At 72.6% G+C, this 43,649-nt stretch carries 37 protein-coding genes and 1 pseudogene; 18 read left to right on the top strand and 20 right to left on the bottom strand.

Annotated elements, in window-relative coordinates; genetic code table 11:
• Positions 1-141 precede the first annotated feature (141 nt).
• Positions 142-870, top strand: a complete 729-nt coding sequence (locus ETD96_RS04510; RefSeq protein WP_171068856.1) for a DNA alkylation repair protein — start codon at positions 142-144, stop codon at positions 868-870.
• Positions 871-894: 24 nt separating this feature from the next.
• Here the strand turns inward: ETD96_RS04510 and ETD96_RS04515 are convergent, their stop codons facing one another.
• Positions 895-1,926, bottom strand: coding sequence for a zinc metalloprotease (locus tag ETD96_RS04515; protein WP_138634503.1), 1,032 nt, complete (start codon positions 1,924-1,926; stop codon positions 895-897).
• 236 nt (positions 1,927-2,162) lie between these two features.
• On the opposite strand from ETD96_RS04515, the gene guaA reads away from it, so the two are divergent.
• Entirely contained in the window at positions 2,163-3,734 is a 1,572-nt protein-coding gene (gene guaA, locus ETD96_RS04520) for a glutamine-hydrolyzing GMP synthase (RefSeq protein ID WP_138634506.1), read from the top strand.
• Positions 3,735-3,804: 70 nt separating this feature from the next.
• Here the strand turns inward: guaA and ahpD are convergent, their stop codons facing one another.
• From ahpD to ETD96_RS04535, 3 genes are all read right to left on the bottom strand, one after another.
• Positions 3,805-4,347, bottom strand: a complete 543-nt coding sequence (ahpD, locus tag ETD96_RS04525) for an alkylhydroperoxidase, AhpD family (protein WP_138634509.1) — start codon at positions 4,345-4,347, stop codon at positions 3,805-3,807.
• Positions 4,348-4,416: 69 nt separating this feature from the next.
• Positions 4,417-4,977 (bottom strand): peroxiredoxin, encoded by a 561-nt coding sequence (locus ETD96_RS04530; protein ID WP_138634512.1) that lies wholly within the window; start codon positions 4,975-4,977, stop codon positions 4,417-4,419.
• Positions 4,978-5,344: 367 nt separating this feature from the next.
• Complete coding sequence (locus tag ETD96_RS04535) at positions 5,345-5,980, bottom strand: TetR/AcrR family transcriptional regulator (protein WP_138634515.1); 636 nt, start codon at positions 5,978-5,980, stop codon at positions 5,345-5,347.
• Positions 5,981-6,051: 71 nt separating this feature from the next.
• Between ETD96_RS04535 and ETD96_RS04540 the strand changes: the two genes are divergently transcribed.
• The 4 genes from ETD96_RS04540 (at position 6,052) to ETD96_RS04555 (ending at position 15,681) form a co-directional block, all read left to right on the top strand.
• Positions 6,052-7,506 carry a carotenoid oxygenase family protein gene (locus ETD96_RS04540; protein ID WP_138634518.1) on the top strand — a complete coding sequence of 485 codons (1,455 nt, stop codon included), beginning with the start codon at positions 6,052-6,054 and terminating at the stop codon, positions 7,504-7,506.
• Positions 7,507-7,579: 73 nt separating this feature from the next.
• Positions 7,580-8,524, top strand: a complete 945-nt coding sequence (locus tag ETD96_RS04545) for a LysR substrate-binding domain-containing protein (RefSeq protein WP_240807219.1) — start codon at positions 7,580-7,582, stop codon at positions 8,522-8,524.
• A gap of 122 nt (positions 8,525-8,646) precedes the next feature.
• A complete protein-coding gene (locus tag ETD96_RS04550; RefSeq protein WP_138634522.1) occupies positions 8,647-12,081 on the top strand; it encodes a bifunctional glycosyltransferase/CDP-glycerol:glycerophosphate glycerophosphotransferase in 3,435 nt (1,144 codons plus the stop codon).
• A 60-nt stretch (positions 12,082-12,141) separates the two neighbouring features.
• Entirely contained in the window at positions 12,142-15,681 is a 3,540-nt protein-coding gene (locus tag ETD96_RS04555; protein WP_138634524.1) for a bifunctional glycosyltransferase/CDP-glycerol:glycerophosphate glycerophosphotransferase, read from the top strand.
• A 46-nt stretch (positions 15,682-15,727) separates the two neighbouring features.
• On the opposite strand, the gene ETD96_RS04560 is transcribed toward ETD96_RS04555, so the two are convergent.
• The 6 genes and pseudogenes from ETD96_RS04560 to ETD96_RS47885 all read right to left on the bottom strand — a co-directional run bounded on the left by ETD96_RS04560 (position 15,728) and on the right by ETD96_RS47885 (position 23,194).
• The gene (locus ETD96_RS04560; protein WP_138634526.1) at positions 15,728-16,429 is read right to left on the bottom strand and encodes a class I SAM-dependent methyltransferase; all 702 of its coding nucleotides are present in this window, start codon (positions 16,427-16,429) and stop codon (positions 15,728-15,730) included.
• 145 nt (positions 16,430-16,574) lie between these two features.
• Positions 16,575-17,387 carry an SRPBCC family protein gene (locus ETD96_RS04565; RefSeq protein WP_240807221.1) on the bottom strand — a complete coding sequence of 271 codons (813 nt, stop codon included), beginning with the start codon at positions 17,385-17,387 and terminating at the stop codon, positions 16,575-16,577.
• 164 nt (positions 17,388-17,551) lie between these two features.
• On the bottom strand, positions 17,552-18,406 hold the full coding sequence (locus ETD96_RS04570; protein WP_138634532.1) for an FAD binding domain-containing protein: 855 nt from the start codon (positions 18,404-18,406) through the stop codon (positions 17,552-17,554).
• A complete protein-coding gene (locus tag ETD96_RS04575) occupies positions 18,403-20,802 on the bottom strand; it encodes a xanthine dehydrogenase family protein molybdopterin-binding subunit (protein WP_138634535.1) in 2,400 nt (799 codons plus the stop codon). Before ETD96_RS04575 ends, ETD96_RS04570 begins: the two co-directional genes overlap by 4 nt.
• On the bottom strand, positions 20,799-21,290 hold the full coding sequence (locus ETD96_RS04580; protein ID WP_138634538.1) for a (2Fe-2S)-binding protein: 492 nt from the start codon (positions 21,288-21,290) through the stop codon (positions 20,799-20,801). Before ETD96_RS04580 ends, ETD96_RS04575 begins: the two co-directional genes overlap by 4 nt.
• A 347-nt stretch (positions 21,291-21,637) precedes the next feature.
• Positions 21,638-23,194 (bottom strand): annotated as a pseudogene (locus ETD96_RS47885) (alkaline phosphatase D family protein).
• 224 nt (positions 23,195-23,418) lie between these two features.
• On the opposite strand from ETD96_RS47885, the gene ETD96_RS04590 reads away from it, so the two are divergent.
• Positions 23,419-23,871 carry a cysteine dioxygenase gene (locus tag ETD96_RS04590; RefSeq protein ID WP_138634540.1) on the top strand — a complete coding sequence of 151 codons (453 nt, stop codon included), beginning with the start codon at positions 23,419-23,421 and terminating at the stop codon, positions 23,869-23,871.
• On the opposite strand, the gene ETD96_RS04595 is transcribed toward ETD96_RS04590, so the two are convergent.
• The 3 genes from ETD96_RS04595 to ETD96_RS04605 form a co-directional block, all read right to left on the bottom strand.
• Complete coding sequence (locus ETD96_RS04595) at positions 23,868-24,572, bottom strand: TetR/AcrR family transcriptional regulator (RefSeq protein WP_138634543.1); 705 nt, start codon at positions 24,570-24,572, stop codon at positions 23,868-23,870. The two genes, ETD96_RS04590 and ETD96_RS04595, sit on opposite strands and share 4 nt — an antisense overlap.
• A gap of 121 nt (positions 24,573-24,693) precedes the next feature.
• Positions 24,694-24,927, bottom strand: a complete 234-nt coding sequence (locus tag ETD96_RS04600) for a hypothetical protein (protein WP_138634546.1) — start codon at positions 24,925-24,927, stop codon at positions 24,694-24,696.
• A complete protein-coding gene (locus ETD96_RS04605) occupies positions 24,920-26,200 on the bottom strand; it encodes a PspC domain-containing protein (RefSeq protein ID WP_171068857.1) in 1,281 nt (426 codons plus the stop codon). The genes ETD96_RS04600 and ETD96_RS04605 overlap by 8 nt, the downstream gene beginning before the upstream one ends.
• Positions 26,201-26,433: 233 nt before the next feature.
• Between ETD96_RS04605 and ETD96_RS04610 the strand changes: the two genes are divergently transcribed.
• From ETD96_RS04610 to ETD96_RS04620, 3 genes are all read left to right on the top strand, one after another.
• Positions 26,434-27,606, top strand: coding sequence for an ATP-binding protein (locus ETD96_RS04610; RefSeq protein WP_138634591.1), 1,173 nt, complete (start codon positions 26,434-26,436; stop codon positions 27,604-27,606).
• A 52-nt stretch (positions 27,607-27,658) separates the two neighbouring features.
• The gene (locus tag ETD96_RS04615) at positions 27,659-28,300 is read left to right on the top strand and encodes a LuxR C-terminal-related transcriptional regulator (RefSeq protein ID WP_138634552.1); all 642 of its coding nucleotides are present in this window, start codon (positions 27,659-27,661) and stop codon (positions 28,298-28,300) included.
• A 93-nt stretch (positions 28,301-28,393) separates the two neighbouring features.
• Complete coding sequence (locus ETD96_RS04620; protein WP_138634555.1) at positions 28,394-29,152, top strand: DUF4190 domain-containing protein; 759 nt, start codon at positions 28,394-28,396, stop codon at positions 29,150-29,152.
• A gap of 87 nt (positions 29,153-29,239) precedes the next feature.
• Here ETD96_RS04620 and ETD96_RS04625 read toward each other — a convergent pair whose 3' ends face one another.
• From ETD96_RS04625 to ETD96_RS04640, 4 genes are all read right to left on the bottom strand, one after another.
• Positions 29,240-30,145 (bottom strand): serine hydrolase, encoded by a 906-nt coding sequence (locus ETD96_RS04625; RefSeq protein WP_138634558.1) that lies wholly within the window; start codon positions 30,143-30,145, stop codon positions 29,240-29,242.
• A 43-nt stretch (positions 30,146-30,188) separates the two neighbouring features.
• A complete protein-coding gene (locus tag ETD96_RS04630; protein ID WP_138634561.1) occupies positions 30,189-30,644 on the bottom strand; it encodes an SRPBCC family protein in 456 nt (151 codons plus the stop codon).
• Between the two features lie 104 nt (positions 30,645-30,748).
• A complete protein-coding gene (locus ETD96_RS04635; protein WP_138634594.1) occupies positions 30,749-31,432 on the bottom strand; it encodes a PIG-L deacetylase family protein in 684 nt (227 codons plus the stop codon).
• Between the two features lie 210 nt (positions 31,433-31,642).
• Positions 31,643-32,599, bottom strand: a complete 957-nt coding sequence (locus ETD96_RS04640; protein WP_240807226.1) for a nucleoside hydrolase — start codon at positions 32,597-32,599, stop codon at positions 31,643-31,645.
• A 94-nt stretch (positions 32,600-32,693) separates the two neighbouring features.
• On the opposite strand from ETD96_RS04640, the gene dhaK reads away from it, so the two are divergent.
• The 4 genes from dhaK (at position 32,694) to pcrA (ending at position 37,111) form a co-directional block, all read left to right on the top strand.
• Positions 32,694-33,689, top strand: coding sequence for a dihydroxyacetone kinase subunit DhaK (dhaK, locus tag ETD96_RS04645; protein WP_138634567.1), 996 nt, complete (start codon positions 32,694-32,696; stop codon positions 33,687-33,689).
• Positions 33,686-34,339, top strand: coding sequence for a dihydroxyacetone kinase subunit DhaL (gene dhaL, locus ETD96_RS04650; protein WP_240807228.1), 654 nt, complete (start codon positions 33,686-33,688; stop codon positions 34,337-34,339). The genes dhaK and dhaL overlap by 4 nt, the downstream gene beginning before the upstream one ends.
• Positions 34,339-34,725: a dihydroxyacetone kinase phosphoryl donor subunit DhaM gene (dhaM, locus tag ETD96_RS04655; RefSeq protein ID WP_138634570.1), complete on the top strand. Its 387-nt coding sequence runs from the start codon at positions 34,339-34,341 to the stop codon at positions 34,723-34,725. Before dhaL ends, dhaM begins: the two co-directional genes overlap by 1 nt.
• A gap of 130 nt (positions 34,726-34,855) precedes the next feature.
• The gene (gene pcrA / locus ETD96_RS04660) at positions 34,856-37,111 is read left to right on the top strand and encodes a DNA helicase PcrA (protein WP_171068858.1); all 2,256 of its coding nucleotides are present in this window, start codon (positions 34,856-34,858) and stop codon (positions 37,109-37,111) included.
• Between the two features lie 15 nt (positions 37,112-37,126).
• Here pcrA and ETD96_RS04665 read toward each other — a convergent pair whose 3' ends face one another.
• A complete protein-coding gene (locus tag ETD96_RS04665; protein ID WP_138634573.1) occupies positions 37,127-37,621 on the bottom strand; it encodes a MaoC family dehydratase in 495 nt (164 codons plus the stop codon).
• Positions 37,622-37,641: 20 nt separating this feature from the next.
• A complete protein-coding gene (locus tag ETD96_RS04670) occupies positions 37,642-38,241 on the bottom strand; it encodes a TetR/AcrR family transcriptional regulator (protein ID WP_138634576.1) in 600 nt (199 codons plus the stop codon).
• Between the two features lie 49 nt (positions 38,242-38,290).
• Here ETD96_RS04670 and ETD96_RS04675 point away from each other — a divergent pair, with 49 nt between their 5' ends.
• Together ETD96_RS04675 and ETD96_RS04680 are read left to right on the top strand one after the other, a co-directional pair.
• Positions 38,291-38,833, top strand: a complete 543-nt coding sequence (locus ETD96_RS04675; protein ID WP_138634579.1) for a GNAT family N-acetyltransferase — start codon at positions 38,291-38,293, stop codon at positions 38,831-38,833.
• Positions 38,834-38,920: 87 nt separating this feature from the next.
• A complete protein-coding gene (locus tag ETD96_RS04680) occupies positions 38,921-39,667 on the top strand; it encodes a TSUP family transporter (RefSeq protein ID WP_205719107.1) in 747 nt (248 codons plus the stop codon).
• A gap of 30 nt (positions 39,668-39,697) precedes the next feature.
• Here the strand turns inward: ETD96_RS04680 and ETD96_RS04685 are convergent, their stop codons facing one another.
• A complete protein-coding gene (locus tag ETD96_RS04685) occupies positions 39,698-41,257 on the bottom strand; it encodes a glycoside hydrolase family 15 protein (RefSeq protein WP_240807230.1) in 1,560 nt (519 codons plus the stop codon).
• A gap of 299 nt (positions 41,258-41,556) precedes the next feature.
• Between ETD96_RS04685 and sucC the strand changes: the two genes are divergently transcribed.
• Both sucC and sucD read left to right on the top strand, forming a co-directional pair.
• Positions 41,557-42,735 (top strand): ADP-forming succinate--CoA ligase subunit beta, encoded by a 1,179-nt coding sequence (gene sucC / locus ETD96_RS04690; protein ID WP_138634585.1) that lies wholly within the window; start codon positions 41,557-41,559, stop codon positions 42,733-42,735.
• Between the two features lie 2 nt (positions 42,736-42,737).
• Positions 42,738-43,625, top strand: coding sequence for a succinate--CoA ligase subunit alpha (gene sucD / locus ETD96_RS04695; RefSeq protein ID WP_138634588.1), 888 nt, complete (start codon positions 42,738-42,740; stop codon positions 43,623-43,625).
• Positions 43,626-43,649 lie beyond the last annotated feature (24 nt).

Consider the following 43,649-nt stretch of genomic DNA (forward strand, 5'->3'; position numbering starts at 1 on the left):
AGATGTCTATAAGAGACAGGCGGAGTCATCGCTGCAACAAGGGTGAATGCGAACAAACATCACGTCTTTGGCAAACCTGGACGAATCGGAATGGATAACGCTGAATACGGCGCCGTAGCGCGGCGGCGTAGCGTGTCCCGCATGGACGTGGAGGCCGAGGCGGCGCGGGTCCTGGCGGAGTTGCGCGCCCAGGGCGATCCGGCGCGCGCGCAGAGCGAGAAGAGCTATCTGAAGAGCGAGTTCGTCCACATCGGCGTGACCGTGCCCGCGCTTCGCAAAGTGGCCGTTTCTGCGGTCAAGGGCAAGCCCACGCGGGAAGAGGTGCTGTCCCTGGCCCGACTCCTCTGGGACGTCACCGACGAAGGACGTCCCGTCCATGAGGCCCGTATGGCGGCGATCGACGTGCTCGTCAAGCGGGCGGCCCTACTGGAGCCTCCCGACATGGGGGTGGCCGAAGCGCTCATCCGCGACTCGGCGAGCTGGGTGTACGTCGACCATCTCGCGGAGAAGGTCGTCGGCGGCCTGGTCATGCGCTACCCGGACCTGGCGGCGGCACTGGACGCGTGGGTCGCCGACCCCTACATGTGGATACGGCGTACGGCCGTCCTGGCGCTGCTGCCGGGCGTCCGTGCGGGAGACCCGGCTCTGGAGCGAATCAGCCGGTACGGGGACGCGCTGCTGGGCGAGCGCGAGTTCTTCATCAGGAAGGCCCTGGGATGGGTCCTCCGGGAGCTTTCCAAGAAGGACCCGTCCTGGGTGGTGAAGTGGGTGGAGCCCCGCCTGGGCGCCATCTCGGGCGTGACGCTGCGCGAGGCCGTCCGGCGGTTGCCCGCGGAGGAGGCCGCCCGGCTGCGCGGGCGGCCGTCCTGAACGCGGCGGGACGCGCTGGGCGTGTCAGGCGCGCTGGGCGCGCTCGGCGCGGTAGGCCGTCCACACCTTGTGCATGCGGGCGCCCTGGCCCGCGGTGAAGGACGTCATGCACGTGTCGTAGCTGTAGTCCATGTAGTTGTGCACCGGGTCGGCGCCGGCGGACGGGCAGGTGTCCTTGCCGGTCGGGCAGCCGTTCGACGGTTCGCGCTCGGCCGGGGTGTCGGCGACCCGGTCGCCCTGGCCGCCGCAGCCGTCCTGGAACGTGTGGTACAGCCCCAGCCAGTGACCCACCTCGTGGGTGGCGCTGAAGCCCTTGTTGAAGTGCTCGATGGCCCCGCCCGGCATGCTGCCGTAGTGGATGGTCACGCCGTCCATCTGGGGGTCGGTCTTGTACTTCCACGGGAACGTCGACCAGCCGAGCAGGTCGCCGCCGATGTAGGTGCTGTAGAGGTTCAGCGTGCCCTTGCCGCCCTGGTGCAGCATCGGCTTGTACGTGCCCTCGTAGCGCTCCGGGTCCTGGAACCAGGCGGCGCTGTCGGAGCGGCTGATCCCGCGGAGCGCGAAGGAGATGCGCGTGTCCGCGCCGCCGTTCCGTCCTCCGTAGGAGGCGTTCATGGTGGCGATCTGGCGGTTGATCGCGGCGGTGGAGACGTTGCCGCGCTGCCCGTCGTGGATCACGTGGAAGAACACCGGGATCGTGATCCGCGGCGCCGAGCGGAGGTCGCCGGCGTCCGACTGGCCGCCGGTCTCGTCCACCGGGCCGAGGCCGAGCCGGTCCAGGAGGCGGTTGAGGCGCTGCTCCACGGTGGCGGCCTGTGCGGGCGTCAGGTCGTTGCGCTCGCGGCCGTGGGAGCCCGACCGCAGGCGTGCCTGCGGGTGCGCGCAGTCGTCCGCGCCCGCGCGCACCGTGTCACCCAAGCGCAGGGCGTCGCCTGCGCGCACGGGCGCGGCGGAGGGCGGCCCGGACGGCGTGGCCGGCCCCGCCGGCGCGGCCGGCAAGGACGGCGCCGCCGGGACGAGCGCGGCGAGCAGGGCGGTGGCGGCGAGCAGCTTCACGGCACTCCTAGGGAGGTCGCTTGCGGACGGGAGCCATGCAGGCGTGCGCGATCGACTACAGGGCGTCATTAACTCGTATCAGAACGCAGCGCCCCGATGAGTGTGATCAAGGTAAATGGATGCCGACCGTTATCGGTGAATCGCACCATGTGACGACCGGGCGGGGGGTGCGGGGCATAGGCGCAGGCAGCGGGCCCGTAGACTGGAAGCCCCTTCCGGCCGTGCGAAAGGCTTAGTTGGTGGCCGCAGACCAGTCCTTTGACACCGTTCTCGTCGTCGACTTCGGCGCGCAGTACGCGCAGCTGATCGCGCGGCGCGTCCGCGAGTGCCATGTGTTCAGCGAGATCGTCCCGTCCACCATGCCGGCGGCGGAGATGCTGGCCAAGCGGCCGAAGGCGATCATCCTGTCCGGCGGCCCCGCGTCGGTGTACGCGGAGGGCGCGCCGGTGGCGCCCGAGGGGCTGTTCGAGATCGGCGTCCCGACGCTCGGCATCTGCTACGGCCACCAGGTGATGGCGCAGGCCCTCGGCGGGACGGTGGAGAACTCCAACATCGCCGAGTACGGCGGCGCGACCGTGGCCGTCACGTCCCCCGGCATGCTGTTCGCGGGGCTGCCGCACGAGCAGGCGGTGTGGATGTCCCACCGCGACTTCGTCAGCAGCGCCCCGGCGGGCTTCACGGTGACGGCGAGCACCGACGTCACGCCGGTCGCCGGCATGGAGGACCGGGACCGCGGCTTCTTCGGCGTCCAGTTCCATCCGGAGGTTCTGCACACCGAGCACGGAATGGAGATCCTGCGCCGCTTCCTGTACGAAGGCGCCGGATGCCGTCCGAACTGGACGATGGTCAACATCGCCGAGGAGTCGATCGAGGCCGTCCGGCAGCAGGTCGGCGACCGCCGGGCGATCTGCGCGCTGTCGGGCGGGGTGGACTCCGCCGTCGCCGCGGCCCTCGTCCAGCGGGCCATCGGCGACCAGCTGACGTGCGTGTTCGTCGACCACGGGCTGCTGCGCAAGGGCGAGCCCGAGCAGGTCGAGAAGGACTTTGTCGCCGTCACCGGGGTGAACCTGCACGTCGTCGACGCCCAGGAGCGCTTCCTCGCCGCGCTCGACGGCGTCACCGACCCCGAGCAGAAGCGCAAGATCATCGGACGCGAGTTCATCCGCGTCTTCGAGGAGGCCGCGCGCGAGATCGTCGGTGAGGACGCCGACGAGCCGGTCGAGTTCCTCGTCCAGGGAACCCTTTACCCGGACGTGGTCGAGTCGGGCGGCGGCACCGGCGCCGCGAACATCAAGTCGCACCACAACGTCGGCGGGCTCCCCGAAGACCTGCAGTTCGCGCTGATCGAGCCGCTGCGCTCGCTGTTCAAGGACGAGGTGCGCGCGCTGGGCGAGCAGCTCGGCCTGCCGACCGAGATCGTCTGGCGCCAGCCGTTCCCCGGCCCCGGCCTCGGCATCCGCATCATCGGCGCCGTCACCCGCGAGCGCCTCGACATCCTCCGCGACGCCGACGCCATCGCCCGCGAGGAGCTGACCCGCGCCGGCCTCGACCGCGACATCTGGCAGTTCCCCGTGGTGCTGCTGGCCGACGTCCGCTCGGTCGGCGTGCAGGGCGACAGCCGCACCTACGGCCACCCGATCGTGCTGCGCCCGGTGACCAGCGAGGACGCCATGACGGCCGACTGGGCGAAGCTGCCCTACGACCTGCTGCAGCGGATCTCCACCCGCATCACCAACGAGGTCCGCGAGATCAACCGCGTCACGGTCGACATCACGTCCAAGCCCCCGGGCACCATCGAGTGGGAGTGAGCGGCCGGGCGTGACCCGAACGGCCGAAGGCCCGGACGGCGCACCGTCCGGGCCTTCCGCATGTGCCGGGTCAGACGGTCGCGGGGGCCAGCGCGGCCTCGGCGTCCAGGGTCGCGGCCGTCGCGTTGACGACGGCGGCGATCCGCAGCGCCTCCTGGACGAGCTCGCGGGACAGGCCGGCCTCGCGGACGACCTTCTCGTGCGACTCCAGGCAGCGCCCGCACCCGTTGATCGCGGACACGGCGAGGCACCACAGCTCGAAGTCGACCTTGTCGACGCCCGGCCGGCCGATGATCGACATCCGCAGCTTGGCGGGCAGCGTCGCGTACGTCTCGTCCCCGATGAGGTGGGTGGCGCGGTAGTACACGTTGTTCATCGCCATGATCGACGCGGCGCCCTTGGCCGCCTCGAACGCCTCGGCGGTCAGGTAGTCGCCCGCCTCCTCGGCCAGTTCGCGGATGACGACGGCGCTCCGGGTGGCGAGGGCGCAGGCCAGGACCGTCCCCCACAGCTGCTGCTCGGTGAGCTGGGAGGTGGAGGTCAGCGAGCCCAGGTTGAGCTTGGTGTCCTTGGCGTAGCCCGGGAGGGCGCCCTTCAGCGCGTCAACGCTCATGATCAAGTGTCCTTTCCATGCGAACGGCCGGCCGCGCGACGCGGCCGGCCGTCGACGAACGAGGGGGGATCAGGCGCCGGCGCCGGCCAGCAGCTTGGTCGCGTCGAGGGTGTCCTCGCCCTTGTTCCAGTTGCAGGGGCACAGCTCGTCGCTCTGCAGCGCGTCGAGGACCCGCAGGACCTCCTTGACGTTGCGGCCGACGGACCCGGCGGTCACCATCGCGAACTGGATCTCGTTGTTCGGGTCGACGATGAACGTCGCGCGCTGCGCCACGCCGTCCGCGGTGAGGATGCCGAGGGCCTCGCTCAGCTCGCGCTTGAGGTCGGACATCATCGGGAACGGGATCTCGCGCAGGTCCGGGTGGTCCTTGCGCCACGCGAAGTGGACGAACTCGTTGTCGACGGACGCGCCGAGCACCTGGGCGTCGCGGTCGGCGAAGTCCTCGTTGAGGCGGCCGAACTCGGCGATCTCGGTCGGACACACGAAGGTGAAGTCCTTCGGCCAGAAGAAGACGACGCGCCACTTGCCCTCGTAGGACTTGTGGTTGATCGTCTCGAACGCGTTCTCGGCGTCCAGCGAGACGCAGGCGGTGAGCTCGTACTCGGGGAACTGGTCACCGACAGTAAGCACGCATGCTCCTTCGTCATGAGAAAGGGTCGCCTCCGCATGAGGAGGCGCAGGAGGGCCGCGGGGTTTCCGCCTCGGCGGCCGATGTCACTCAGAGTGCCGCCGCTCGATCAAAAAGAGAAATCGATAAATCCCACGAATGCGATAGGCATCGCCTATCAATCCCGAGCGCACCGCGGTGACCAGCGGAGATGTCGCACCCGGAAAACGCCGCCCGGACGAGCGGTAGACGTAAATCACACAGACTCGCCACAAATCGGGCTTAACACTGCGTAGCGCGCAAGTTTAGGGCGTTCGGCTTTCCGTGCACAACAGGTGACTAACGACTCACCTCGGGAGAGGTGTCGCGATCGCCCCGGTGACCCCGTGGTCAGCGGGCGCGGGCGGCGGCGTGGGTCGCGAGGGCCTCGGCCGCGTCGGCGAACATGTCGGCCAGGTCGGACGGGGTGGCGTCGAGCTCGCCGTCCAGCCAGGCGATGAGGTTCTCGCTCCAGCCCGCAACGAGCATCGTGGCGGTGAAGCGCATCTGCGCGTCGGCGGCGGAGGGGACGTCGTAGAACGTCCGCGCGTAGTCGATGACCTGGCGGGTGTTGCTGCGGAGCGCGGCGCGCTGGCGCGCGCGCAGGACGGGGCTGGCGGGCGCCTCGATCAGCGCCACGCGGACCTTGCGGGGGTCGGCGGCGCCGACCGCGAGGGCCTCCACGGCGGCGGAGCGGACGGTCGCGCGGAGCCCGGCGCCGGACCCGGCGGCGGTGACGCCGCGGGCGGCGGCCTCGGTGATCTCGGTGACGATGCGGTCGTAGACCTCGGTCAGCAGGGCGTCCAGGTCGGTGAAGTTCTCGTAGAAGTAGCGCGGGTTGAGCCCGGCGCGCGCGCAGACGGCGCGTACGGAGGTCGCGGGCAGGCCCTCGGTGCCGAGCAGGTCGAGCGCGGCCTCCAGGAGCGCCGCGCGGCGGTCGGCGCGGCGGCGCTCGGCGGTGACGCCGCCGTAGGTGCGGGAACTCACCCCGCAATCTTGACACAGCCGTTGCCAGATCCTACGTTTCTGGAAACGGATGTAGCCAGATGGAGGCCGCCATGGCCCTGACCACCGCTCCGGACATGGGGAAGATCTTCACCCCGCTGATGCACGAGCTCGACTACGCCGTCGACGAGATCGACGGGGAGCTCCCGTCCGGGCTCACCGGGACGCTGTACCGGATCGGCCCCGGGAAGTGGGAGGTCGGGCGCACCCTGATGCACCACCTGTTCGACGGCGACGGGATGGTGGCGCAGTTCGCCTTCGACGGGCGCTCGGTGCGGTTCCGCAACCGCTACGTGCGGACGCCGCAGTTCCGGGACGGCATGGTCGCCGGGCGGGCCCGCAAGCCCGGCGTCGGGACGGCCCTCCCCGGCGGTTTCTGGACGAACTTCGCGAAGTCGAAGGGGCCCGCCAACGCCGCCAACACCGGGATCGCGGTGCACGCCGAGCGGCTGCTGGCCCTCTGGGAGGGCGGGCCGCCGTACCGGCTCGACCCCGACACCCTGGAGACCCTCGGCGTCGACGACTTCCGCGGCCGCCTCCGGGGCATGCTCAAGGCGTTCTCCGCCCACCCCAAGTGGGACCCGGCGACCGGGGAGATGTTCAACTTCGGCCAGGAGTTCGTGCCGTTCCCCTCGCTGAACTGCTGGAAGGTCGACCGGCGGGGCCGGATGCGCCGGCTCGCCACGGTGCGGATGCTGGACCTGCCCTGGAACCACGACGTGGCGCTGACCGCGCGGCACATGGTCTTCGTCCTGGACCCGTACATGTTCGACGTGCGCACGATGCTGCGCGGCGGGCCCATCTTCGACGCGATCCGGCACCGTCCGGAGAAGGGCACCCGGTTCGTGCTCGTGCCGCGCGACGGCGGCCCGGCGCGGATCGTGGAGCACGAGACGCTCGTCCACCTCCATGTCGCCAACGCCTTCGAGGACGGCGCGGACACCGTCGTCGACCTGGTGCAGTTCGATGACTACGAGGCGATCAGGCGCGACCTCACCGGCTTCCGCGCGCGCTTCCCCGGGCTGCCGTCCAGCCGGCTGATGCGGTACCGGATCACGCCATCGGGACGCGTGATCGAGACGCCGCTGGCCGACGTGAACGGCGAGTTCCCGCAGTACGACTGGCGCCGCTCCACGCGCAGGCACCGGTACACCTACATGGCTGGACGGACGGGTTCCGAAGGTCAGTACGACCAGGTCCTGAAAGTCGACAACGACACCGGCCGCACAGAGACCCATGAGGTCGGGCCGCACGCGTACGTGGGCGAGCCCATCTTCGTGCCCCGTTCTCCCGACGCGGCCGAGGACGACGGTTGGCTGCTGGCCGTGGTGTACCTCGCCGCAGAACACCGGTCGCAGCTCACCATCCTGGACGCTCGCGGCCTGGAGAGCGTCGCGGCGCTGAAGCTGAAGCACCACCTTCCGTTCGGTTTCCACGGCACGTTCACGAGCCGTGTCGCCGACCCCGGCGCCCCCATCCCGCACCCCGACCGACTCGCGCTGTGGTGAACGCCACGGCCGTTTGACCAGGGCCGCATCACTCTTCGTAATGGCGGTTCGATACCGTTCGGTCGAGATGGCGATGAGCAGACCGACGGTGGCGCAGTTGCGGGCGTTCCTTGCGCTCGCCGAGCATCTGCACTTCAGGGACGCCGCCGCCGCGCTGCGCATGAGCCAGCCCGCGCTGTCCGGAGCCGTGGCCGCGCTGGAGGACACCCTCGGCACCCGGCTGGTCGAACGGACGACCCGCAAGGTCCTGCTGACCCCGGCGGGGGAGCGGGTCGCACGGCGGGCGGAGGTCGTCCTAGCCGAACTGGACCGCCTGGTAGACGAGGTCAAGGCCGTCCAAGGGACGCTTGTGGGGCCGCTCAGGGTCGGTGTGATCCCGACCGTCGCGCCGTACCTGCTCCCGCTGGTCCTGCCGAGGCTCGCCAAGGAGTTCCCCGACCTGGAGCTGTCGGTCCACGAGGAGCAGACCGAGCACATCGTCGCCGAACTGCTCGCCGGACGCCTCGACGTGGTGCTGCTGGCGCTGCCCGTCGCCGCGGACGGCGTCGCGGAGATCGTCCTGTACGACGAGGACTTCGTGCTCGTCGCGCCGCCCGGGTTCGAACTGGGCGACGAGGAGGTCCCGCGCGAGGCGCTGAACGACCTCGACGTCCTGCTGCTCAACAAGGGCCACTGCATGCGCGACCAGGCCCTGGACATCTGCCGGGACGTCGGCGCGCGCGCCGCCGCCGCGACCTACGCGACGAGCCTGGCGACGCTGGTCCAGCTCGTGTCGGGCGGGTTCGGCGTGACGCTCGTCCCGGAGACGGCGCTGCCGGTGGAGACGCGCCGGGCGCCGAACCTCGGCCTGCACCGGTTCGCGGCGCCGGCGCCGTTCCGCCGGATCGGGCTCGGGTTCCGGTCGACGTCGCCGCGCGCGGAGGAGTTCGAGGCGCTCGCGGAGAGCGTCCGCGGCGCCGTCGCCGACTCCGGGGTGGCCGACGGGGTCCGTCCCGGCGGGTCAAGCGCCGAAGCGTAAGGCTGCGGTAAATCGCGGCCAGGTGAGGTCAAGTCTGCGTCAGGGGACGGGACGGCAATGGCGATGCGTGTTCATGTGGTGGCGTAACGTCACCATGCTCTGTGGGGCGAGGAGGAGGCCCCATGTCCCCGAAGCTCAGCGTCGTCGTGCCGTTCCACAACATCGAGGAGTACTTCCAGGAGTGCCTGGAGTCGCTGGCCGGTCAGACGCTGCGCGACCTTGAGGTGATCCTGGTGGACGACGGGTCCACCGACGGCAGCGCCGTCATCGCCAAGGAGATGTGCGCCCGCGACCCCCGGTTCCGCCTGTTCATGCGTGAGCAGGAAGGTCCCGGGCCGGCCCGCAACGCGGGGGTGCGGCAGGCGCGGGGCGAGTACCTGGCCTTCGCCGACGCCGACGACGTCGTGGACCGGGACGCCTATACGAGGCTCGTCGCGTCCCTGGACCGGACGGGTTCCGACATGGCGAGCGGCAACGTCCAGCGCATGGACGAGGAGCGCACGTGGCAGTCGCCCCTGCACGACGGTGTGTTCACGGAGACGTGCCTGCGGACGCATGTGTCGTCCAAGCCGGTCCTCATGCGCGACCGCACGCCGTGGAACAAGGTGTACCGGCGTGCCTTCTGGGACAAAGCCGCTTTGGAGTTCCCCACCGGCTTCTACGAGGACCCTCCCGTCATGGCGCGCGCGCACGCCCTGGCCCGTTCCGTGGACGTCCTCAGTGAGACGGTCTACTACTGGCGCAGGCGGCCGGGGTCCATCACCGGCGACCGCCATGACCGGGACAACATCCAGCAGCGGTTCGCGTCCGCGTCCGCGCTGCGGGAGGCGATGGCCGAGTACGCGCCCCAGTTCCTGAACGCCTACGACGAGCACTCGCTCATCGAGATCGACCTCCGCATCCTCCTGGAGGCCCTCCCCAGAACGCAGGACGAGCACCGCGAGGAGCTCGTCGCGACGGGCGCCGCGCTGGCGCGCCGGATCGGCCCGCGCGTGCTGAAGCGGCAGCCCGCGATCATGCGCCTGCAACTGCACCTGCTCTGCCGCCGGATGCTGCCGGAACTGCTGGAGGTGCTGCGGTTCGTCCGGCTGCGGAGGGTGGCGGACGCGCCGCGCGTCCGGCGCGGCCTGCGGCACCGCTGGTACGCCGAGTTCCCGTTCTTCGAGGACGAGGAGCGGGGCGTCCCCGCGCACGTCTACGACGTGACCGACGAGCTGACGCCGGTCGCGGCGGTCGACCGCGCCGACTGGGTGGACGGGCGACTCCGCATCGAGGGGCACGCCTACATCCGGCACCTGGACTCCTCCACCGAGGACGGGTCCCGCATCCGGCTGTGGCTGGTGGCGGCGAACAAGCGCGGCCTCATGCGCGTCCCGGTCACCCGGGTCCGCCGGCCGGACGTGACCGCCCGGTCGCGGCAGTCGGCGGTGTCCTACGACTGGTCCGGCTTCGCCGCCGAGATCGACCCGGCGGCGCTGAAGATGTTCGGGCGCTGGCGGGACGTCGACTGGGTGCCGTGCGTGGAGATCGTCAACCGGGGCCTGCGGCGCCGCGCCACGCTCGGCAACCCGCGCCTCACCCCCCGGCAGTGGCCGGACGACCTTGAGTGCGCGCCGGGCGTCCGCGTGCAGGGCGTCGCCGGGCGGCACCGGTTCACCGTGCAGGTGCGGCGGACGCCCGCCGCGGTCGTCGGCTGCCATCTGGAGGGCGGCGAGCTGTGCCTGGACGGCTGGACCCGCGCCCCGCTCGGCGACGAGCCGCGCGTCACCGCGACGCCGAAGGCGGGGCGGGCCACCGTGACGGGCCCGGTGGAGAGCGTCGGCGGCGAGGGGTTCCGGGCCCGGCTGCCGGTCGCCGGGCTGGTCCGGCGGGAGGGGAACTGGGAGATCGCCCTGCCGGGCGGCGTCAAGCCGTACCTGGACGCCGACGCGGCCGGGACCGGGCTGCCCTTCCCCGGCGGGGAGCTGGAGATCGCCAGGACGCGGCGGAGCACGCTGCGGATCGTCGTGCGCGGGCGGGCCCTCATCGTCGACGAGGTGTCCTGGTCGCCCGAGGGCGCCCTGCACTTGGCGGGGACGTGCACCGACCGCGTCGGACGACCCGACTCGCTGACGCTGCGGCGGCGGCGCTCGTCCGAGGAGCACGCCGTCGGGCTGCTGTGGGACGGCGACCGCTTCACCGCGAAGTTCGCACCCGCGCGCATGCCGGTGTTCGGGCTGTCGCGTCCTCTGATGGCCGGCCGCTGGGACGTCCTCGCGACCGTCGGCGGGCAGGAGCAGCCGGTCGTCATCAGGCGCCACAGCCTGCGCGCCCTGCCGGAGCCCTTCGAGGCGGGCCTTCACCGCATCACCGTCCGCGTCCAGAAGACCGACCAACTGCTGCTGCGGGTCGAGACCGCGCTGGACGACGACGAGCGCGGCGCCTACGCGCAGAGCCGGATCCGGTCCGGGCACTACAGACGCCACCTCAATCTGCCCGTGCGCGACCTCGCCGTGTTCGACGCGTACCGGGGACGCCAGTACTCGTGCAATCCGCGCGGCATCTACGACGAGCTGCGGCGGCGCGGCACCGACCTGGAATGCGTGTGGGTCACCGAGAACGGGCAGTTCGGCCGTCCGTCGGGTGCCCGCACCGTCCTGGTCGGCACGCGCGAACACTACGAGGCGCTCGCCCGCGCGCGCTACGTGTTCGGCAACTGGTCGCAGAGGGACTGGTTCATCAAACGTGAAGACCAGACGTACGTGCAGTGCTGGCATGGAACGCCGCTGAAGAAGCTGGGCTACGACGTCAAGGAGATGCCCTTCAAGCGCACTGAGGGCGTCGACTGGATGGAGTACGACGTCCCCCAGTGGGATCTGCTCCTCGCGCAGAACGCGTTCTCCGTGCCGCTGTTCCGGCGGGCGTTCCGCTACGGCGGTGACGTCTTCCAGAGCGGCTATCCCCGCAACGACATCCTGAACAGCCCGCACCGCGAAGAGATCGCGGCGGCGGTCAGGCGGCGGCTCGGCATCCCCGGGCACAAGCGGGTCGTGCTGTACGCGCCGACATGGCGGGACGACTTCCACCACGCCATCGGGAAGCGCGCGTTCAGCCTCGAACTCGACCTCGACCAGTTCCGGGCCGCGCTCGGCCGCGACCACGTCCTGCTGCTGCGCACGCACTACCTCGTCACCGACCGGCCGAAGCTGCGGCCGGGCGACTGCGTGATGGACGTGTCCGTCTACCCCGACATCTCCGAACTCTTCCTGATCTGCGATGTGCTCGTCACGGACTACTCGTCGTCCATGTTCGACTTCGCCGTCACCGGCCGGCCGATGGTGTTCTTCGCCTACGACCTGGAGCGCTACCGCGACCACGTGCGCGGCTTCTACTTCGACTTCGACGCGGAGGCCCCCGGGCCGCTGCTGCGGACGTCGCGGGAGGTCGTCGAGGCGCTGCGCGACCCGGCCGCGCTCGACGCCGGGTTCCGGGACGCGCGCGCCGCGTTCACCGCCCGGTACTGCCCGCACGACGACGGCCAGGCCGCCGCCCGCGTCCTCGACCGCGTGCTGCGCTGACCCCGGCCGCCCGCCGCACCACCTCGCTCACCCCGCTTCCACCCCATCACGGAGTCGCTCGTGTCCCCGCAGATCAGCATCGTCGTCCCGTTCCGCAGCACCGGCGGCCGCCTCGCCGAGTGCCTGGAGTCGCTCGCCGCGCAGACGTTGCGCGACGTCGAGGTGCTCATGGTGGACGACGCGGCCGACGACGGCGACGTCGCCGTCGCCGAGGAGTTCGCCGGGCGCGACGACCGCTTCACGCTGCTGCGGCCTGATCCGGACGCACCCGCCGGTGACGCCGGCGTCGAACAGGCCAAGGGCAGGTACCTGGCGTTCGCGGACGGCGAGGACGCGCTCCCGCCCTACGCCTACGAACTGCTGGTCGGCACCCTGGACTCCACCGGATCGGACATCGCCGGCGGAAACGTCATGTGCCTGGACGAGGACCAGGTGTGGCAGTCCCCGCTGCACAGCGAGCCCTACGCGAAGACGATGCGGTCGACGCACGTGACCCGGCACCCCGCCCTCCTCCAAGACCGGATGCTCTGGAACAAGGTCTACCGCCGTTCGTTCTGGGACGCGCACAACCTCGAACTGGGCACGGACCAGGACGCCCTGGTCGCCGTCCAGACCCAGCTCCTGGCCTCCCTCGTGGACGTGCTGGACACGACCGTCTACTACTGGCGCGACCGCCCGGGAACCGCGACGCGGCTCCGTCCCGACTCGGCCCACATCATCCACCGGATGGCGACCCTCACCGCCGTGCGGAACTACGTCCACGACCACGCGCCGGAGCTTCTCGCCGTCCACGACATGTACGCGCTGGACCTCGACGTGCGCGAGCTGATGCTCGCCCTGCCGGGCGCCACCGACGAGGAGCGCGAGCGCCTGGTCAAGCTGGGCGCTGAGGTCGTCGCCGACGCCGACCGTTCGGCCGCCGCCGGGCTGGAGGCGATCCGGCGCCTGGAACTCCACCTGCTCAGCGAGCGGAAGGTGCCCGAACTGCTCGACGTGCTCCGCTTCGAGGCGAACGGCCTCCAGGACGTGCCGATCGTGTCCAAGGGGCGCCTGCGTCCGCGCTGGTACGCCCGCTACCCGTTCTATGAGGACGCTGAGCTCCGCGTCCCCGAGGCCGTGTACGAGGTCACCGAGGAGATCGGCCTGCTGGCGGACGTCGACGGGGTCGAATGGGACGTCGACACCCTCATCGTCCAAGGGCACGCCCGCTTCGACCGGTTCGAGGTGTCGTCGGAGGCGGACTCCCGCATCCGGCTCTGGATGCGGGACGCGAAGACCGGGCGGGAGATCCGGCTGCCGGTGGAGCGGGTCCGCCGCCCGGACGTCACGGCGGCGTCAGGCCAGTCGGCGGTGTCCTACGACTGGTCGGGCTTCACTGCGCGGGTGGAGCCGGAGTACCTGCTGGACGGCGACGAGTGGCGGACGGCCACCTACGAGCTGTTCGCCGAGGTCTCCACGGCGGGGCGCAGGGCGGCGCAGCGGCTCACCACGACCGCCCCGGCCGTGCGCTGGACGGCGGCGCGGCAGGTGGACGAGCACGTGGCCGTCCAGCCCGCCGCCGGTGACGACGACCTGTTCGTGGTCCACGTCAAGCGGGCCAAGGCCGTCCTCACCCGCATCCGCGTCGACGGGGACGCGCTCGAACTGTCCGGCTGGACGCGGCGCGCCCTCGGCGCCGGCGCCGCCATGGTCGCGGCCCGCCGGCACGGCGGGGAGGAGGTCCGCGGCGAGGTGACGCTGCGCCAGTCGTCCGTCCTGCGGATGGCGGAGGGCACCGGCTTCGACTTCACGGCCCGGCTGCCGCTGGAGTTCCTGTCCTCCCTGCGGGACGGCCCCGCACCCCGCCAGGCGCACCTGCGGGACGCCATCGACTGGGACGTCCGGCTGACCGGCGAGGGCGGCCCGCTGCGGCTCACCGTCGCGAGCAACGTCAAGCCGGTGCGCTGCCTGCTGCCCGCGACCGCCGGCGGCGGGCGCAGGGAGTTCGCGCTGACGCGGACGGCGTTCGGCAACCTGCGCGGCGTCGAGCGCAGCGTCCGCCCGGTCGTCCGGACGGCCGAGTGGGACGCCGACGGACGGCTCACGCTGCACGGCGACTTCGCCGACCCCGAGAACCGCCCCGACCATTTCGTGCTCCGGCGGCGCAGGTCCGGCGACGAGCAGCGCGTCCCCGTCACCTGGGAGGACGGCAACTTCTCCGCGGCCTTCACACCTGCCGCCATGGCCGTCTTCGGGACGGACCTGCCGTTGAGCAGCGGAACATGGGACATGCTGGCGCGATCCACCGAGGGGGACGTGGCGGTCGTCGTCGAGCGCGAGGCGATCCCGGCTCTGCCCGCCTGGCGACGCGTCGGCACGCACGAGTTCGAGGTGGGCGTCCACCAGATCGATGCGCTGGTACTGCACAGCCGTCCCGCCTACGGCGACGACGAGCGAGGCGGGCACGCGCAGGTGCAGCTCTGGCAGCGCGACTACCCCGTCTACCTGCGCAGCCCCCTGGCGGACATCGCCGTCTTCTGCAGCTACGCCGGAACCCAGTACAGCTGCAGCCCCAGGGCCATCTACGAGGAACTCGTACGCCGCAACACCGACGTGGAATGCGTGTGGGTCACCCAGGACGGCCAGTTCTCCATCGACGCCCAAGAGGACGCCAAGACCAGGACGGTGCTGGAAGGAACCCGCGAGCACTACCGCGTGCTCGCGCGCGCACGGCACATCATCACGAACCACTGCCTTCCCGGCTGGTACATGAAGCGCGAGGGCCAGACCTACGTCCAGACCTGGCACGGCACCCCGCTGAAGCGCATCGGCCACGACCTCAAGGACGTCCCCTACCAGCGCGGCGAGCAGCGGCCCTGGCTGGACTGGGAGGTGCCGCGATGGGACCTGCTGTTGTCTCCGAGCCCGTACGCCACCGAGGTCATGCGTCAGGCGTTCCAGTACGAGGGCGAGGTCATGGAGACGGGCTACCCGCGCAACGACGTCCTCAGCACCCCCGAGTGGGAGAACATCGGGACGGGCATACGCAAGCGCCTGGGGATCCCCGACGGCAAGAAGGTCGTCCTGTACGCCCCGACATGGCGGGACGACCGGCGCCATGCCCCCGGCAAGCAGGGCTTCTCACTCGCACTCGACATGGACGCCATGCGCCAGGCACTGGGCGACGACCACATCGTCCTCCTGCGGGCCCACCACGCCGTCACGGACAAGGCCCCTGTGGTGACGGACGACTTCGTCATCGACGTCACCCGCTACCCCGACGTGGCCGAGCTCTACATGGCGGCGGACGTGCTCGTCACGGACTACTCGTCCGCCATGTTCGACTACGCCGTCCTAGGGCGCCCCATCGTCCTCTACACCTACGACCTGGAGTGGTACCGCGACCATCTGCGCGGCCTCTACATCGACCTGGAGGCGGAGGCGCCCGGCCCGCTCGTGAGGACGCCGGCCGAGGTCGCCGAGGCGGTCAAGGCCGCGCCCGGCAGCGAGGAGCAGTACGCGGACGCCTACGACCGCTTCTTCGTGAAGTACTGCCCGCACGACGACGGGAAGGCGGCGGCCAGGGTCGTCGACCGCCTCTTCGGCGACGGGAGCGCGTGACGGGGCGCGCGTGACGGGGGGCGCATGACGGAGGGCGCGTGACGGGTCAGCCGGGGCGGCGGGCCCGTGCGAACAGCCGGGTGCCGGGGCAGCCGCCCAGCGGCAGCCGCCGCTCCAGCGCGGCGGACAGCCGCAGCGCCTCGTTGGCGAGCGGGTGCAGCGGGGCGAGGTCCTCGCGGCGGGCCGTCCGGTGCCTGAACCGGCGCAGGAGCGGCCGGAGCAGCACGCCCCGGCTCCACAGCCCCTCCAGCACCAGCCCGGCGCCCTCGACCAGCTCGGTGAGCGCCCGGCGGGTGTAGCGGCGGACGCGGCCGACCGCGACGTCATGGGCCGACCACAGCGCCATGTCGCACGGCACGGACACGAGCGCGACGCCGCCCGGCCGCAGCACCCGGGCGATCTCCGCCGCCGCGCGCGCGTCGTCCTCGATGTGCTCCAGGACGTCCAGCGCCAGCGCCAGGTCGTACTCGGACGGCGGCAGCGGCAGGTAGCGCGCGTCGCCCTCGTACGCCTCGGTGCCGTGCGCGCGCGCCAGGGACACCGCGTCCGGGCTCAGGTCGATGCCCGTCGCGTGCCAGCCGTGCTCGGCGAGGAGCCGGCAGGCCGCGCCGGACGCGCAGCCGATGTCGACGGCCGTCCCCGGCATGCTGAACCGCAGCAGTTCCGCGGTCAGGACGTCCCGCCGCTCGCGGTACCACCAGTTGTCGTTCTCGATCCGCGCGACCCGCTGGAGCTCGATCGTGTCCACGGGACAAGCCGACGGCATCGGCGGCGGCGCGTTCCACCGTCGTCGCCGTACACGGGCGGATCGTTGACCCGTGCTTGACCCCGCCCCTGCGCTCGGCCCTCCGCCGACCGGCACTGCCGACCGGCCCCGCGGACCGGTCCCGGCGTCAGCGCTTGCGGCGGCGCCGCCGCACGAGGAACCGGATGGCGAGCAGCAGCGCGACCAGCCCGCCGAGCGCCGGGACGGCCCGCTTGGCGACCGAGGGCCCCGCGACCTCCAGCAGGTCGATCGCGTCCTCCTCGTCCGCCACGTGCAGCGGGCGCCGCGCGGGACGCTCCGGCGCGGCGGCGGGGACGGCCGCCTCGGCCCTGGCGGCGGCCTCCTCCGTGGCCTGCACGGGGCCCGGCTTGTCCTCCGGCTCCGCCGGCTCCGCGGGCGCCTCCGGCTCCAGGTCCGGCACGGCGACGGGCTTGGCGGGGGCCTCGGCCGCCCCGGTCGGCGCGGCCGGCGCCTCGGCACCCCCGGCCGCCTCGCCGGACGACTCCAGCTCGGCCGCCAGCGCCTTCGCGAACCGTGCGATGATCTTCGAACCGACCTCGGACAGGATGTTGCGGCCGAACTGCGCGGGCCGCCCCGTCACGTTCAGCTTGGTGTGCACGGCCACCCGCGTGGTGCCGTCCTCGGCGTGCAGCCGCGCCTGGACGGTCGCCGACGCCGTGCCGGAGCCGCGCGCCTCCTTCGCGGCGGCCTCCATCGTCACGGCGCGGCCGGCCTCGTCCGCCGAGACGATCCGCGCGGTGCCGCGGTAGGTGATGGTCATCGCGCCGACCTTCACCTTCATCCGCCCCGAGTACTCCTCGCCGTCGACCGAGTCGAGCGTGGCGCCCGGCATGCAGGCCGCGACCCGCTCCACGTCGAGCAGCACCGACCAGGCCTGATCCACCGGTACGGGGACGGTGAATTCGTGGTCGAGCTCCATGAGCAAAGTCCTTATCGTCCGGAGAACTTGTCCGCGACCCTACGGCGGTGGTCCGCCGCGTCGCCAGTGGGGTCCGCCGACAGGCGGTCCGTTACCCGGCGGGGGTGCGATCATGCGGCCGGGCCCCGGGGCGACGGGGCCCGGCCGCATGCTCGCTGCTCGGATCAGCCGGCGGCCGCCGCCAGCGCCCGCGCGGTGAGCACCGTCGCCAGATGCGTCCGGTACTCCGACGAACCGTGCAGGTCGGTGGGCGGCTCGGTGCCGGCCGCGGCCTGCGCGGCGGCGGTGCGGTACGCGTCCTCGGACGCGGGCCCGCCCCGGACGGCGGTCTCGACCGCGCTCGCCCGCACGGGCACCGGGCCCATGCTGCTCAGCGCGACCCGCGCCTCCCCGACGCCGTCACCGTCGCGGCGGACGGCGCACGCGACGCCGACGATCGCCCACGCCTGCGCCGTCCGGTGGAACTTCTCGTAGTGCACGCCCCAGCCCGCGCCGAGCTTCGGCACGCGCACGCCCACGAGCAGCTCGTCGGGTTCCATCGCCGTCGTCATCCAGTCGACGAAGAACTCCGCCGCGGGGATCTCCCGCTCGCCGCGCACGGACCGGACGAGCAGCACCGCGTCCAGCGCCAGCGCGACCGCGGGCAGGTCGGCGGCCGAGTCGGCGTGGGCGAGCGACCCGCCGAACGTGCCGCGGTGCCGGACGGCCGGGTCGGCGACCGTCTCCGTCGTCACCGCGATCAGCGGGGCGTGCTCGCGCACCAGCGGGTCGCGCATCACCTGGTGGTGCGTCGCCATCGCGCCGATGACGATCGCGTCGCCGGCGTCGCGGATCTCGCGGAGCCCGTCGAGCCGGTCCAGGTCGATCAGCGCGTCCGGGATGGCGAGCCGCATCCGCAGCAGCGGCATCAGGCTCTGCCCGCCGGCCAGCACCTTCGCGTCCTCGCCCGCGTCCGACAGCGCCCTGACGGCGTCGTCGACCGTGGCGGGCCGCGCGTAGTCGAACGTCGCGGGGATCACAGGTCACCTCCGGCCGAGCCGAGCCCGCCGCCGGCGCCCGGTTCGGCGGCCGCGGGCGTGGATTCGGCGCGCAGCGCGCGCCAGACGCGTTCGGGCGTGCACGGCATCGGCACGTCGTGGACGCCGTGCGGGCGCAGCGCGTCCACGATCGCGTTGACGACCGCCGGGGTGGAGGCGATCGTGCCCGCCTCGCCGACGCCCTTCACGCCCATCGGGTTGGACGTGGCCGGGGTCTCCGTGCGGTCGGTCGTGAACGTCGGCAGGTCCATCGCCGACGGGATCAGGTAGTCGGCCATCGTGGTCGTCGTCAGGTTGCCGTCGTCGTCGTACACGGCCTCCTCGTAGAGCGCCTGCGCGATGCCCTGCGCGAGCCCGCCGTGGACCTGGCCCTCCACGATGAGCGGGTTGACGACCTTGCCGACGTCGTCGACCGCCACGTACTTGCGGATCTTCACCATGCCCGTCTCGGTGTCGACCTCCGCCGCGCACAGGTGCGTGCCGTGCGGGAAGGAGAAGTTGTCCGGGTCGAACGTGGCGTCGGAGTCGAGCGAGGGCTCAATGCCGTCCGGCAGGTCGTGCGCGGCGAACGCGGCCAGCGCGACCTCCTGGAGCGTCTTGCCCTCCTGCTGGACGCCGCGGACGCTGAACCGCCCGCCGCTGAACTCCAGGTCCTGCTCGGACGCCTCCAGCAGGTGCGCGGCGACCTTGCGGGCCTTGTCGACGACCTTCTCGCAGGCGGAGAACAGCGCGACCCCGCCCACGGCAAGGGAACGGGACCCGTAGGTGTCCATGCCCTTGTGCGAGATGGCGGTGTCGCCGTGCAGGACCTTCACGTCCTCGAACGGGACGCCGAGCCTGTCCGCGGTGATCTGCGCCCAGGCCGTCTCATGGCCCTGCCCATGTGCGGACGAGCCCGTGACCACCTCGACCTTGCCGGACGGCAGGACGCGTACAGCCGCGTGCTCCCATCCGCCTGCGCCGTAGGAGAGCGAGCCCAGCACGCGCGAGGGCGCGAGCCCGCACATCTCCGTGAACGTGGACACGCCGATGCCGAGCTGGACGGGGTCTTGCCGCTCCCGCCGGTCGGCCTGCTCGGCGCGGAGCTTGTCGTACTCGAACAGCTCCAGCGCCTTGTCGGTCGCCGCCTCGTAGTTGCCGGAGTCGTAGGTGAGGCCCGCGATCGTCTCGTACGGGAACTCCTCGTGCTTGATCCAGTTGCGGCGGCGGACCTCGATGGGGTCGATGCCGAGCTCGTTGGCGAGCTCGTCCATCAGCCGCTCGATCGCGTACGTGGCCTCGGGACGGCCCGCGCCCCGGTACGCGTCCGTGGGCATTTTCGTCGTGAAGACGCCCGTGCAGGTGAACGACAGCGCGTCCATCTTGTAGATGCCGTTGAACATGAACGCGCCCAGCAGCGGGATGCCGGGCGTGACCAGCATGAGGTACGCGCCCATGTCGGCCAGCAGATCCACCTTCAGGCCGCGGATGCGGCCGTCGCGTTCGGCCGCGAGCGTGAGCCGCTGGATCTGGTCGCGCCCGTGGTGGACGGTCATGTTGCCCTCGCTGCGCGTCTCCGTCCACTTGACCGGGCGGCCGAGCCGGCGGGCCAGCAGCAGCGCGAGGACCTCCTCCCCGTACACCTGGAGCTTGGAGCCGAAGCCGCCGCCGACGTCCGGGGCGACGACCCTGATCCGGTGCTCGGGGATGCCGGTGACCGTGGCCAGCATCAGCCGCAGGATGTGCGGGATCTGCGTCGCCGAGTACAGCGTGAACTCGTCGCCCTCCGGGACGCACAGCACCGACCGCGGCTCCATCGCCGTGGGGATGAGCCTCTGCTGGATGTAGCGGCGCTCGATGACGACCGGGGCGTCCCTCATCGCGGCGTCGAGATCCCCGTTCTCGAACACCCACGTGTAGGACTTGTTCGTCCCCAGGTCGTCGTGCACGAGGTCGGCGCCCTCGGCCAGTGCCGCCTCCATGTCCACCACCGCGGACAGCGGCTCGTAGTCGACGTCGATCTCTTCCAGGGCGTCCACGGCGGCGGCCTTGTCGCGGGCGATGACGCACGCCACGGGTTCACCGACGTAGCGCACCTCGGTCACCGCCATGGGCGGGTGGTCCGGGTGCTTCATGTCCTCGGTGACGACCCATGCGCACGGCAGCGACCCCTGCTCGTCGGCGAGGTCCTGCCCGCTGAACACCGCGACCACGCCGGGACTCTTCTTCGCCTGGGACGTGTCGACGCCCGTGATCCGCGCGTGGGCGAGCGGGCTGCGCAGGAACGCCACGTGCAGCGTGCCCGCCGGGGTCATGTTGTCGGTCCACCGGGTGCGTCCGGTGATGAGCCGGGCGTCCTCCGACCGCTTGCGCGGACTGCCGACCTCCTGCACGGTCACGGCGTCACCTCCCGCCCGGCGGGCTCGCGCATCTCGCTCGCCGCCCGCCGCACCGCCTTGACGATGTTCTGGTAGCCCGTGCACCGGCACAGGTTGCCCTCAAGCCCCTCCCGGACCTCCGCCTCGGACGGGTCGGGGTTCTCCCGCAGCAGATCCAGCGACGCCATGATCATGCCGGGCGTGCAGTAGCCGCACTGGAGCGCGTGCTCCTCGTGGAAGGCGCGCTGCATCGGATGCGTTTCACCGTCGATGCCGAGGCCCTCGACGGTCGTCACGTCGCGGCCGTCCGCCTGGACGGCCAGCACGGAGCAGCTCTTCACGCTCATCCCGTCCATCAGGACGGTGCAGGCTCCGCAGTTGCTGGTGTCGCACCCGACCGGGGTCCCGACCTTTCCCAGCCGTTCGCGCAGATAGTGGACGAGAAGGAGGCGCGGTTCGACGTCGTCTTCGTACGTCGTCCCGTCGACCTCGACACGGATACGTGGCATGCGTTTCTCCCAGGGACGTCTCGGGGTGGACATGGAGAGAGAAGTCCCCAGGGCGGGGCGCGCTGGTCAGGCCACGTCATCGGGGCCACCTCCGTGGAAGGCGACCCTACGAACCTATGCCGGGGTTGAATTCCGTACTAGCCCCTGGGATCGCTTATTTGCCGACGTCTGATGCAACGATGGCCGTTGTTGCACGCGAAAAGGAACCTTCGGGGTAAGAGGGCGTTATGTTCCTCTTCTCCTCCTCTCGCCTTGGCTGTCTGGGTTCCTTGGCTCTGACACTGGTCCTCAGCGGGCTCGTCTATCTGCTCATCAGCCGCTGACCCGGTGCCCGGCCCGGCGGCCGTTCAGCGGCGCGGCGAGAGGATCTCGGTGTGCAGGGCGGTGCCGTGGAGGTCCCGCAGGTGGACGGTGAGCGTCTCCGACCGTCCGTCGATCTCGACCTCCCCGAAGAACTGGAAGCCCTCGGCCGGGGACGTGTTCGCGCGAGGCGGCGCCTGGACGAACTTGAGCTGGGGACCGAACGTGCCGTCGAGCTTGTTAGGTCCAAAGGCGCCGGCGTTGAGCGGCCCCGAGACGAACTCCCAGAACGGGTCGAAGTCGGAGAAGGCGGCCTTCGCGGGGTCGTAGTAGTGGGCCGCCGTGTAGTGGACGTCCGCGGTCAGCCAGACCATGTTCCGGACGCGGTGCCGCCGCGCGTACGAGAGCAGGTCGGCGATCTCGCGCTCGCGGCCGAGCGGGGCCCCGCCGTCGCCCTGGGCGGCGGACTCCTGCGCGGTGCCGTCGGGGACGATCAGCCCGATGGGCAGGTCCGCCGCGACGACCTTCCAGGTGGCCTTCGAGTGGCGCAGCTCGCGCTTGAGCCAGGCCGCCTGCTCGGCGCCGAGCAGGCCGTCCCGCTGGGTCGGGGACGTGCCGGCGTCGTTCGGGGACTTGTACGTCCGCATGTCGAGCATGAAGACGTCCAGCAGCGGGCCGTAGGAGATCTTCCGGTAGAGGCGGCCGGAGCGCGCCGTGCGGACGGGCGTGTATTCGAGCATCGCCCTGCGCGCGCGCCCCGCCAAGACGTCCACCCGCTTCTCGGTGTACTGCGGGAGGTCGAGGATTTCACCCGGATACCAGTTGTTCGTGACCTCGTGGTCGTCCCACTGGTAGAGCATCGGGACCCGCGCGTTGAACGCCCTGAGGTTCGCGTCCATCAGGTTGTAGCGGAACTGCCCTCGGTACTCGGCGAGCGTCTGCGCGACGGCGGACTTCTCCTAGGTGACGATGTTGCGCCACGTACGGCCGTCCGGGAGCGCCACCGTCTCGGTCAGAGGGCCGTCGGAGTAGACGAAGTCGCCGCTGCACAGGAAGAAGTCGGGGTCGCGGCGGTCCATCGCCGTGAAGATCCGGTAGCCGCCCAGGTCGGGGTTGATGCCCCAGCCCTGCCCGGCGAGGTCGCCCGACCAGACGAAGCGGATGTCCTGCCGCCGCCGGGGCGCGGTGCGCAGCCGCCCGGCGACCGGCTCGGACGACAGCCCCCGGTCGAGGTCGGCCAGCCGCACCCGGTAGTGCAGCTCCTCGCCCGGCGGCAGGCCGCGCAGCAGCGCCCTGCCGGTGAGGTCGGTGTCCGGGGTCACGACGGGGCCGCGCACGGTGCGGGCGTCCCGGAAGTCGGGCCGGCGGCCCACCTCGACGAGCATCCGGGCGGGACGGTCGGAACGCGCCCACACCACGGCCTCCCGCGCGGTCACGTCGCCGCTCTGCACGCCGTGCGTGAGGGCCGGGCGGCCGCGCAGCAGCGCCGCGGCGGGCCGCGCGGCCATGGTCGGCAGCGCCGCGGCGCCGGTCATCAGAAGGCCACCGCGCAGCACGGTTCGACGGTCCATGGGTGCTCCGTTCCTTGATCCGCTCCCGGGCATGCTCGCCGGGCGGAACGGATTCGCGGTGGACACGCGATGATCGGTTTGACAATCCTCGGTGACCGAGTGTCTCCTTGTGCTCGTGACCCAGCGCCCGTCGACCCAGGCGTCGACCAGCAGCCCCGTGGCCCTGCGCCGCGCGGCCAGCGCGCTGTGTCCTTCGTGTTGTCGCTGAACCGTTCGCACCGGCCCGACATCCGTACACACGAAGGACCCGTCTTCCCATGGACCTCTCCGTGGTTCCCGACATCGCCATGCGCGGCCAGGACGATCCGCACGGCCGCGCCGTCGCCGTCCGCCCGCCGACCGCCGGGCAGCTCGCCGCCCGTGTCCGCGACCTGGCCGGACGCCCCGACGCGTGGTGGCGGCTCGTCCGGTTCGACGCGGCCGGCCCGCGGGACGTCCCGCTCGGCGACGGCGTCTGGCTGACGACCTGGCCGCCCGGCCACGGCGGCACCGTGCACGGCGGCGTCAGCACGCTCGTCGCGGGGGAGCTGGCCGTCGTCGCGATCACCGAGCGCGGCGTCACCGAGCGGCCGCTGCGCGCCAACCGGGTCCGCGTGCACGGCGGCCCGCAGGCGCTCACCAACCCCGGCCCGGCCTTCGCCGTCAGCCTGCACGCCGTCGGCACGCCCGCCGTCGGCCTGCACGCCGCCGAGCCGGACGCCCGGCCTTAGCGCGGCTCGTCGGTGAGGTAGCGGGACGCCGCCTCCCGGCCGACGAGCGGCAGCAGCGCGAAGTAGGTCAGCGAGGGCAGCAGCGACGGCAGCTCCGCCGCGTCGCCCGTCTCCATCTGGACGTGGATCGCGCTGTAGACGCCGCCCACGATCGCGTCGACCACGGCGACCGGGACGGGCGGCAGCGACGGGCCGGTGAAGAACGCGCGGAACCGGGCGAGGTCGTCCAGCCGCGCCTGCCGGACCTGCGGGCCCGCCGCGTGCGCCTCCACCAGCGACGCCCGCGCGAACCGGGGCTCGCGGGCCAGCGCGGCGAGCAGCGTGCGCAGCGCCGCGTGGATCCCGTCCGGGGTGCTCGGCGCCGCCTCGTACGCCTGCGTCATGCGGCCGAGCAGGATGTCCATGCCGCGCCGGTAGGCGGCGAGGAAGCACTCGTCCAGATCGGTGAAGTGCGCGTAGAACGTCTTCTTGGTGACGCCGGCGGCCTCGGTGACCCGGCTGATCGTGGTGTGCGCGAACCCGCGCTCGGAGACGACCTGGACGAACGCGTCGATCAGCCGCCCCCGCTGGATGCCGGCGACGGTCTCGGGGGAGAGGCCGTGCCGTCCGGGCTTGATGGCGCGGCCCGGGTCCAGCGCGGACCGGGATCCGGGCAGCACGTCCGCGCAGCCCGCGTCGGGCGCCCCGGCCTGCCCCGTCATGGAAACCCGCTCCCGGAGATCCGCTCCCTCATCTGCCGTCGGGGATCACCCTACTTCCCGTTCCCCGGCGACGGGATCAGCGCGGGCCGCGACGGCGGGACGAGCACGGGCGGCGGCGGGATCAGCGCAGGTGCCGGCGGCGCCCGCGGGTCAGCACCCGGACGGTCCCGACGAGGCCGAGGCCGATCAGCACCACCGGGGCCAGCACGGTCCCGGACAGGATCCGCTCGTCCGACAGCCCCTCGGCGAGGAACAGCCCCGCCAGGGCGAGGAAGAACACCCCTGTCACCGGCCCCGCCGGGTCGAACCGGTACCGCTTCACCGCGCTCCCCGCGCTCTCTCGCCGCTCAGCCACGGTTCACGTCCACGTCTCCGACCTTCCCGCGTATGCGCAGCTCGATCAGCGGCGGGTTGCCGCCCGGCGTCTCCGGTTCGAGCACCTGCGTGACCTTGGCGTTGGGCCCGCTCGTCGTCCGGTTCTGGACGCGCAGGTCGCCGAGCGCGATCCGCGCGTCCACGGTGACCCGGGCGCCGGGCGGCAGCGTGACCGCCAGCCCGCCGAGGAGCACCTCCGCGTCGATGGTGACGCGCTGGCCGGGGGCGATCGGCAGCGCCGTGAGGTCGAGGTCGCCCTGGCCGACGCCGACCTTGTAGACCTGGTTCGTCTGCGACATGTCGGTGGGACGCCAGTCGACGGCCCCGTACTCGGCGTTGCGCGGCATGTCCCCCGCCACGGTCGTGGTCAGCATGCTCAGGGTCAGCAGGGTGCCCGCCGTGGCGAGGCCCCGCGTCCGGAACCAGCCGCCGACGACGAGGCCGAGCCCGACGACCGCGAGCGCGGGCGCCATGACGATCAGCCACGAGTCGGGCGCCGGGTACCCGTTCGCGACGGGGATCAGGGCCGCGCCCGCGGCCATCGCGGCCAGCAGCGTGATCGCCGTCGCCGGCGACCGGTCGCGCTTCCCGCACGCCTCCCGGCCGGCCTTCGCCGCGGGGACGTCCTCGGTGTGCGCGCCGGCGCGCGTGGCGGAGTACTCGGCGAGGTCGATCATTCCGGCGGGCAGCCCGCCGCCCGCCCGCGGCCCCTCGGGGACGTCCTTGTCGAGCGACACGCCGCCCGCCGCCGGCCGCTCCCACGCGGCGGACGGCTCCGGCGGGTGCCCGGCGAGCCGCTCGGGGACCGACCGCGCGGCGGCCACCAGGTCCGCGCCCCGCGAGTGCGCCACCACCAGCACCAGCCCGAACACCACCATCACGGCGATCGTGTCGGTGTAGGCCCCGCCGAGCAGGCTGAGCGCGACGCCGACGCACAGCAGCGCGCCGAGGATCGACAGGACGGCCTGCGCGTCGAACCACCGCTTGAACAGCTGCTCCGCGAGCGACGACTCGCCGGGGCTCCCGGGCATCAGCAGCGCCGCCGCGATGTAGAGGAGGACCCCCTGCCCGTGCGCCAGCACGAGGATCGCGAAGCCCACCCGGAAGACGACCGGGTCGATGCCGGTGTAGCGGCCGAGCCCCGTGCACACGCCGGCGAGGAGCCGCCGGTCGGCGTCCCGCGCCAGCCGCGAATAGCCCGGCCCCGTCCGCTCCCGCGTCGCCTGCTCGGCGTCCATCCCTGCCATGCCCATGCCCATATGGTGGCCTGCGGCCCGCCGCGCGGGGTATCGGGGACGTCCCTGACCCGACCCTGAACCGGGACCGGGGTAGGTCCCTGATGCGGTCCGGGCCCGGGGCGTGTGACGATCGGTGACGTGGGAGTTCCGAGGGAAGGGCGGCGGTGAGCCGGGAGGCGGCGGGCACGGAGAAGGCGGGCACCGAGGCGGCGGGACGCCCGGACGCGGCGCCGGTGCCGTCGCCGCCGCTGGAGCGCGCCGCCGAGGGCAGGCTGCTGGCCGGGGTGTGCCGCGGCCTCGCCGGGCATCTGGGCGTGGACGTGGTGCTCGTCCGGGCCGCGTTCGTGCTGCTGACGGTGGCGAGCGGGCTCGGCGTCGCCGCGTACGCCGCGTTCTGGATCCTGGTGCCCGTCGCCGAGAAGGCGCCGCGGGACGGTGCGACGGCCGCCGGGACGGGTGCGGCGCCGGGTGGCCGCCGGCGGGGCCGCGACTGGGGCCAGCTGCTCGCCTACACGGCCGTCACGCTGGGGCTCGCGGCGCTGCCGTGGGGCGCGGCGGGGGTCGTCCAGTGGGCGCTGTGGCCGTTCGTCGTCGGCGGGGTCGGCGCCGCGATCCTGTGGCAGCAGGCCGACCGCGACCAGCGGCAGCGGTGGACGCTGCCGCTCCGCCAGCGGTGGCTGCGCAGCCTGCTCGGGCTGCTGCTGGTCGTCGGCGGCATCGGCGGCGTCGTCGTGCAGAACGTGGAGGCCGCGCAGGCGCGGTCGGTGATCGTCGCCATGCTGATCATCCTGACCGGGGTCGCGGTGATCGTGACGCCGTGGGTGGTGCGGCTCTGGCAGGATCTGGACGCCGAGCGGCACGAGCGCATCCGCTCCCAGGAGCGCGCCGAACTGGCCGCGCACATCCACGACTCGGTGCTGCACACGCTGACGCTGATCCAGCGGAACGCGCACGACACGCGGGAGGTGCAGCGGCTCGCCCGGTCCCAGGAGCGGACGCTGCGGACGTGGCTCTACCAGCCGCGCGCCGACCCCGACCTGACGTTCGCCGCCGCGATCAGGGAGGCCGCCGGGGAGGTCGAGGACGACCACGGCGTGCCCATCGAGATCGTCTGCGTGGGCGACACGGCGCTGGACGAGCGGCTCGGCGCGGCGCTGCAGGCCGCGCGGGAGGCGATGGTGAACGCCGCCAAGTACGCGGAGGCGCCGTCGGTGTCGGTGTACGCGGAGGTCTCGGGCGAGGAGATCGCCATCTTCGTCCGCGACCGGGGCAAGGGATTCGACCTCGACGCGGTCCCGGCGGACCGGATGGGCGTCCGAGGGTCCATCATCGGACGTATGGAGCGCAACGGCGGGAAGGCCACCGTCCGCACCGCTCCCGGCGAGGGCACCGAGGTTCGGCTGGAGATCAAGAAATCGTGAGCGGAGCGATCCGGGGGGCGTGGGGGGTCGTCCCCCCTCGAAGGAGCAGGGCATGAGTGACGCGTTGAAGCGGGTCGTGCTGGTGGACGACCACCAGATGTTCCGGACCGGCGTGAAGGCGGAACTGGGCGGCGGCGTCGAGATCGTCGGGGAGGCGGGCGACGTCGACGAGGCGGTGGCGGTGATCCGCGAGGCGCGGCCGGACGTGGTGCTGCTGGACGTGCACCTGCCGGGCGGCGGCGGGATCGAGGTGCTGCGCCGGCTGCACGGCGCCGTCCCGTCCAAGTTCCTCGCGCTGTCGGTGTCGGACGCGGCGGAGGACGTGATCGGGGTCGTGCGCGGCGGGGCGCGCGGCTACGTCACCAAGACGATCTCGGGGCCGGAGCTGACGGACGCGATCGGCCGGGTCGCGGAGGGCGACGCCGTGTTCTCGCCGCGGCTCGCCGGGTTCGTGCTCGACGCGTTCGCCGCGTCCGACGTCCCCGCCGTGGACCCCGAGCTCGACCAGATCACCCAGCGGGAGCGGGACGTCCTGCGGCTGATCGCGCGCGGCTACGCCTACAAGGAGATCGCCAAGGAGCTGTTCATCTCGGTGAAGACGGTCGAGACGCACGTGAGCAGCGTGCTGCGGAAGCTGCAGCTGTCGAACCGGCACGAGCTGTCGCGCTGGGCCGCGGCCCGCCGCCTGGTCTGATCGCCGCCCGGTCTGACCAGCGCCCGGTCCGGCCGCCCACGCGGCGATCATTACGCCGCAAACGTGTATCGGTGCCCGATACAGTCACTGGTCATGACATATCCTCCCCCCGGATCCGGGTACCCGGGTCCGCAGCCCCCTTACCAGCCGCCGCCGGCGCCGCCCGGCCCGCCAGGCCCGCCCGGGTACGGCTCCCCGTACCGCAACGACTCGACCAACGGGCTCGCGGTCGCGGCCTTCATCACCGGGCTGCTCGGCTGCCTCGGCGTCCTCGGGATCATCCTCGGGGCGATCTCGCTGAGCCAGATCGGCCGGAACGGCGGGCGCGGCCGCGGGTTCGCGATCGCCGGAATCGTCCTGTCCTCCTTCTGGATCCTCGGCGCGGTCGTGGTCGGCGTCGTGGCCGCCGCCAGCGACTCCTCGTCCGACGGCGGCAGCGCGCTGCCGCGGCCGTCGCAGAGCAAGACCCAGACGGTGGACGCGCAGAAGATGAAGGTCGGCGACTGCATCAACGACGCCGCGACCGCGGCCAACCCGTCCGACACCGAGCCGGTGGAGGTCGAGAGCGTGAAGATCGTGCCGTGCACCGGGCCGCATGACGGCGAGGTCGCGGCGGTCTTCCGGCTGACGGGCTCCCTCATGCCGCCGGAGTCCGAGCTGCAGCAGCAGGCGTCGGACGGCTGCAAGCTCCGCACCCGCGCGCGCATCAACCGCGACCCGGCGGCGAGCCGCCTCGCGAACTCCTTCTACTACCCCACGGACGAGTCGTGGCGGCAGGGCGACCGCACCGTCACCTGCGTGATCGTCGCGGCGAACGACGGCACGAAGCTCACCCGGCCGGTGCGCCCCTGAGGTGACCGGCATCCGCCGGGCGGCCGGCCCGCCGCCCGGGCCCGCGGGACCCCGTGACCGTTCCGGGAGCCCCGCGACCCCGCCGGCTCACGGATGCGAGTCGCGCATGGTGCTCACGACCATCTCGGCCATGTGCTCGACCGTGTCCACGCCCTTCTCCATCGTCGGGCTGTCCCCGCTGCACACCGCGATCAGGAAGTCGTGGTCGCGTCCGGTGATGCGGCCGATGCTGTTGACCGCCCATCCGTGCCCCTGGAAGCGGACCGGCGTCCAGCCGTTCTTCAGCGCCACCTTCTCGCCCGGACGGGCCGCCGCGCTGACGCCCCACGCCTGCTCCTTCACCACCGTGCCCATCAGGCCCAGGATGTACTGGCGGTTCGCCGCCTTGATGGGGCTCTTGTCCGATGCCAGGTTCCGCAGCAGGCGCACCTGGTCGGCCGGTGTCGTCAGGGACGAGCCCCACGACCCGGCGAACGGCGTGGTGTTCCTCAGGCCGAGGCTCCGGTTCGCCTTCCTGACGCCGCCGTTGCCGCCGGCCGCGGAGTAGAGCGCGTCGGCCGCCGAGTTGTCGCTCTCGCGGATCATCTGCCCGGCGAGGTCCCGCTGCCCCGCCGTCAGCGCGTCCCGCCCGCGCTGCTGCCGCAGGACGAGGCTGGACAGGATGTCGACCTTCATGACGCTCGCGGTGACGAACCGCCCGTTCTCGTTCTCCCCGAAGGACAGGCCCGTGCGCAGGTCGGTGGCCATGATCCCCGCCTTGCCCGGACGGGTGCCGAGGTAGGCGCGGACGGCCTGGGTCAGCGCCGTCCGGTCGAACGGGCGGGTCCGGGCCTCGTTCGCCACGGCCGCCTCCCGCCCGGCCTTGATCGGTCCGGTGGCGCCGACGGTCGCACCGCTCTTGCGCTGCGGTGCGTCGGCGACGAGCCAGTGGGCGGTGAGTCCCGCCCCGGTGGCGCCCGCGGCCAGGGCGAGCACGATGATATGACGTCGCATCGATCCCCCCGAATTCGTGCGACAGGTGATGGTCCGAAGAGCGCTAGAGGACGCCGGGCAGCCGTGCCGGGCAGCCGGGCTCGCAGCGCTCGGCGTGCCAGGCGACGCGGCGCGCGTACGACCCGAACCGGCGGCGCAGGGCGGCCCGCGTGACGCGGCCGGTCCCCGGGAACCCCTCGACCTCGCCGCGCCAGCGGATCAGCGTCCCGCCGGAGTGCGGCTCCAGCGTCACGTCGACCAGGACGCGGCGCCGGGGCGGGCCGGTGCGGGCGATGTAGCCGTAGTGCCGCGGCGGGTCCCAGGCCACGACCTCCTCGCGCCAGGGCGGGACGGTCCGGACGGCCCCGATGCCGTTCGGGTGCTCGGTCCCGTCGGCCTCGCGCCGCGCGCGGATCCAGAAGCCGCCCCACTCGCCCCACGCCTCGGCGAGGCACAGGTGCTTGAAGATCACTTCCGGTTCGGCGCGGGATCTGGCGGTGGCCTCGATCTCATGCGGCATGACAACCCCCCGTGTTCTGTCACGTGGGGTGCATGCCCGATCTGCGACCAATTACGGCATGTAAGGGGGTGGATTTATAGCGTGACCGAAATTTGGGAGTGCGTTCAGGCGGTGTCGACGACCTGGAAGGACTCGGCGAGGCGGCCCTCCGGCAGGCCCGCCGCCGCCGCGTTGGCGCCCAGCCAGCCGCGCAGCATCTCCGGCAGCCCGTCGCCCATGTGCCCGGTCTGGCTCACGTGCGCGCGCAGCGCGTTCACCTTGCGCTCGAAGCGGTCGGTGATGTCGACGTAGTGGTTCACGACGGGACCGCCGCTGATCCACACCTCCCGCGCCGTCCACGCCTCCAGGCCCTCGTCGGCGAGCAGCTCCGGGAACGCGTACGGGTTGCGGGCGTCGGGGTAGACGGCGTCGAGCGCGGCCGAGCCGGCCGCCCGGTGGTCGGGGTGGCTCGGGTAGATCCGCTCGTAGTTGCGCTCCGGGCTCGGCATCAGCACCAGGTCCGGCCGCACCTGCCGGATCACCCGGGCGATGTCGCGGCGCAGGTCCAGGGTCGCCTCGACGCGCCCGTCCGGGTAGCCGAGGAACCGGACGTCGGTCACCCCGACGCACTTGGCCGCCGCGCGCTGCTCCTCCCGGCGCAGCGTCGCCATCTCCGCGCGGGAGACCTTGTCGTCGAAGCCGCCCGCGTCGCCGTCGGTCACCATGAGGTAGACGACCTCGATGCCCCGGTCGGTCCAGCCCGCCACGGTCCCGGCCGCGCCGAAGTCGACGTCGTCGGGGTGCGCCATCACGGCGAGGACCCGCCGCACTCCGCCGTCCTCCGGCCCCGGCCCCGGCCCGCCGCCGTCCAGCGGACGCGCTCCGCTCGGCCCCTCGTCGTCCAGAACGTTGGTCACGGTTTCAACAATAAGGTCCGCGAACGTTCCGGGCACCTCCGGAAGATCAGGTATTCGCGCGCCGCGAAGCCGGAACGCGGCCAGAGCGCGCTCAGAACGAGGTCAGAACGAGGTCAGCGCCGCGAGAAGCCGGTCCTGGAACGCCGCCACGTCGCTGCCGACGGCGACCTTGACCGGGCGGCGGGTGTCCTCGGCGGGCAGCGACCGCGCGTCCCACACGGTCGTGCCGCGCGTCAGCTCGCCCCGCAGCTCCACCCGGACGGGCCGGTGGGCGTACTCGCCGAGACCCGGGTCCACGGCCAGCATCGCGGCGAGCGCGTCGTGGATGACCGCGCCCCGGCGCTTCAGCGTCGGCGTGTAGGCGACCTCGTAGAACTTCAGGATCCGGGCGGCGAAGCGGGCGACCTCGCCGTCGTGCGCGGCGAGCCGGTCGAGCCAGTCGTCGTGGACGGCGGTCGGGTGGGTGGCGTCCAGCGGCACCAGCACGACCGGCCAGTCCGCCGCGAACACCAGGTCGGCGGCCTCCGGGTCGTGCCAGATGTTCGCCTCGGCGTGCGTCGTGATGTTGCCCGGGTGGTCGAACGCGCCGCCCATGACGACGACCTCGCGGATCAGCGACGGGAGCTCGCCGTCCAGCAGCAGCGCCGCGCCCAGGTTCGTCAGCGGGCCGGTCGCGAGCAGCGTCAGCTCGCCGGGCCGCTCGCGCGCCAGCCGGACGATCTGCGCCGGGGCGGGCTCGGCGACCGGCCGTCCCGCCGGTTCGGGCAGGTGCGTGTCGCCGAGGCCGTCCGTCCCGTGCCAGTCCAGGGCGTAGTGGACGTCCTGCGCCATCGGCCGGTCCGCGCCGACCGCGACCGGGACGCCCCCGGTGATCCCGGCCGCCTCCAGCACGCGCAGCGTGTTCAGCGCGCCGGTCAGCGGGTCGATGTTGCCGTGCACCGTGCCGACCGCCGCCAGTTCCGCCTCGCCCGCCCGGACCAGCGAGGCCAGGTAGAGCAGCGTCATCGCGTCGTCGATGCCGGTGTCGCAGTCGTAGAGGAACGCGGGTCCGTTGGTCACGACCGAAAACCTATACGGGCGCGGGCGGTGAAGATCGCGGACCGTCCGCGATTGGGTCTGGGACGCGGCGCCGCACCGGGGTAGAGCAAGAGACATGCGCAAACTCATCAACGCCCCGGCGGACGTGGTCTCCGACGCGCTGCGCGGCCTGGCCGCCGCGCACCCCTCGCTGAACGTCGACCCGGCGAACGGCACCGTCGTGCGGGCGGACGCGCCCCGCGCCGGGAAGGTCGCCCTGGTGTCGGGCGGGGGATCCGGTCACGAGCCGCTGCACGCCGGGTTCGTCGGCCACGGCATGCTGGACGCGGCCTGCTGCGGCGAAGTGTTCACCTCGCCCGTCCCCGACCAGATCATCGCGGCGACGATGGCGGTGAACGGCGGCGCCGGAGTGGTGCACCTGGTGAAGAACTACACCGGTGACGTCATGAACTTCCAGCTGGCCGCCGAACTCGCCGAGGACGAGGACATCGAGGTCACCTCGGTCATCGTGAACGACGACGTCGCCGTCGAGGACAGCACGTTCACCGCCGGGCGGCGCGGCACCGGCGCGACCCTGTTCGTCGAGAAGATCGCCGGCGCGCTCGCCGAGGAGGGCGCGGCGCTGGACGCGGTCGCGGCGGTGGCGCGGGAGGTGAACGAGCGCAGCCGGTCGTTCGGCGTCGCGATCTCGCCGTGCACGGTGCCCGCCGCCGGGACGCCCACGTTCGAGCTGGGCGAGGGCGAGATGGAGCTCGGCATCGGCATCCACGGCGAGCCCGGCCGGGAGCGTGTCGCGCTCGGCACGGCGGCGGAGATCGTGGCCGCGTCGCTCAGCGCGATCGACGCGGACATGGCGCTGTCCGGGTCCGAGGTGCTGGTGCTGGTGAACGGGATGGGCGGCACCCCGCTGATCGAGCAGTACATCGCGTACGCGGCGGCGGCCGAATGGCTGGAGGGGCACGGCGCGACCGTCGTCCGCACCCTGGTCGGCCCGTACGTGACGAGCCTGGAGATGGCCGGCTGCATGATCAGCGTCTGCCGGATGACGCCCGACCTGACCCGCCTCTGGGACGCGCCCGTCGAGACCCCCGGGCTCCGGTGGGGCCGATGAACACGGGCTCGATGAACCCCGGCTCGATGAACGCCGACGACTTCGCCTCCTGGATCCGGCACGCCGCCGAACTGGTCACCGCCGACGCCGAGCGGCTCACCCGGCTGGACGCGGCCATCGGCGACGGCGACCACGGCCACAACCTCGACCGGGGCTTCCGCGCCGCCGTCGACGCCCTCCCGGAGGGCGTCCCGCCCGGCAAGGTGCTGATCGCGGCCGGGCGCGCCATCGTGTCCAAGACCGGCGGCGCGTCCGGCCCCCTCTACGGGACGGCGCTGCGCCGCGCGGGCAAGGCCCTCGGCGACGCCGCCGACGTGGACGCCGCCGCGCTCGGCGCCGCGCTGCGGGCCGCGCTGGACGGCGTCCGCGACCTCGGGAAGGCCGCCGACGGCGACAAGACGATGGTCGACGCGCTCGCCCCGGCCGTCGCGGCCTACGAGGCGGCGCTGGCGGACGGCTCCGGCCTCGCCGGGTGCGTGCGCACCGCCGCCGAGGCCGCCGCCAAGGGCGCGGACGACACCGTCCCGATGCAGGCGCGCAAGGGCCGCGCGAGCTACCTCGGAGCGCGCAGCGTCGGGCACCTGGACCCGGGCGCCGCGTCCACCGCGCTCCTGTTCGGGGCGCTCGCCGACGTGACGGGGGAGGGCTGATGGTCGGCATCGTGATCATCTCGCACAGCCGGACGCTGGCCGAGGGCGCCGCCGAGGTCGCCCGCGCGATGGGCGTCGGCAAGGCCGTCGTCGAGCCCGCCGGCGGCGACTCCGAGGGCCGCCTCGGCACCAGCATCGACCTGGTCGAGCAGGCCGTCGCCGCCGCCGGCGACGGTGACGGCGTGGTGCTGCTCGCCGACCTCGGCAGCTCCGTCCTCACCGCCAAGATGCTCATCGAGGACGCCGACGGCGACGACGTCCTGCTCGCGGACGCGCCCCTGGTGGAGGGCGCGGTCGCCGCCGCGTCCATGGCGGCGACGGGCGCCGACCTCGCCACCGTCCACGCGGCCGCCGAGTCGGCCCGCGACCACCGCAAGACGTCCTGACCTCCGGCCGTGGCGGGCCCGTGCGCGGCCCGCCACGGCCGCGGTCACGTCGTGTCGGGCCCTTGCAGCGTGTCGGGCCCTTGCAGCAGGACGCCGAAATCGTCCGCGCCGCGCCGTAGACTCGCACGTGATGTCGAAGACCGAAGCTCACCCCTTGCTCGATGGCCTCAACCCGCAGCAGCGCGCCGCCGTCGTGCACTCCGGCGGCCCCCTGCTGATCGTCGCGGGCGCCGGCTCGGGCAAGACCCGGGTGCTCACCCACCGCATCGCGCACCTGCTCGGCGAGCGGGACGTGCACCCCGGCCAGATCCTCGCGATCACCTTCACCAACAAGGCCGCCGCCGAGATGAAGGAGCGCGTCGACGCCCTCGTCGGGCCGCGCTCGCGCGCCATGTGGGTGATGACGTTCCACTCCGCCTGCGTGCGGATCCTGCGCCGCGAGGCCAAGCGGCTGGGCTTCCCCACGAGCTTCTCGATCTACGACCAGGCCGACGCGAACCGGCTGATGGCGCTGGTCTGCCGCGAGCTCGACCTCGATCCGAAGCGGTATCCGCCGAAGTCGTTCAGCGCCCAGGTGTCCAACCTGAAGAACGAGCTGATCGACTACGAGACGTTCAAGGACCGCGCCTCGACCCACATGGAGCAGACGCTCGCCGAGGCGTACGAGATGTACCAGGCGCGGCTCCAGCAGGCCGGCGCCATGGACTTCGACGACCTGATCATGATGACGGTCAACCTGCTGCAGGTGTTCCCGGAGGCCGCCGAGCACTACCGGCGCCGGTTCCGGCACGTCCTCGTCGACGAGTACCAGGACACCAACCACGCGCAGTACGAGCTCGTCCGCGAGCTGACGGCCCCGGTCGAGGGGGTCGGCGCGGCGGAGCTGTGCGTCGTCGGCGACGCCGACCAGTCGATCTACGCGTTCCGCGGCGCGACGATCCGCAACATCCTGGAGTTCGAGCGCGACTACCCGGACGCCACGACGATCCTGCTGGAGCAGAACTACCGCTCCACGCAGACGATCCTGTCCGCGGCCAACGCGGTGATCGAGCGCAACGCCGACCGCAAGCCGAAGAAGCTGTGGTCCGACCAGGGCGAGGGCCACAAGATCACCGGCTATGTGGCCGACAACGAGCACGACGAGGCCGCGTTCGTCGCCCACGAGGTCGACCGGCTCACCGACGAGGGCGACGCCCGCCCCGGCGACGTCGCCGTGTTCTACCGCACCAACGCCCAGTCGCGCGTCTTCGAAGAGGTGTTCATCCGCGTCGGGCTGCCCTACAAGGTCGTCGGCGGCGTCCGGTTCTACGAGCGCAAGGAGATCCGCGACGCCCTCGCCTACCTGCGCTGCCTCGCCAACCCCGAGGACACCGTCTCGTTGCGGCGCATCCTGAACGTCCCGAAGCGCGGCATCGGCGACCGCGCCGAGGCGTGCGTCGAGGCGTACGCGTCCCGCGAGCGCATCTCGTTCTGGCAGGCGCTCCGCGTGCCCGAGGACGTCCCCGGCATGGCGACCCGCTCGATCAACGCCGTCCGCGAGTTCGTCACCCTGCTGGACGAGCTGCGCGCCGCCGCCGAGTCGCTCACCCCCGCCGACCTGATCGCCGAGGTGCTCAAGGCCAGCGGCTACCTGGAGGAGCTCCAGAACTCCAAGGACCCGCAGGACGAGACCCGCGTCGAGAACCTCCAGGAGCTGGAGGCCGTCGCCCGCGAGTTCGAGGAGCGCCTCGACGGCGAGTCCGCCGAGGGCCGCCTCCCCGAGTTCCTGGAGCAGGTCGCGCTGGTCGCCGACGCCGACTCCATTCCGGGCGGCGCCAAGGGCGGCCCCGTCCCGCCGGGCGAGCAGCCCGAGGAGAGCGAGCACGGCGTCGTCACCCTGATGACCCTGCACACCGCGAAGGGCCTCGAATTCCCGGTCGTGTTCCTCACCGGCATGGAAGACGGCGTCTTCCCGCACCTGCGCGCCATGAGCAACCCCAAGGAGCTCGAAGAGGAGCGCCGCCTCGCCTACGTGGGCATCACCCGCGCCCGGCAGCGCCTCTACGTCTCCCGTGCCGCGATGCGCAGCTCGTGGGGCGCGCCGCAGGTGAACCCGCCGTCCCGGTTCCTCGGTGAGGTCCCGAAGAGCCTCGTCGAGTGGGAGCGCGAGGCGTCGTCGACGTCCAGCCCGGCGATGTCGCGCATGGCGGCGCGGCCCGGCACCCGCTCACCGGGGAACCGCCCCGTCCCGTCCCTCGCCCCGGGCGACAAGGTCACCCACGACGCGTTCGGGCTCGGCACCGTCGTCTCGGTCTACGACCGCGGTGAGAAGGCCAGCATCGACTTCGGCGGCGAGTACGGGGTCCGCACCCTCGTCCTGCGCTTCGCCACCATCGAGAAGCTCTGACCCGCCCGGCCCCGGTCAGGCGGGGCGGCGGCGCAGGAGGTTCATCGGGAGGGTGTGCAGGACGACCTGGTCGTCCTGGTTGAGGAGTTCGGCCCGGGTGCGGACGATGCCGCGGTCGGGCTTGGAGCGGGACGGGCGCGCCTCCAGGACGGCGACGCGCAGCCGGAGGCGGTCGCCGGGGCGGACGGGCGCCGGCCAGCGCAGCTCGTCCACGCCGGGGGAGGCGAGGCTCGCGACGCGGGACAGGAAGTGGTCGGCGAACAGCCGCATCATGATCGAGCCGGTGTGCCAGCCGCTCGCGATGATGCCCGCGAACGGGCCGGTCGCGGCGAACTCCGGGTCGACGTGGATCGGCTGCGGGTCGAACCGGCGGGCGAACTCGATGATCTCGGCCTCGTCCGGCGTGACGTGGCCGTACTCGTAGACCGAGCCCTCCTTGTAGTCCTCGAAGTAGCGGTCGTCGATCGGGGTGGGGAAGTCGGCGCCGAGGGCCCGCGTGCTGATCGTCATGGCCCCAGCATCGCGCGTTCTCACTCCGCGGGGGAGTCCGGGGCGAGGGACGCCAGGAACGCGTCGAGCATGGCGATCTGCCGGTCGGGCGGGAAGGCCGCGGGGTCGAAGAGGGCGTGGACGACGAGCCCGTGCGCGAAGGCGGCGGCGGACGCGACGACCTCGTCCACGTCGCGGGAGCCGGGCAGCTCGCCGCGGGCGACCGCCGCCGCCACGTGCGGGCGCAGGCGGTCGCGCCAGCCGCCGTAGCGGTCCCGCTGGCGGGCGGCGAGGTCGCGGTCGGCGAGCGAGACGTCCCAGGAGCTGACCCACACGCGGTTCATGGCCGTCGCGGCGGGGGTGAGGGACAGGACGTCGAGGAGGGCGGCGCGCAGGGCGGGCAGGCCCGGCCGCGCGGTGCGGAGCGGGCGGTTCGCGGTGCGCTCGTCGGCGACGTCGAGGGCGTGCTCGACGAGGGCCCGCTTGTTCGGGAAGTAGTGGGTGAGCAGGCCGGTGGAGGCGCCCATCTCGGCCGCGACGGCGCGCAGGGTCAGGCCGCCGAAGCCGTGCTCGGCGAGGACGCGCCAGACGGCCTCGGACACGTCCCGGCGGCGGGCGTCGTGATCACCTCGGGCGGGCATTCCCGTAGGGTACATAACAAATGTTCGGTACGTACCCCCTGGAGGTCCGATGTTCGCTCTCACGCTCGCCGACGGCGCCGAGCTCCGCCCGCTGGAACCGTGGCGGGCGGCGGAGTTCGCCGAGCACGCGCGGGCGGTCCGCGCCGAGATCGACGAGTACATCCCGTGGGCCCGGACGGTCGTGGACGAGGAGACGGCCCGCGCCCTGCTCCAGTCGTACGCGGAGAAGCAGGCCGCCGACCGGGGGCGCATCTACGGCATCTGGGTCGACGGCGTCCTCCAGGGCGGGACCGTCTTCCGGACGTTCGACGCGAGTCAGGGCACCTGCGAGGCGGGCGTCTGGCTCGCGGCGGGGGCGCGCGGGCGGGGGCTCATCACGACGTCCGTCCGCCACATGATCGACTGGGCGTTCGGCGTGCGGGGGCTGCACCGGGTCGAGTGGCTCTGCGATCCGCGCAACACGGCCAGCGCGGCGGTCGCGAAGCGCCTCGGCATGACCTGCGAGGGCGTGCTGCGGCAGGGGTTCACGCTGGGCGGCGAGCGCCGGGACGTCCAGGTCTGGGCCGTCCTCGCCGACGAGTGGACCTCGTGACGCCCCCGGGGACGCCGATAGGGTAACCAGCGATCTCTGATTCACTCCTTACCCCCGGGAGTCCCCGTGCACGCCGAGCAGGTGCTCATGCTGCTGGCCGCCGCCGTCGCGGCCGGCTGGGTCGACGCGGTGGTGGGCGGGGGCGGGCTGATCCAGCTGCCCGCGCTGCTGCTGGCCAACCCGGGGCAGCCGGTCGCGGCGGCGCTCGCCACCAACAAGCTCGGCTCGATCGCGGGCACGGCGTCCGCGGCCGTCGCCTACGCGCGCAAGGCCAAGCCGGACGTGCGCGTCGCCGTCCCGGCGGGGGTGCTCGCGGTGTGCTGCGCGGCGGGCGGGGCGCTGTGCGCGACGGTGATCTCCTCGGACGTCCTCAAGCCGGTCATCATGGTCGTGCTGCTGTCGGTGGCCGCGATCGTGGTGCTGAAGCCCGATCTCGGCCGGGCGCCCCGGCTGGTGCTGCGGACCCGCCGCCGGGTCGCCGCCGCGGTGCTCGTCCCGGGCGTCGCCATCGCCTTCTACGACGGGCTCGTCGGGCCCGGCACGGGGACGTTCCTGGTCGTGGCGTTCACCGCGCTGCTCGGCATGGACTTCGTGGACGCGTCCGCCACCTCGAAGATCATCAACGCCTGCACCAACCTCGGGGCGCTGCTCGTCTTCGCCGCGCAGGGGCACGTGCTGTGGGCGGTCGGACTGGGCATGGCGGTGGCCAACGCGGTCGGCGCGCAGCTCGGCGCGCGCATGGCGATCAAACGCGGCGCGGGGTTCGTCCGGGTCGTCCTGCTCTGCGTGGTCAGCGCGCTCGTCGCGAAGCTCGCCTACGAGCAGTTCAGCTAGGCGAGCAGTTCGGCTGGGCGAGCGGTTCGGCTAGGGGACGGGCAGCGGGCGCTCCAGCGCCGCCAGGCTGAGCAGCACGAGGGACGCCGTCCACCCGAGCGGCGCCGGGCCGGCGGGCTTGCCGGTCGGGCCGACCTTCTCCGGCAGGACACCGAGGGACGTGCGGTGCGCCGCCAGCCAGCTCAGCCGGGAGAGCGCCTCGTCCGTGCGGCCCGCCGCGGCGGCGTTCAGCCCGAACAGGGCCGTCTCCGGGGTCCAGGCGACGTCCGGGGTGCCGGACCAGCGCTCGCCCGGCAGCACGCCCCCGTTCGGCAGCGACTGCTTGCGCGCGGCGTCCCCGATCGCGGCGGTGACCTCGGGGTCCTCCGGCGCGAACGGCGGGGCGAGGAACGTCACGGAGGTGTCCATCAGGCCGCCGGGGACGGGCGAGCGCGGGTAGCCGTAGGGCGCGAACTGCCGGGCCACGGCGTCGGCGACCCGCTGCGCCGCGCCCCGCCACTCGGAGGACTTGCCGGGCTCGCCGCGCATCCCCGCGAGGTCGGCGGCGGCCCGCAGCCCCGCCAGCACGGGTCCGACGACGCCGAGCGTGGGGCGGCGCGGGTCCTGCTCGCGGCCGGGGTCGCGCTCCCAGTAGTCGGACGAGGCGGGCGGCAGGCCCTCGGCGTCCAGCGAGCGGGTCAGGTGGTCGGCGGCGCGCCGCACCATCGGCCACAGGTCGGGCAGCTCGTCCGGCGCGCCGGTCTGCACCCGGTAGAACCAGGCGGCCCACAGCACCCAGCCGAGCGAGTCGAGCTGCGGGACGCGGCCGTCGGTGACGGCCGTCCCGTCGGCGTTGTAGCGCGCGGCCCACATGCCGTTGTCGCTCTGCACACGCGCGAGGAAGCGCAGGACGCGGCGGGCCTCCGACGGGTGCCCGGTGACGGTGAAGGCGGCGACGGTGAACGCGGAGTCGCGCGGCCAGGAGTACCGCCACTTGCTGTACCAGGACGCGAGCGACGCCCCGTTCGGGCGGGTGAGGAGCCGCAGGTCGAGCAGCGCGCGCGCCGACATGTCGCGGTAGGTCTGGCCCTGCCCGCCGGTGGGGACGGTGCCCTGCGCGAGCCAGGCGCTGTCGGACCGGACGGCCCTGCCGACGCGCGGGTCGGACGCGTCCACCGTGATGGGCTTGTCGCCGCCGGACGGGATCAGCCGCACGCGCCCGTCCGCGAGCCGGACGACGGAGCTGTCCGGCAGGTAGGCGGCCCCTTCGGCCTGCTCGGGGGAGAGCGGGACGCCGGTGAACGGCCAGCCGCCCCCGCCGACGAGGCCGGGGCTCGCCCAGCCGGAGCCGGCCGGTTCGGGCGCCGTGGCGCCGCCGGTCGCGATGAGCGCGGCGACGAGCAGCAGGGCGGTGGCGCGGCGGACCTTGCGGGCGCCCGACCGCCTGCGGGAGGAGGTGCCGCGTCGTCCACGGCCGCGTCGTCCGGTGCCGCGATGCTCGGGCCCGCGCCGTGCGGGCGGCACGATGGGAGTGCCCGGTGCGGGCCGTACTTGGACGGAGGCCGTGACGGACGCTGTGACGGACGCGTCCCGTTCCTCCGCCATCGCCATCCGTTCGCCCCCTTCGCCACAGCCCAGCGCAGCGAATTAAGTACATCAAACTACGTCAATTGGTTCATCCTCCTCACGAGCCACTACGTGCCCACACCTCAGGATGAGACACCTCGGGCCCCGCCGCCCTTGCCGCCGGGGAGAACTATCGGTGACATATGGACCCGGCGGCATCACCATGAAGGCGGGTTGACTAGGCTGCATCGACGGAGCGGACCGCAGAGTGCCGGCCGCACGGAAACCCGTGTAGATCGCCGACTCGTGTGGTCTTTGGCTGTCGATCCGTTAAGGACGCCCTCGTGGACCTGTTCGAACATCAGGCGAAGGAACTCTTCGCCGAGTACGGGGTACCGGTGCCCACCGGCAAGGTCGCCCATACTCCCCAGGAAGCGCGCGCCATCGCGGAGGAGCTGTTCTCCGCGGGCAGCAAGAAGGTCGTGGTCAAGGCCCAGGTGAAGACCGGCGGCCGCGGCAAGGCCGGCGGTGTGAAGCTGGCCGACACGGCCGACGAGGCGGAGACGCTCGCCGGCCGGATCCTCGGCATGGACATCAAGGGCCACACGGTCCACAAGGTCCTGGTCGAGGAGGGCAGCGCGATCGCGCAGGAGTACTACTTCTCCTTCCTGCTCGACCGCGCCAACCGCACCTTCCTGTCCATCTGCTCCGTCGAGGGCGGCGTGGAGATCGAGGAGGTGCCGCACGACCGGCTGGCGATGGTCCCCGTCTCCCCGCTGGACGGCGTCGACCGGGCCCAGGCCCGCGCGATCGCCGAGCAGGGCCGGCTGCCCGAGGAGGCCCTCGACGGCGCCGCCGAGCTGATCGAGCGGCTGTGGGCCGTGTTCACCGACGAGGACGCCTCCCTCGTCGAGGTGAACCCGATGATCCTCACCGCCGACGGCCAGGTGAAGGCCCTCGACGGCAAGGTCACCCTGGACGACAACGCCGGGTTCCGCCAGGACCACGAGAAGTACGAGGACAAGGCCGCCGCCGACCCGCTGGAGGCCGCGGCCAAGGCCAAGGACCTCAACTACGTCAAGCTCGACGGCAGCGTCGGCATCATCGGCAACGGCGCGGGCCTCGTCATGTCCACCCTGGACGTGGTCGCCTACGCCGGCGAGCAGTTCGGCGGCCAGAAGCCCGCCAACTTCCTCGACATCGGCGGCGGCGCGTCCGCCGAGGTGATGGCGAACGGGCTGGAGATCGTGCTGTCCGACGCGGCCGTCAAGTCGGTCTTCGTCAACGTCTTCGGCGGCATCACGGCCTGCGACGCCGTCGCCAACGGCATCGTCTCGGCCTACCAGCTGCTGGCCGACCGCGGCGAGGCCGTCGACCGGCCCCTCGTCGTCCGGCTCGACGGCAACAACGCCGAGCTCGGCCGCAAGATCCTCAGCGACGCGGCGCTGCCCGGCGTCCAGCAGGTCGACACCATGGACGAAGCGGCCAAGCGCGCCGCCGAACTCGCAGCGGCAGGTGCATGAGCATGGCCATCTGGCTCACCGAGAACAGCAAGATCATCGTGCAGGGCATCACCGGCTCCGAGGGCACCAAGCACGGCCGCCGGATGCTCGCGTCCGGCGCCCAGGTCGTCGGCGGCGTGAACGCCCGCAAGGCCGGCCAGACGGTCGACTTCGACGGCACCTCCCTCCCGGTGTTCGGCACCGTCAAGGAGGCCATGGAGCAGACCGGCGCCGACGTGTCGGTCGTGTTCGTCCCGCCGAAGTTCACCAAGGACGCCGTCGTCGAGGCGATCGACGCCGAGATCCCGCTCTGCGTCGTCATCACCGAGGGCATCCCGGTGCACGACACCGCGCACTTCTGGGCCTACGCCGAGAAGAACGGCAACAAGACCCGCATCATCGGGCCGAACTGCCCCGGCATCGCGTCCCCCGGCAAGTCGAACGCCGGCATCATCCCGGCCGACATCACCACGCCCGGCCGCATCGGCCTCGTGTCCAAGTCCGGGACGCTGACGTACCAGATGATGTACGAGCTGCGCGACATCGGCTTCACCACGTGCGTCGGCATCGGCGGCGACCCCGTCATCGGGACCACCCACATCGATGCCCTCCAGGCGTTCCAGGACGACCCGGACACCGACGCCATCGTGATGATCGGTGAGATCGGGGGCGACGCCGAGGAGCGCGCCGCCGCCTACATCGAGCAGCACGTGACCAAGCCGGTCGTCGGCTACGTCGCCGGGTTCACCGCCCCCGAGGGCAAGACCATGGGCCACGCGGGCGCGATCGTGTCCGGCTCCGCCGGCACCGCGCAGGCGAAGAAGGAGGCCCTGGAGAAGGTCGGCGTCCGGGTCGGCAAGACCCCGAGCGAGACGGCCGTCCTCATGCGGGAGATCATGCAGAAGCTCTGACCCTCCGCGGGACCACCGAAAGGA

Source organism: Actinomadura geliboluensis, from assembly GCF_005889745.1.
Taxonomy (GTDB): Bacteria; Actinomycetota; Actinomycetes; order Streptosporangiales; family Streptosporangiaceae; genus Spirillospora; species Spirillospora geliboluensis.

What these genes read in the sequence shown, in the direction of transcription:
- ETD96_RS04675 (WP_138634579.1), top strand. Translation starts at nt 38,291, where the DNA reads ATGTTCGCTCTCACGCTCGCCGACGGCGCCGAGCTCCGCCCGCTGGAA.
- ETD96_RS04615 (WP_138634552.1), top strand. Translation starts at nt 27,659, where the DNA reads ATGAGTGACGCGTTGAAGCGGGTCGTGCTGGTGGACGACCACCAGATG.
- ETD96_RS04510 (WP_171068856.1), top strand. Translation starts at nt 142, where the DNA reads ATGGACGTGGAGGCCGAGGCGGCGCGGGTCCTGGCGGAGTTGCGCGCC.
- ETD96_RS04545 (WP_240807219.1), top strand. Translation starts at nt 7,580, where the DNA reads ATGAGCAGACCGACGGTGGCGCAGTTGCGGGCGTTCCTTGCGCTCGCC.
- ETD96_RS04665 (WP_138634573.1), bottom strand. Translation starts at nt 37,621, where the DNA reads ATGACGATCAGCACGCGGGCCCTCGGCGCCGACTTCCCCACCCCGATC.
- dhaK (WP_138634567.1), top strand. Translation starts at nt 32,694, where the DNA reads ATGCGCAAACTCATCAACGCCCCGGCGGACGTGGTCTCCGACGCGCTG.
- ETD96_RS04590 (WP_138634540.1), top strand. Translation starts at nt 23,419, where the DNA reads ATGGACCTCTCCGTGGTTCCCGACATCGCCATGCGCGGCCAGGACGAT.
- sucD (WP_138634588.1), top strand. Translation starts at nt 42,738, where the DNA reads ATGGCCATCTGGCTCACCGAGAACAGCAAGATCATCGTGCAGGGCATC.
- ETD96_RS04540 (WP_138634518.1), top strand. Translation starts at nt 6,052, where the DNA reads ATGGCCCTGACCACCGCTCCGGACATGGGGAAGATCTTCACCCCGCTG.
- ETD96_RS04565 (WP_240807221.1), bottom strand. Translation starts at nt 17,387, where the DNA reads ATGGAGCTCGACCACGAATTCACCGTCCCCGTACCGGTGGATCAGGCC.
- dhaL (WP_240807228.1), top strand. Translation starts at nt 33,686, where the DNA reads ATGAACACGGGCTCGATGAACCCCGGCTCGATGAACGCCGACGACTTC.
- ETD96_RS04625 (WP_138634558.1), bottom strand. Translation starts at nt 30,145, where the DNA reads ATGCGACGTCATATCATCGTGCTCGCCCTGGCCGCGGGCGCCACCGGG.
- dhaM (WP_138634570.1), top strand. Translation starts at nt 34,339, where the DNA reads ATGGTCGGCATCGTGATCATCTCGCACAGCCGGACGCTGGCCGAGGGC.
- ETD96_RS04685 (WP_240807230.1), bottom strand. Translation starts at nt 41,257, where the DNA reads ATGGCGATGGCGGAGGAACGGGACGCGTCCGTCACAGCGTCCGTCACG.
- ETD96_RS04670 (WP_138634576.1), bottom strand. Translation starts at nt 38,241, where the DNA reads ATGCCCGCCCGAGGTGATCACGACGCCCGCCGCCGGGACGTGTCCGAG.
- ETD96_RS04580 (WP_138634538.1), bottom strand. Translation starts at nt 21,290, where the DNA reads ATGCCACGTATCCGTGTCGAGGTCGACGGGACGACGTACGAAGACGAC.
- ETD96_RS04620 (WP_138634555.1), top strand. Translation starts at nt 28,394, where the DNA reads ATGACATATCCTCCCCCCGGATCCGGGTACCCGGGTCCGCAGCCCCCT.
- pcrA (WP_171068858.1), top strand. Translation starts at nt 34,856, where the DNA reads ATGTCGAAGACCGAAGCTCACCCCTTGCTCGATGGCCTCAACCCGCAG.
- ahpD (WP_138634509.1), bottom strand. Translation starts at nt 4,347, where the DNA reads ATGAGCGTTGACGCGCTGAAGGGCGCCCTCCCGGGCTACGCCAAGGAC.
- ETD96_RS04605 (WP_171068857.1), bottom strand. Translation starts at nt 26,200, where the DNA reads ATGGGCATGGCAGGGATGGACGCCGAGCAGGCGACGCGGGAGCGGACG.
- ETD96_RS04595 (WP_138634543.1), bottom strand. Translation starts at nt 24,572, where the DNA reads ATGACGGGGCAGGCCGGGGCGCCCGACGCGGGCTGCGCGGACGTGCTG.
- ETD96_RS04635 (WP_138634594.1), bottom strand. Translation starts at nt 31,432, where the DNA reads ATGGCGCACCCCGACGACGTCGACTTCGGCGCGGCCGGGACCGTGGCG.
- ETD96_RS04630 (WP_138634561.1), bottom strand. Translation starts at nt 30,644, where the DNA reads ATGCCGCATGAGATCGAGGCCACCGCCAGATCCCGCGCCGAACCGGAA.
- ETD96_RS04550 (WP_138634522.1), top strand. Translation starts at nt 8,647, where the DNA reads ATGTCCCCGAAGCTCAGCGTCGTCGTGCCGTTCCACAACATCGAGGAG.
- ETD96_RS04680 (WP_205719107.1), top strand. Translation starts at nt 38,921, where the DNA reads ATGCTGCTGGCCGCCGCCGTCGCGGCCGGCTGGGTCGACGCGGTGGTG.